The sequence below is a fragment of the Methylobacterium sp. WL116 genome (assembly GCF_008039455.1).
Classification (GTDB): domain Bacteria; phylum Pseudomonadota; class Alphaproteobacteria; order Rhizobiales; family Beijerinckiaceae; genus Methylobacterium.
In genome coordinates, this window is the sequence record NZ_VRUV01000001.1 from 1 (window position 1) to 54,832 (window position 54,832).

At 69.1% G+C, this 54,832-nt stretch carries 58 protein-coding genes and 2 pseudogenes (1 of these 60 cut by a window edge); 24 read left to right on the forward strand and 36 right to left on the reverse strand.

From position 1 onward, the window contains the following. Window positions 1-311: 311 nt before the first annotated feature. Both FV223_RS00005 and FV223_RS00010 read right to left on the reverse strand, forming a co-directional pair. Window positions 312-1,748, reverse strand: a complete 1,437-nt coding sequence (locus FV223_RS00005) for a YncE family protein (protein WP_058191643.1) — start codon at window positions 1,746-1,748, stop codon at window positions 312-314. Then, window positions 1,745-2,200: a DUF305 domain-containing protein gene (locus FV223_RS00010; protein WP_056250477.1), complete on the reverse strand. Its 456-nt coding sequence runs from the start codon at window positions 2,198-2,200 to the stop codon at window positions 1,745-1,747. Before FV223_RS00010 ends, FV223_RS00005 begins: the two co-directional genes overlap by 4 nt. A gap of 181 nt (window positions 2,201-2,381) precedes the next feature. Between FV223_RS00010 and FV223_RS00015 the strand changes: the two genes are divergently transcribed. Genes FV223_RS00015 through FV223_RS00035 form a run of 5 tightly spaced genes read left to right on the forward strand, consistent with a single transcriptional unit; the run spans window position 2,382 to window position 5,379 of the window. Further along, a complete protein-coding gene (locus FV223_RS00015; RefSeq protein WP_147724545.1) occupies window positions 2,382-2,765 on the forward strand; it encodes a hypothetical protein in 384 nt (127 codons plus the stop codon). Between the two features lie 43 nt (window positions 2,766-2,808). Further along, window positions 2,809-3,318, forward strand: coding sequence for a sigma-70 family RNA polymerase sigma factor (locus tag FV223_RS00020; RefSeq protein WP_056250474.1), 510 nt, complete (start codon window positions 2,809-2,811; stop codon window positions 3,316-3,318). After that, window positions 3,315-4,124: an anti-sigma factor gene (locus tag FV223_RS00025; RefSeq protein WP_058191644.1), complete on the forward strand. Its 810-nt coding sequence runs from the start codon at window positions 3,315-3,317 to the stop codon at window positions 4,122-4,124. Before FV223_RS00020 ends, FV223_RS00025 begins: the two co-directional genes overlap by 4 nt. Beyond that, entirely contained in the window at window positions 4,121-5,011 is an 891-nt protein-coding gene (locus FV223_RS00030) for a LysR family transcriptional regulator (RefSeq protein WP_058191645.1), read from the forward strand. Before FV223_RS00025 ends, FV223_RS00030 begins: the two co-directional genes overlap by 4 nt. Next, window positions 5,008-5,379: a DUF202 domain-containing protein gene (locus FV223_RS00035; protein WP_056250466.1), complete on the forward strand. Its 372-nt coding sequence runs from the start codon at window positions 5,008-5,010 to the stop codon at window positions 5,377-5,379. The genes FV223_RS00030 and FV223_RS00035 overlap by 4 nt, the downstream gene beginning before the upstream one ends. 3 nt (window positions 5,380-5,382) lie before the next feature. Here the strand turns inward: FV223_RS00035 and FV223_RS00040 are convergent, their stop codons facing one another. The 8 genes from FV223_RS00040 to FV223_RS00075 form a co-directional block, all read right to left on the reverse strand. After that, window positions 5,383-6,468, reverse strand: coding sequence for a molybdopterin-dependent oxidoreductase (locus FV223_RS00040; RefSeq protein ID WP_147724547.1), 1,086 nt, complete (start codon window positions 6,466-6,468; stop codon window positions 5,383-5,385). 78 nt (window positions 6,469-6,546) lie between these two features. Then, entirely contained in the window at window positions 6,547-7,530 is a 984-nt protein-coding gene (locus FV223_RS00045; RefSeq protein ID WP_058191647.1) for a beta-propeller fold lactonase family protein, read from the reverse strand. Between the two features lie 185 nt (window positions 7,531-7,715). Next, window positions 7,716-8,054 carry a cytochrome c gene (locus tag FV223_RS00050; protein ID WP_058191648.1) on the reverse strand — a complete coding sequence of 113 codons (339 nt, stop codon included), beginning with the start codon at window positions 8,052-8,054 and terminating at the stop codon, window positions 7,716-7,718. An 11-nt stretch (window positions 8,055-8,065) separates the two neighbouring features. After that, window positions 8,066-9,289: a molybdopterin-dependent oxidoreductase gene (locus tag FV223_RS00055; RefSeq protein ID WP_058191649.1), complete on the reverse strand. Its 1,224-nt coding sequence runs from the start codon at window positions 9,287-9,289 to the stop codon at window positions 8,066-8,068. Window positions 9,290-9,483: 194 nt separating this feature from the next. Beyond that, window positions 9,484-10,623 carry an adenylate/guanylate cyclase domain-containing protein gene (locus FV223_RS00060; protein WP_058191650.1) on the reverse strand — a complete coding sequence of 380 codons (1,140 nt, stop codon included), beginning with the start codon at window positions 10,621-10,623 and terminating at the stop codon, window positions 9,484-9,486. A gap of 101 nt (window positions 10,624-10,724) precedes the next feature. Beyond that, on the reverse strand, window positions 10,725-11,822 hold the full coding sequence (locus FV223_RS00065) for a putative sulfate exporter family transporter (protein ID WP_058191651.1): 1,098 nt from the start codon (window positions 11,820-11,822) through the stop codon (window positions 10,725-10,727). Window positions 11,823-11,969: 147 nt separating this feature from the next. Beyond that, window positions 11,970-12,608: a 2,3-bisphosphoglycerate-dependent phosphoglycerate mutase gene (locus FV223_RS00070; protein WP_147724549.1), complete on the reverse strand. Its 639-nt coding sequence runs from the start codon at window positions 12,606-12,608 to the stop codon at window positions 11,970-11,972. A gap of 273 nt (window positions 12,609-12,881) precedes the next feature. Continuing rightward, entirely contained in the window at window positions 12,882-13,295 is a 414-nt protein-coding gene (locus FV223_RS00075) for a helix-turn-helix transcriptional regulator (RefSeq protein ID WP_187275989.1), read from the reverse strand. 173 nt (window positions 13,296-13,468) lie between these two features. On the opposite strand from FV223_RS00075, the gene FV223_RS00080 reads away from it, so the two are divergent. The 8 genes from FV223_RS00080 to FV223_RS00115 all read left to right on the forward strand — a co-directional run bounded on the left by FV223_RS00080 (window position 13,469) and on the right by FV223_RS00115 (window position 20,621). Next, the gene (locus FV223_RS00080; protein WP_147724551.1) at window positions 13,469-14,347 is read left to right on the forward strand and encodes a DUF6634 family protein; all 879 of its coding nucleotides are present in this window, start codon (window positions 13,469-13,471) and stop codon (window positions 14,345-14,347) included. Window positions 14,348-14,500: 153 nt separating this feature from the next. Beyond that, the gene (locus FV223_RS00085; RefSeq protein ID WP_147724553.1) at window positions 14,501-14,905 is read left to right on the forward strand and encodes a hypothetical protein; all 405 of its coding nucleotides are present in this window, start codon (window positions 14,501-14,503) and stop codon (window positions 14,903-14,905) included. 62 nt (window positions 14,906-14,967) lie between these two features. Next, on the forward strand, window positions 14,968-15,747 hold the full coding sequence (locus FV223_RS00090; protein ID WP_058191656.1) for a metallophosphoesterase: 780 nt from the start codon (window positions 14,968-14,970) through the stop codon (window positions 15,745-15,747). Window positions 15,748-15,793: 46 nt separating this feature from the next. After that, window positions 15,794-16,081 carry a hypothetical protein gene (locus FV223_RS00095; RefSeq protein ID WP_058191657.1) on the forward strand — a complete coding sequence of 96 codons (288 nt, stop codon included), beginning with the start codon at window positions 15,794-15,796 and terminating at the stop codon, window positions 16,079-16,081. Window positions 16,082-16,148: 67 nt separating this feature from the next. Further along, window positions 16,149-17,930 (forward strand): AAA family ATPase, encoded by a 1,782-nt coding sequence (locus tag FV223_RS31385; protein WP_243987285.1) that lies wholly within the window; start codon window positions 16,149-16,151, stop codon window positions 17,928-17,930. 207 nt (window positions 17,931-18,137) lie between these two features. Then, window positions 18,138-19,001 (forward strand): metallophosphoesterase, encoded by an 864-nt coding sequence (locus FV223_RS00105; protein ID WP_244498701.1) that lies wholly within the window; start codon window positions 18,138-18,140, stop codon window positions 18,999-19,001. 53 nt (window positions 19,002-19,054) lie between these two features. Then, window positions 19,055-19,861 (forward strand): 3'-5' exonuclease, encoded by an 807-nt coding sequence (locus FV223_RS00110; protein ID WP_058191659.1) that lies wholly within the window; start codon window positions 19,055-19,057, stop codon window positions 19,859-19,861. 214 nt (window positions 19,862-20,075) lie between these two features. Then, window positions 20,076-20,621, forward strand: coding sequence for a metallophosphoesterase (locus FV223_RS00115; RefSeq protein ID WP_058191660.1), 546 nt, complete (start codon window positions 20,076-20,078; stop codon window positions 20,619-20,621). 56 nt (window positions 20,622-20,677) lie between these two features. Here the strand turns inward: FV223_RS00115 and FV223_RS00120 are convergent, their stop codons facing one another. The 3 genes and pseudogenes from FV223_RS00120 to FV223_RS00125 all read right to left on the reverse strand — a co-directional run bounded on the left by FV223_RS00120 (window position 20,678) and on the right by FV223_RS00125 (window position 24,271). After that, complete coding sequence (locus tag FV223_RS00120; RefSeq protein WP_058191661.1) at window positions 20,678-21,379, reverse strand: hypothetical protein; 702 nt, start codon at window positions 21,377-21,379, stop codon at window positions 20,678-20,680. Window positions 21,380-21,592: 213 nt separating this feature from the next. Further along, window positions 21,593-21,745: a hypothetical protein gene (locus FV223_RS29930; protein WP_160329318.1), complete on the reverse strand. Its 153-nt coding sequence runs from the start codon at window positions 21,743-21,745 to the stop codon at window positions 21,593-21,595. 138 nt (window positions 21,746-21,883) lie between these two features. Next, window positions 21,884-24,271: pseudogene (locus FV223_RS00125) on the reverse strand (heavy metal translocating P-type ATPase). A 76-nt stretch (window positions 24,272-24,347) separates the two neighbouring features. On the opposite strand from FV223_RS00125, the gene cueR reads away from it, so the two are divergent. Continuing rightward, window positions 24,348-24,821, forward strand: coding sequence for a Cu(I)-responsive transcriptional regulator (gene cueR, locus FV223_RS00130; RefSeq protein ID WP_147724555.1), 474 nt, complete (start codon window positions 24,348-24,350; stop codon window positions 24,819-24,821). Between the two features lie 72 nt (window positions 24,822-24,893). On the opposite strand, the gene FV223_RS00135 is transcribed toward cueR, so the two are convergent. From FV223_RS00135 to FV223_RS00150, 4 genes are all read right to left on the reverse strand, one after another. Then, window positions 24,894-25,628 (reverse strand): DUF4396 domain-containing protein, encoded by a 735-nt coding sequence (locus FV223_RS00135; RefSeq protein ID WP_147724557.1) that lies wholly within the window; start codon window positions 25,626-25,628, stop codon window positions 24,894-24,896. Between the two features lie 96 nt (window positions 25,629-25,724). Next, window positions 25,725-26,558, reverse strand: coding sequence for a hypothetical protein (locus FV223_RS00140; protein ID WP_147724559.1), 834 nt, complete (start codon window positions 26,556-26,558; stop codon window positions 25,725-25,727). 11 nt (window positions 26,559-26,569) lie between these two features. Beyond that, window positions 26,570-27,916 carry a hypothetical protein gene (locus FV223_RS00145; protein WP_147724561.1) on the reverse strand — a complete coding sequence of 449 codons (1,347 nt, stop codon included), beginning with the start codon at window positions 27,914-27,916 and terminating at the stop codon, window positions 26,570-26,572. A 154-nt stretch (window positions 27,917-28,070) separates the two neighbouring features. Next, a complete protein-coding gene (locus tag FV223_RS00150) occupies window positions 28,071-28,373 on the reverse strand; it encodes a metal-sensitive transcriptional regulator (protein ID WP_058191666.1) in 303 nt (100 codons plus the stop codon). Window positions 28,374-28,539: 166 nt separating this feature from the next. On the opposite strand from FV223_RS00150, the gene FV223_RS00155 reads away from it, so the two are divergent. Continuing rightward, complete coding sequence (locus FV223_RS00155) at window positions 28,540-28,872, forward strand: four-helix bundle copper-binding protein (protein WP_147724696.1); 333 nt, start codon at window positions 28,540-28,542, stop codon at window positions 28,870-28,872. Between the two features lie 240 nt (window positions 28,873-29,112). Here the strand turns inward: FV223_RS00155 and FV223_RS00160 are convergent, their stop codons facing one another. The 4 genes from FV223_RS00160 to FV223_RS00175 form a co-directional block, all read right to left on the reverse strand. After that, window positions 29,113-29,979 carry a hypothetical protein gene (locus FV223_RS00160; RefSeq protein ID WP_147724563.1) on the reverse strand — a complete coding sequence of 289 codons (867 nt, stop codon included), beginning with the start codon at window positions 29,977-29,979 and terminating at the stop codon, window positions 29,113-29,115. Between the two features lie 172 nt (window positions 29,980-30,151). Then, window positions 30,152-30,340 carry a hypothetical protein gene (locus tag FV223_RS00165; RefSeq protein ID WP_147724565.1) on the reverse strand — a complete coding sequence of 63 codons (189 nt, stop codon included), beginning with the start codon at window positions 30,338-30,340 and terminating at the stop codon, window positions 30,152-30,154. 319 nt (window positions 30,341-30,659) lie between these two features. Then, window positions 30,660-31,454 (reverse strand): copper resistance protein B, encoded by a 795-nt coding sequence (locus FV223_RS00170; protein WP_147724566.1) that lies wholly within the window; start codon window positions 31,452-31,454, stop codon window positions 30,660-30,662. After that, window positions 31,454-33,253: a copper resistance system multicopper oxidase gene (locus FV223_RS00175; RefSeq protein ID WP_147724568.1), complete on the reverse strand. Its 1,800-nt coding sequence runs from the start codon at window positions 33,251-33,253 to the stop codon at window positions 31,454-31,456. Before FV223_RS00175 ends, FV223_RS00170 begins: the two co-directional genes overlap by 1 nt. A 539-nt stretch (window positions 33,254-33,792) precedes the next feature. On the opposite strand from FV223_RS00175, the gene FV223_RS32515 reads away from it, so the two are divergent. Next, window positions 33,793-33,948 carry a transposase gene (locus FV223_RS32515; RefSeq protein WP_147724570.1) on the forward strand — a complete coding sequence of 52 codons (156 nt, stop codon included), beginning with the start codon at window positions 33,793-33,795 and terminating at the stop codon, window positions 33,946-33,948. A gap of 199 nt (window positions 33,949-34,147) precedes the next feature. After that, window positions 34,148-34,428: pseudogene (locus FV223_RS31390) on the forward strand (hypothetical protein); the annotation flags it as partial. Window positions 34,429-34,451: 23 nt separating this feature from the next. Here FV223_RS31390 and FV223_RS00185 read toward each other — a convergent pair. Together FV223_RS00185 and FV223_RS00190 are read right to left on the reverse strand one after the other, a co-directional pair. Then, window positions 34,452-34,673 carry a hypothetical protein gene (locus tag FV223_RS00185; protein ID WP_147724572.1) on the reverse strand — a complete coding sequence of 74 codons (222 nt, stop codon included), beginning with the start codon at window positions 34,671-34,673 and terminating at the stop codon, window positions 34,452-34,454. Between the two features lie 98 nt (window positions 34,674-34,771). Further along, complete coding sequence (locus FV223_RS00190) at window positions 34,772-35,323, reverse strand: fasciclin domain-containing protein (protein WP_147724698.1); 552 nt, start codon at window positions 35,321-35,323, stop codon at window positions 34,772-34,774. A gap of 383 nt (window positions 35,324-35,706) precedes the next feature. Here FV223_RS00190 and FV223_RS00195 point away from each other — a divergent pair, with 383 nt between their 5' ends. From FV223_RS00195 to FV223_RS00205, 3 genes are all read left to right on the forward strand, one after another. Beyond that, entirely contained in the window at window positions 35,707-36,180 is a 474-nt protein-coding gene (locus tag FV223_RS00195; protein WP_246689547.1) for a PRC-barrel domain-containing protein, read from the forward strand. A 26-nt stretch (window positions 36,181-36,206) separates the two neighbouring features. Then, window positions 36,207-36,488: a hypothetical protein gene (locus FV223_RS00200; protein WP_147724574.1), complete on the forward strand. Its 282-nt coding sequence runs from the start codon at window positions 36,207-36,209 to the stop codon at window positions 36,486-36,488. Window positions 36,489-37,425: 937 nt separating this feature from the next. Continuing rightward, window positions 37,426-38,709 carry a type II restriction endonuclease gene (locus FV223_RS00205; RefSeq protein WP_246689548.1) on the forward strand — a complete coding sequence of 428 codons (1,284 nt, stop codon included), beginning with the start codon at window positions 37,426-37,428 and terminating at the stop codon, window positions 38,707-38,709. Window positions 38,710-38,754: 45 nt separating this feature from the next. On the opposite strand, the gene FV223_RS00210 is transcribed toward FV223_RS00205, so the two are convergent. Next, window positions 38,755-39,930, reverse strand: coding sequence for a permease (locus FV223_RS00210; protein WP_187275991.1), 1,176 nt, complete (start codon window positions 39,928-39,930; stop codon window positions 38,755-38,757). A 209-nt stretch (window positions 39,931-40,139) separates the two neighbouring features. Between FV223_RS00210 and FV223_RS00215 the strand changes: the two genes are divergently transcribed. From FV223_RS00215 to FV223_RS00225, 3 genes are all read left to right on the forward strand, one after another. After that, window positions 40,140-40,556: a hypothetical protein gene (locus FV223_RS00215; protein WP_147724580.1), complete on the forward strand. Its 417-nt coding sequence runs from the start codon at window positions 40,140-40,142 to the stop codon at window positions 40,554-40,556. 28 nt (window positions 40,557-40,584) lie between these two features. Further along, the gene (locus FV223_RS00220; protein WP_147724582.1) at window positions 40,585-41,739 is read left to right on the forward strand and encodes a hypothetical protein; all 1,155 of its coding nucleotides are present in this window, start codon (window positions 40,585-40,587) and stop codon (window positions 41,737-41,739) included. A 288-nt stretch (window positions 41,740-42,027) separates the two neighbouring features. Next, the gene (locus FV223_RS00225; RefSeq protein WP_147724584.1) at window positions 42,028-43,161 is read left to right on the forward strand and encodes a hypothetical protein; all 1,134 of its coding nucleotides are present in this window, start codon (window positions 42,028-42,030) and stop codon (window positions 43,159-43,161) included. Between the two features lie 254 nt (window positions 43,162-43,415). Here the strand turns inward: FV223_RS00225 and FV223_RS00230 are convergent, their stop codons facing one another. Continuing rightward, window positions 43,416-44,189 carry a glutaredoxin gene (locus FV223_RS00230; protein WP_147724586.1) on the reverse strand — a complete coding sequence of 258 codons (774 nt, stop codon included), beginning with the start codon at window positions 44,187-44,189 and terminating at the stop codon, window positions 43,416-43,418. Window positions 44,190-44,246: 57 nt separating this feature from the next. Between FV223_RS00230 and FV223_RS00235 the strand changes: the two genes are divergently transcribed. Continuing rightward, on the forward strand, window positions 44,247-44,651 hold the full coding sequence (locus tag FV223_RS00235; protein WP_210247481.1) for a MerR family transcriptional regulator: 405 nt from the start codon (window positions 44,247-44,249) through the stop codon (window positions 44,649-44,651). Between the two features lie 8 nt (window positions 44,652-44,659). Here FV223_RS00235 and FV223_RS00240 read toward each other — a convergent pair whose 3' ends face one another. From FV223_RS00240 to FV223_RS00290, 11 genes are all read right to left on the reverse strand, one after another. Next, window positions 44,660-45,985 carry a multidrug ABC transporter ATPase gene (locus tag FV223_RS00240; protein WP_187275992.1) on the reverse strand — a complete coding sequence of 442 codons (1,326 nt, stop codon included), beginning with the start codon at window positions 45,983-45,985 and terminating at the stop codon, window positions 44,660-44,662. A gap of 100 nt (window positions 45,986-46,085) precedes the next feature. Beyond that, complete coding sequence (locus FV223_RS00245) at window positions 46,086-46,853, reverse strand: GNAT family N-acetyltransferase (RefSeq protein ID WP_147724590.1); 768 nt, start codon at window positions 46,851-46,853, stop codon at window positions 46,086-46,088. Further along, window positions 46,843-47,715, reverse strand: a complete 873-nt coding sequence (locus tag FV223_RS00250; protein ID WP_147724592.1) for an aminoglycoside adenylyltransferase domain-containing protein — start codon at window positions 47,713-47,715, stop codon at window positions 46,843-46,845. The genes FV223_RS00245 and FV223_RS00250 overlap by 11 nt, the downstream gene beginning before the upstream one ends. A 148-nt stretch (window positions 47,716-47,863) precedes the next feature. Beyond that, window positions 47,864-48,430 carry a transglycosylase SLT domain-containing protein gene (locus FV223_RS00255; protein ID WP_246689549.1) on the reverse strand — a complete coding sequence of 189 codons (567 nt, stop codon included), beginning with the start codon at window positions 48,428-48,430 and terminating at the stop codon, window positions 47,864-47,866. A 170-nt stretch (window positions 48,431-48,600) separates the two neighbouring features. After that, window positions 48,601-49,182: a copper-binding protein gene (locus tag FV223_RS00260; protein WP_246689550.1), complete on the reverse strand. Its 582-nt coding sequence runs from the start codon at window positions 49,180-49,182 to the stop codon at window positions 48,601-48,603. 190 nt (window positions 49,183-49,372) lie between these two features. Then, window positions 49,373-49,663 (reverse strand): copper-binding protein, encoded by a 291-nt coding sequence (locus FV223_RS00265; RefSeq protein ID WP_058191683.1) that lies wholly within the window; start codon window positions 49,661-49,663, stop codon window positions 49,373-49,375. A 131-nt stretch (window positions 49,664-49,794) separates the two neighbouring features. Then, window positions 49,795-51,216 (reverse strand): copper oxidase, encoded by a 1,422-nt coding sequence (locus tag FV223_RS00270; protein ID WP_058191684.1) that lies wholly within the window; start codon window positions 51,214-51,216, stop codon window positions 49,795-49,797. A gap of 41 nt (window positions 51,217-51,257) precedes the next feature. Next, window positions 51,258-52,772, reverse strand: coding sequence for a TolC family protein (locus FV223_RS00275; protein ID WP_147724598.1), 1,515 nt, complete (start codon window positions 52,770-52,772; stop codon window positions 51,258-51,260). A gap of 61 nt (window positions 52,773-52,833) precedes the next feature. Then, window positions 52,834-53,181, reverse strand: coding sequence for a hypothetical protein (locus FV223_RS00280; RefSeq protein WP_246689551.1), 348 nt, complete (start codon window positions 53,179-53,181; stop codon window positions 52,834-52,836). A 136-nt stretch (window positions 53,182-53,317) separates the two neighbouring features. Beyond that, window positions 53,318-53,797 carry a hypothetical protein gene (locus FV223_RS00285; protein ID WP_246689552.1) on the reverse strand — a complete coding sequence of 160 codons (480 nt, stop codon included), beginning with the start codon at window positions 53,795-53,797 and terminating at the stop codon, window positions 53,318-53,320. Between the two features lie 437 nt (window positions 53,798-54,234). Next, window positions 54,235-54,832, reverse strand: partial view of a DUF2231 domain-containing protein gene (locus tag FV223_RS00290; RefSeq protein WP_147724600.1) — the 3' portion only. 11 nt of this gene lie beyond the right edge of the window; only the last 598 of its 609 coding nucleotides appear in the window; its start codon lies beyond the right edge, outside the window — the gene reads right to left on this strand; the stop codon is at window positions 54,235-54,237.

A 54,832-nucleotide genomic window follows, 5' to 3' on the forward strand; every position in this document is an offset into this window, starting at 1 on the left:
GAACAGCTTGGCCAGCACCCCGCCCGCCAGGGGCAGCTCCGTGCCACCGCCTGACCCCGCGCTCAGTCCGCAGATCTTCGAATCCCCATAGGCGGTGCGCTCACACCATCGCGGGTTCGTGCTTGGGCGGTTTGCGGACGCCGGCCCTCAGCCCAGCCGCATGACCTGCGCCGGCCAGCATCCGAAAACCTTCACCTACTCGGTCATAGAAGCGAGCCAATGGCGGCCTTGAAAGCAGACGTTGCAGCCGGACGCGCGCTGCGAACGCATGCTCTCGGATTCCCGCTTCCCGCGCTCGTGAGGCCGCCCGTTCAATCCACAGTCTGCATCTGGACGACGCCGCCGAGTTCACCGGGCTTTCCCGAGACCACCACGAGGTAGCGCCGGCTCGCGCCGGCATCCGTGCGGGTGATCTGGCGGATCGGGCCGATCGCGTTGACGATGGCCGCGCCGGCCGGGTTGGTCATGAAGGCGGCGAGCGGCTCCAGGCCGGTCGCGCCCTTCGAGTCGGCGGCCAGCGCCAGCACGAACGGCATCTTCGAGGGCAGTCCCGTTACCGCGGCCTGCAGCGTCTGCAACACGCCCTGGTCGAACAGGGTTACCTGCGTCGCCGGCTTGCCATCGGTACCCGCGAGCGTCAGCGCGCTGGTCTTGTCGGCTGCGCCCAGCGCTTGGAGGTTCTGCTTTCCGTCCCCCTCCGGCACGGCGTTCGGGACGTAGGCGACGCCCTGCGGACCCTGGCCGATCGGCACCTCGGCGATCACCGTGTTCGACGCGGTGTCGATCACCGCGGCCTTGTCGGCGTTCTCCAGGCCGACATAGACCCGGCTGCCGTCGCCCGAGGGCCAGAGCCCGTGCGGCAGGGCGCCGGTCGGGATCGTTGCGAGCTGGGAGAAATCGTCGGTGCGGAACACCTTGACCTGGTTCAGGCCGCCAATCGTCACATAGGCGAACTGGCCGGCCTTGGTCGAGACGATGTTGACGTGGTTGGTAATCGGCCCGGTCTCGATCGTCTTCAGCGGCGCGAATGGCGGACGCGCCGAAAACACCTGGGTCCGGCCGACATCCTTGAGGGTGAACCACACCTGCTTGCCGTCCGGCGTGGCGGCGATGTCGGGGCAGAACGGGCTCTCCTGCTTCACGCGGCCGACGATGGCGTGGGTCTTGATGTCGATGACGACGGTCTCGGGGCTGAAGCTGGAGCAGACGTAACCGTAGGTGCCGTCCGGCGAGAAGATCGTCATGCCCGGCCCGTTCGGTACGGTGATCCGGCGGGTCTCCATGGCGGTCGCGGCATCGAGCACGGCGATATAGTCCTCGCCGCGCACGCTCACCCAGACCTCTCGGCCGTCCGGCGTGAAGAAGGCTTCGTGCGGCGAGCGGCCGACATAGGCGGTGTGGCGGACCGCGTTGGTCGCCGTGTCGATGAAGCTCACGGAGTTCGAACCGATCGAGACCGCGAGCAGGGTCCTGTGGTCCGGCGAGAAGCCCATGCCGTGAACCAGAAGCTGCCCGCGATAGAGCGGGCTCAGGTTTATCGGCGTCGGGTCGCCGAGCCGGATCACCCCGAGCAGGGTGTTGGCGGCGGGATCGACCACAGAGACCGTATTGGAGAACTGATCGGAGGTGTAGAACCGGTCTTTGCTGCTGATGGGCACGTCGGGCGCCGAGGCGGGGCCCGGAGCCTGCCCGGCGAAGGCCGAGCCGGAGAGCAGCACAAGGGCGAGAACGGTCAGGGCGGTCTTCATCGGCGGTGCTCCGAAGGCATCTCGGCGGCAGGTGCCGCGCCATGGTGGTGAACGGGAGGGGCGCCGGCGGACCGACCCGGCATCGCGGGGCGATCGGCGAGCGCGCGGCGCATCACATCGATCTCCTGGCCCTGCTCGACGACGATCCCCTGCGCGAGGCGGCGCAGGACCGGATCCTTGCCGTGGAGCAGCTCTGCCTTCGCCATCGCGATCGCGCCTTCGTGGTGCGGGATCATCATCGCGGCGAAGTCGCGGTCGGGGTCGCCCGAGGGCGGGACCATCATGTCGGCATGCATCTGCGCCATCGACTGCGCCATCATCGCGTCGAAGGACGCGGACGGAGCTGCCGCTGGCTCGGTGGCGGCCAAGGTCGGGCGCATCATCATCCGGCCGCCGACGAGGCCGCTCGCCATCAGCGCCGCCGTCACGGCAAATCCCAGTGCTCCGCGCATGCGGCTTCCTTTTGATCCGGTGTCGATGGGAAGGATGCCTGGGGCGCGGCTTTATTCCGCGGATGTGGCTGAGAGCCCGTTCACGCCTTCGTGATCTGTCGTCGAGAAGACGCGTGGAATAGAGGCGCCTCTTCGGCATCCCTCCCGATGCGGTCATGCTCGACCGCGGGAGACCTCACCCATGCGCACTCTGCTGATCCGCGCCGCCTTCGCGGCTGTCGCCTTCTCCGCCTTAGCCGCCCAGGCCGCCGCGCCTGCCATGACGGCCGAGACCGCCAAGGGGCCGGCGCTCGTCGATGCCAAGAGCATGACCCTCTACACCTTCGAGAAGGACATGGGCGGCAAGTCGATGTGCAACGGCCCCTGCGCCACCAACTGGCCGGCCCTGATGGCCGCCTCCGGCTCGGCCGCCAGCGGCGACTGGACGATGGTGACGCGGGACGACGGCACGATGCAGTGGGCCTACAAGGGCAAGCCGCTCTACACCTTTGCCAAGGACACCAAGCCCGGCGACATCACCGGCGACGGCTTCCTCAACGGCGCGTGGCACATCGCCAAGCCTTGATCGGTGAATGCCTTGATCGGCCCCCTCTGACCGGGAAACGTCGTTGGACGAGATCGCCGCCCTCATCGAACCGCAGATCCCGGCGTTGCGGCGCTACGCCGTCGCGCTGTTGCGGGACCGCGAGGCGGCCGACGACCTCGTTCAGGACACGCTGGAGCGGGCATTGTCCGCCTGGTCCGGGCGTCGCCGCGACGGCGACTTGCGGGCGTGGCTGTTCACGATCGAGCGCAATCTGTTCCTCGGCGCCGTCCGGCGCCGGGGCCGGCGCGGCGTCGATGTCGGCGCGGAAGCACTGGAGCAGGTGCCCGATCCGGGTATCGACCCGGAAGCCGCGTTGGGAGGCCACGACGTACTCGCCGGGCTCGACACCCTGCCCGAGGAACAGCGCTCGGTGCTGCTGCTCGTCGCGGTGGAGGATCTGTCTTATGCCGAGGCGGCCCAGGTGCTCGGGGTACCGCTCGGCACGGTGATGTCGCGCTTAAGCCGGGCGCGGACACGGATGCGAAGTTTTCTGGAAACTGGCCGGACCGGCCTCTTGAGGAGGGTGAAATGAGCGGGGATCCACGCCCGGTCGGCGAGGACGACCTGCACGGCCTGATCGACGGCCGCCTCGAACCGGAGCGGCAGGCGCTGGTCGAGGCATGGCTCAAAGGAAAACCCGCGCGTGCGGCCGAGGTCTCGGCGGATCGCGCCCTGCGCGAGCGCCTGCGTGCCCGCCTCGCGCCGATCGCCGAGGAGGCGATCCCGGCGCGGCTCCGGGTGGCCAACATTCGCCCGCGACGTCGGTTCGTCGGCGGGGGCTGGTTCCCCATGGCAGCTGCAGCCGTGCTCTGCCTTGCGCTCGGCGGTGCCGGCGGCTGGGTTGGCCATGCCCTGCGCGGCGGACCCGCGACGGCGATGGTGGCGGAGGCACCGGCGACGCAGGACGCGGTCGCGGCCTTTCGCACCTTCGTGGTCGAGGTGGTGCATCCGGTGGAGGTGCGCGCCGACGAGAAGCTCCACCTCGTGACGTGGCTCTCGAAGCGCCTCGGTCACGCGGTCGCGGCCCCCGATCTCGCGGCCCAAGGGTTTCGCCTGATGGGCGGGCGGCTGCTGCCGGCCGGCGCCGAATCCGCAGCGATGCTAATGTACGACGACGACCGCGGAACCCGCCTGTCGCTCTACAGCCGTGTCGGAGACGGCGATGGGCGAACGCTCTTCCGCTTCGCTCGCGAGGGCGATGTCGCCGCCTTCTCCTGGGTCGATGGCGGCATGTCCTACGTCGTCACCGGTCGAACTGATGAGGCCCGGCTGCTCACTGTCGCGCAGGCGGTCGATGCGCAGGTGCGTGGCCTCGCGCCTGATCGTCGGCAGCCGTGACCCTCGACCAGCTCCGCATCTTCGTGGCGGTGGCCGAGCGGCAGCACGTGACGCGGGCTGCCGAGGCGCTGAACCTCGTCCAGTCGGCGGTCAGCACGGCGATCGCCAACATCGAGGGGCGGCACGCGACGAAGCTGTTTCACCGGGTCGGCCGCGGGATCGAGTTGACCGAGGCGGGGCGCGTGTTCCTCGTCGAGGCCCGCGCCGTGCTTGCCCGCGCCGACGCGGCCGAACTGGTGCTCGCCGACCTCAGCGGCCTGCGGCGCGGGACGCTGGCGCTCTACGCCAGCCAGACCATCGCCAGCGACTGGCTGCCTCGCCACCTCGTCGCCTTCCGCCGGGCCTACCCTGAGATCGCTATCCGGTTGGCGGTGGGCAACACCACCGACGCCGCCGACGCGGTGCGCGCCGGGCAGGCCGAACTCGGCTTCGTCGAGGGGGCGCTCGACGACCCGACGCTTGCGAGCACCACCATCGCGCAGGACCAACTGGTCCTCGTGGTCGCCCCTGGCCATGCCTTCGCCGGGGCGACCGACCTCGAACCCGAAAATCTCGCCGGGGCCGACTGGGTGCTGCGCGAGGCGGGATCGGGAACCCGCTCGGCCTTCGAGGCGGCCCTGGGTGCGGCCGGCCTCGCAGCCGCCCAGCTTCGGGTCACGCTCGAACTGCCCTCTAACGAGGCGGTGCGCGCCGCCGTCGAGGCCGGGGGCGGGGCCGCCGTCCTGTCCGAGACCGTGGTCGCCGCAGCGCTTCGGGCCGGAACCCTGGTTCGGGCGGCGTTCGCCCTGCCGAGCCGGCCGTTCCGGGTGCTGCGCCACAAGGAGCGCTACCGCAGCCGGGCCGCCGACGCGTTGCTCGACCTGATCGCGACGGCGGATGCCGGATGAGCGATCCTGCGAAACCCGTGCACCCCGACGATCCCCGGGTGAGGCTCGCCGAGGACCGGACGGTTCTGGCAGCCGAGCGCACCTTCGTGGCGTGGCTTCGCACCGGGCTCGCCTTCCTCGGCGTCGGCCTGGCCGCGCAGCGCTTCCTGCGGGAGGTGCTGGCGGTCTGGCCGCTAAAGGTGCTGTCGCTCACGTTGATCGCCTGCGCGCTTGCCTCGTTCGCCGGCGCCGCATGGCGGGACCGGGCGATTCGGGCGCGTCTCGCCGATGCCGAGATCCCGATGATGCCGCGCATCCTCACCGTCGGGATCGCGGCCTTGCTGATCGCGATCTCGGGCCTTGCGGCCACCGCCCTGCTCTGGGCGTGACTGTTAGGCCACCGTGACCCGTACCCGGTGCCAGGCGGCGCTGAGGTAGCCCTTGTAGTTCCAGGTGTCGTCGGGCGCCGCCGGCTGGGTCTGGCCGGCGGAGTCCCAGGCCCGCACCGCGAGTTCGTGTTCGCCCGCGGTCAGCTCGCGGTCGATCTCCCAGAACGTCCAGGCGTAGGGCGCGTCGGCATCGCGGTCGATCCGGGCCTGTGCCCAGCTGCGACCGCCATCCGTCGAGACGTCGACGCGGGCGACCGCGCGGTCGCTGGCGATGGCGTAGCCGCGGATCGCGTGCCGGCCGGCCTTCAACGCTGCGCCGCGGGCGGGCTCGCAGATCGCGCTGTTGAGCGGCATCGCCTCGATGGTGATGCCGTGGGCCGGGTCGGCGGTCTCGGCCGTCACGTCGGGCGGGAATAGCTTGTAGTCGTCGGCCTGCATCGGATTGTCGGAGGGCTGGTCCTGCACCGTGATGCGGGCGAGCCATTTCGGGCTGCGGATGCCGGCAAATCCTGGAACGACCACACGTAGGGGATGGCCGTGCTCGGGGGCGAGAGGCTCGCCGTTCATCGAGAAGGCGAGCAGCGTCTCGGGGGCCAGTGCCTTGGCGAGTAGGATCGAGGCGCCGAAGCGCGTGTCCGTGTCCGCGATCCGGTCGTGGCTCTCGAAGGCGACGTGGCGCGTACCGCCCGCATCGATCCCGGCGGCGTGCAGGACGTCGGCGAGCCGCACCCCGGTCCATTCCGCGTTGCCGATGGCGCCGGGCGCCCACGGGTCGCCGGAGACCGGGGCCACAGCCAGCATGTCGGCCCGGCGGTTGCCGGCGCATTGCATCACCGCCGTGACGGTGACGTGCGCGAAGCGTGCCTTCAGATCGGCGACGGACAATTCGAGGGGCGTCGCGACCATCCCGTCGACAGTCAGGCGGTAGCCGTCGGCGTCGAGGTCCGGGATGTCGCCGTGGCTGCGGACGTAGAAGTCGGCCTGGTCGGTGAGGAAGGCCGCCCGCAGGCGATCGAGCGGCGGCTCGGCATTGTAGGGCGCCTCGCCGTGGACGATGAGGCGGTCCTTGCGCTGGAACAGGCCGAGCATGGGGTTTTTGTCCTGCGTTCGTGACGTGTCGACGACGAGAACGCGCCGGGGGCGATAAGGCCCCCGACGCGCGTCGCTTCACGGCTTCATCGTCGAGACGACTACGTTCTTCGCCCGGTCCACCACGGCGACGCTGAGGTCGCGGTTGAGGACGTAGGCGTGGGCGTTGTCGGCCGAGAACGCGATCGCCTGGCGCGGCTCGTTCAGGCCGGTCACCGTGGCGACGACCTTGAGGGTGCCGGTGTCGATCACCGAGAGCGAGTTGTCCTTCAGGTTGCCCGAATAGACGAAGCGCCCGTCCGGGGTCAGCGCGGCGCCGTAGGGGTCCTTGCCCACTGCCACCTCGGAGGTGACCTTACGGGCGGCGACATCGACCACGCCGATGGTGTTACGGCCGCTGTTGGCGGCAAACAGCGTCTTACCGTCCTTGGTGATCGAGATGGCGCGCAGCTTGTCGAACCCGGCGATCTCGCCGGTGATCTTGTTGGTGGCGGTATCGACCAACGTGATCTTGTCGCCGAGGAAGTTCGTCACGAACACGGTCTTGCCGTCCGGCGACAGCTTCACGCCCTGGCGCGGCTGCGCGAAGCCGGGGATCACGGCCTCGGCGAGCATGGTCTTGGTGTCGAACACGGTCAGCGTGCTCGCGGCCTCGTTGTTGACGTAGAGCTTGGTCCCGTCGGCCGAGAGCACCGTGCCGAACGCGCCGGGGCCCGCGGCGAGAACGCCGGCCTCCTTGCCGGTGGCGGTCTCGTAGACCGTGATCCGGCCGGTGCCGCTGTCGGAGATGTAGAAGCGGGCGCCGTCCGGTGCGAACACGATGTTGCGCGGCGTGACGAAGCCGTCGAGGCGGCGCAGCACGGTGCCCTTGGCGACGTCGTAGACGACGACGGCGCTCTCCTCGCTGTTCGACACAGCGGCGACAGTCCCGGCGGCGTTCAGCGCCAGGGCGTTGTTCTTGATCGCGCCGTCGAAGCCGGCGGCGAACCCGGGCTGGCCCTGGGCGAGGAGCAAGGCGGCTCCGGCGAGGAGGGTGCGGAGGCTGGTGCGGATATGGTTCATGAAGCGGGTCTCTCGGGCATGCGCACTCGTTCGGCGGCCAAAGGCCGGCCGCGAGGGCTGGTTCGAAATCGGAAATCCGTGGTGCAAGGCCGGGCCGGCCGTGCATCGCCCTGAGGAGATGCCGGAAGGCTCGGTCTATTCCCCGAGGCCGGCGAAATAGCGCGGCGGCCTCGGGATTCGGGGGTTCAGGGCGTCGGCTTCAACGCCGTGAGGTAATCGACGATGGTCTGCACGTCGGCCGGATCGACGGGCGCCTTGTAGACGTGAACCATCTTGTTCACGGTCTCGGTCCACTGCGCCTTCGTGAGCTTGGGCTGGGTCAGCACCATCCCGGCCGAGTGGCAGGCGAGGCAGTTGTTGTTGACCGCCTCGGCCCCCGGCCCGTCCGGGAAGATCCGGTCGGAAGTCGGGAATTCGATCGATTGCGAGCTGAAGCGCATCGGCTCGGGAGCCGAAGCGGCGAGCGCCACCGGGGGAGACAGTATGAGGGCGGCGATGAGGGCCGCAGGGCGGATCGGGTTCATGGCTGTTCTCCTCAAGCGGCCTGGAATGACACGGCCTCGATGCCGTTCTGCATGAAGCCGGCGCCGTTCCAGACCCGGTCCATGGGCTGCGCGACGCCGTTGGTGTTGGTGCAGCGGACCCGGACCGTGTGGGTGCCGGAGGCCAGCGCCGGTAGGCTGCCCTCGAAGCGGCGGAAGCTGTAGGGGCCCTCGTCCGCGCCGAGCTGCGCCGGGAACCACGTCGCCCCGCCGTCGCCGGAGAACTCGACCGCCTTCACCCCGCAATCGCCGCCGAAGGCGATGCCGCGCAACGCCACCGGCGTTCCGGCCGCCACCTTGGCGCCGTCCTGCAGGTTGGTTACGAACGAGCGCGGCACCATCCTGTTGATCGGCACCGTCTTGAAGCCGGTCTGACCGGGCTTGATGTTAGCGCCCGGCACGTCAGGAATGCGGTAAGCGGTCTTCATCCAATATTGGTCGTCGGGCTTGTCCAACACCTCGATGTCGGACAGCATCTTGACCCAGTAGGTCGAGTACCAGCCCGGCACCACGAGCCGGAGCGGGAAACCGTTGAGCAGCGGCAGTTGCTCGCCGTTCATCGCGTAGGCGATCATCACCTCGCCATTGTTGGCGTGGTCGAGATCGAGCGACTTCTTGAAGTCCGGCGCGTCGTCGACCACGGGCTCGTCGAGGCCGCTGAAGCGCACCTGCAAGGCACCGGCCTTCACCCCGGCCTTTTCGAGCACGTCCTTGAGGCGCACGCCGGTCCAGCGGGCGTTGCCCATCGAGCCGTTGGCCCATTGCGCGCCGGGCACACGCGGCTCGAACAGCCCGCGTGAATTGCCCGAGCACTGGTTCACCGCGGCGATCTCGAAGCGGGGCAGGCCGGCGATGGCGTCGAGCGAGAGCGAGAGTTCCTTCTCGACATGACCGTGGACCTTGAGCCGGAAGGTGCCGGCATCGACCTCGGTCGGGATCGAGGCCCAGTGCCAGCGCACGTAGAAGCGGTCGTTGGGGGTGAACACGCCCTCGTCGAATACCGAGAACGGCGTCTCCAGCAGCGGCGGATGGGTGCGTTGAAGGATCATCTCGCCCTTGCCCGGAAAGGCCGTGGTCAGCGTCCGCTCGTCTGGGCCGCCAGGCAGCGGAAGCTTCACCGAGCCCGCCGCCCAGGCCGGTATGGCGGCGCCGAGGCTGCCGAGCCCTAGGCCACCCAGGACGAGGCGGCGGTTCATCGGTCTGTCCAGTCCGTGCATGGTCTCTCCCCTAAGAATGTCGGTGTCGATGCGTTCGAAGGCATCGGACCCGTCGCGATCCCTCGCGACCAGGGAGATGCTACGGGATGCGGTTTATTCCCACCAACGGTCTTTCGCGATACGAATGATCTCCAAACGCGATGATTTGAGAAGTTTCAATCTCCGATGGGACGATCAAGGACGCCGTCTTGGCGTCACGCCGCCGGCGCGCCGACGGGCGCGGTCCTGCGAAGCCCGAACAGGGCGTGACGCTCTGAAAAACCGCGCAGGGCGACGGTGCCGAGAGGTTCGAGGGCATGCGCCAATCCGTCGATGAAAGTGTCGGTGGCGATCAGCGGCGTGTCGTAGGTCTTGCACAGGCGCTCGACGCGAGCGAGCACGTTGAGATCGCGGCCGATCGCCGTGAAGTCGACCCGGTCGCCGCCGCCGATATTGCCGTAGGCGACCTCGCCGACATGAAGTGCGACGCCGACCTCGAAGGCAGCTGTGTCACCGTCGCGCAGGGTCGCAAGCGCAGCGAGTGCGGCCTCGGCGGCACGCAAGGCGGCACGGCGCGCCGCGGCCTCGTCGCGATCGGCATCGAACACGGCCAGTAGCCCGTCGCCGATATACTTCAGCACCTCGCCGCCTTCCGCCTCGATGGCTGGCACGATGGCATCGAACATCCGGTTGAGGGCGGCCACGACACGGTCGGGGCTCTGCCGGTCGGACAGTTCACCGAACCCGCGCAAGTCAGTCAGCATCATCGCGGCCCGCATCAGACGTACATCGCCGCGCCGCACTGTGCCGGCCAGGATTTGCCGTGCCGGGTCGCGCCCGACATAGGCGCTCAGCACCGCGCCGAGCATGTCGTCGAGCGCTTTGATCTCGAACAGCAGCGAGAACGGCTCGACCAGCGCCAGCAACGTGTCGATCTCGATCAGCGTGAAGCCGCCCGGTCTCGCCGTGGCCCAGGAGGCGGCGCCCATGCGTCCACGCGCGGCGCGCAGCGGCACGATGAGGTAGTCGGTCAGACCCTCGTCGCGAAGCTCGCCGAGCACGGGAAACGGCAGCGGCCCATCCCCGTCGAGACGGTATCGGAACGGGGTACGGGTCTCGACCACGTGCTCGACGGTGTTGCCGTGAAAGGTCGGCGTGCCCTCGATGCCGTGGCGGCGACGCAGGGCTAGGCTCGACGCTCCTGGATGCCAGACGCGCATCACCCACCGGAACGACGGATGCAGGGTCGGCGCGTGGGTGGTGGCGCGGGCCAGTGGCAGGCCGAGCCCCGAGAGGCACGCGCTGAACCCGTCGAGAAGGGCTGCCGCGTCCGCCGCTTCGCGACCCGGCCCCATCAACCATCCCGTCGCCTGCGCAACCGCCTCGGACGAAGATTGGGACGAACGTGTCACGGCAGTTCTTTCATCAAGAATTCGGATCGATGCCATAGCGCGGATCAGACGAGGCCGAGCACGTGGATCAGGCCGAGGCTGACGGCGCCCAGCGCAAGGAGCGAGGCGACCACCGCGAGGGTCACCCGCGCGCCGGCCTTGGCGACGCTGCGCACGTCGACCCCGAGGCCGAGCGCCGCCATCGAGACCACGGTCAGCACGTTGGCGGTCTCCGACATCGGCGCGAGCGCAACCTGCGGGACCAGCCCGGCCGAGCGAAGGCCCGCGAGCGCAAGGAAGGCGAGGATGAACCACGGCACCAGGCGGTGGATCGCGAGGCCGCCGCGGGCCGGGCGGTCGCCGGCGGTGACGCCGGGGGCGGCCTCGTCGGTCTCCTCGCGCAGCCGGCTTGCGCCGAGCGAAAGCACCAGGACGACCGGGCCTAGCATCAGCACCCGGACGAGCTTCACCAGGGTTCCGACCTGGACGCTGAGCGCCGCGACCGGCGCAGTGGCGGCGAGGACCTGTGGCACGGCGTAGACGGTGAGGCCGGCAAGCACGCCGTACTGCATCGGCGACAGACCGAGCAGCGGCACCAGCAGCGGCAGGCCGAGCACCACCAGCACGCCCAGCACCGCGGTGAAGGCGATGGAGGCGGCGACGTCCTCGCCGTCGGCGCCGATCACCGGTGCCGTGGCGGCGATCGCCGAGTTGCCGCAGATCGAGTTTCCGCATGCGACGAGGATCGCCATGCGCGGATGCAGCCCGAGCGCTCGGCCGATGCCGTAGCTCGACAGGATCGCGGCCACGACGACGCCCGCGATGCCGAAGAGCAGGCCCGGTCCGGCGGCGAGGATCGTCGCGAGGCTGAGCGACGCGCCGAGTAGTACGACCGCGATCTCCAGCACGGTCTTGGCCCCGAAGGCGATGCCGGGAAAGAAACGCTGCGACGGGGTCCAAATCGTGCGGATCGCGCTGCCGAGCAGGATCGCCAGCACCAGGGCTTCGAGCCAGGCACGACCGAACAGATGCGTCTGGGCGGCTTCGAAGCCGATCGCTGCGGCGGTGACCGCCACGCAGAGGCCCAGTCCCGGAAGGATGGCTCTCGTGCCGGCCAAGGCACGCGTCGAACGAGAGTGGGAGAAAAGTCTTGGCGCGGACATGGATGGCTCCGATGTGATGCCGGAGGATCCCAGGTCCCGTTCATTCACTCCAGCGGAATGATTAGATGCTTTTCATCACTGAAATAGATGAGATGAGGACCCCCTCAGAGTTTGCGGAGACGCATTGTGGGGGGGCGACAGGCGGATTCACCCGTCGATCCAGCTGGCCGTGATCGTCGTGTCCGCAGCAAGCTCATAGATCCTGACGGAGCCCGTCGCGAGTTCGAGGTGCTCGACCTCCGCGGGGCTCAGGACTTCAAGCGCCATGACAAGCGCCCGCAGGCAATTGCCGTGGGCGACGACGAGCACGTCCCCGCACATGACCGCCGGCAGGATGGTTCGGAGGTAGCATGGCACGATGCGGGCGACGGTATCGCGCAGGCTCTCACCGTTCGGCGGCGCCTCGGCGTAGGAGCGGCGCCAGGTCTCGATCCGCTCCGCCCCCCAGCGCGCATCGGCGGCAATCTTGTCGAGCCCGCTGAGGTCGCCGTAGTCTCGCTCGTCGAGCGCGGCGAAGCTTTGGGGGACCGATCCGGGTTGCCCGAGCGCATCGAGGATAAGCCGGCCGCTCACGACGGCCCGCGTCAGCGTCGAGGTGAAGGCAGCGGAAAAGCGCCAGTTGCACTCTGCCAAACGCCGGCCGGCTGCCTCGGCTTCCCTCCGGCCCTGCTCGGTCAAGGGCGAGTCCAGCAATCCCGTGAACAGGCCGGATCGGTTGGCTACGCTCTGGCCATGCCGGACCAGCACGAGATGTCGCGTGACCGGGGCTTTGCAATCGTGAATCACGCTGTCTCCCGAGGCAGAGCACTTTCGTGCCGGTCGCATCGCCTCTGATGATGTCGGCATCCGACTTTAACGAACTTCGACCATTCGATGGGTTGGACCGTCCATCCGGAGACTGCGGGTCATCCTAGGTCCGCTTATGAACGTCTTGCGACTGAAAGCAGCCAAGCTGCTTCCCATCCTTCTCTGACGGTCAGGAATGGGTACCAAGCGTCAGATTTCCACCACTAGCTTCGAGCGGCCGGATGGATGACCCGCGACCCGGCCGGGTTGATATCAGGTGCCGTCCACCGCGCATGGCCTGCCGACGTAGACACCGACGGCCCCGCCGAGCACGCAGAAGCGCGCTCCCTGCGCCTCCAAGGTCTCGCGCAACGCCCGAAGGATACGACCGCCCGGTTCCGTCTTCATGTTCTCGAAGTCGTTGATGGTCTTGCGACTGACCTGCGCCGATGTCGCCAGGTCTTGCTGCGTCAGCCCGAGCATCTCTCGCGCCGCCTGGCAGGCCCCGCCCGGAAACACCGCGCCGGCCGCCAGTTCGTTAACCAAGAGATCCGAAAGCTCCATCGGCGGCTTGCTATGCTGATGATAAAATTTTATACCTGTGGCATAATTCCATTTCCTTGATCGGAACCGCCCTGCCGTCGTCGCCGGATCCAAGTCCGCCGCGCCGTCGAGGCTCCGTTCCATCCTCGCGGAATGGGATCGCTCCATTGCTCTTCACCTTTCACGGACTGGACGGTCGCGCGGCCGCGACACACGCTGCCCTGACCACGGGTTTCGCCCTCGCCATTTCCGGGCGACCCGCCATTGTCCTGCGGATCGCCGGTCCGAACGACGGCGTCGCGCGGCTCCCCCGGACGATGCCAGAGGGCCTGACCTTCGTCGAGAGGACCGCTTCGGCGCACGGTTTCTCGGCCGACGACCTCGGGGACATGCTGGGCGATGGCGATCCGCAGGCCTGCGACGTCGTCCTCGACCTGCCGCTCCACCTCGTCAACGATTCGGACCTGTCGGCGCTGGCGGACCTCTCGATCCTCGTCGTCGGACCGGGCGCGCTCGAAGAGCGGCTTGCCGCCTCCGCAATCGACCGGCTCAACTACGAAGGGCTCCGGCAGCCCTTCTGGCTGCTCGGATGCGGCCGTTCCGGCGGCGGTCCGGATGCGAAGCGCTTCGAACGGTCGATGCGTTCGCTCCTCGGCTGCAAGGCCCACGACCCGTCCGTGCGCTGCTCGTTCCTGCCCGTCACGCTGGCTGCGCCCTCGCGGTCCGAGGCCGACGCGCTCGCGGACGGGTGCCCGCAGCCCAAGACCGTGCGTCAAGGCGTCCTGCTCCTCGCCGCGGTCGAGGTCGCCGCCTCGAACCCACACGCGGCGCGGCTCGACCAGGACGCGTTCGTCGAGGCGCTCGGCCTCGGCGAACGCACCCTCGTCTCCGCCGATCAAAGGCGGCTCTCCGAACGGCTGCGGGATCTGGCCGACGATCTGGAGACCTTGGAGGAAGGAGGTCCGTCTCCGGAAGATCTCGACGACGCGCCGGTCATGCGCGGATGGTCGTTCCAGGTCGGCCGCACCCGGGTGATCGCCGGTCATGTCGTCGATCACCCGACCATCCCGTCGGGCCGGGCGGCGCTGACGTCCGACGTCTACGCCACCGACGGCAGGACCTGGGCGCGCACCCTTTCTAGACTGTACAAATTGGACTCCCCCGCCGTCGCGATGCGACCCGCGGGCCTGCAGTAGCCCGGCACCACGCCGCAAACCTTCCCATCACCTCCGGAGATACCGAGCATGAGCCGTGAAAGGCTTGGGCGTGACCGTGCATGTCCACCGTCGAGAACCGACCCACCCCGCGCCGACCGGGACCCGGCGCGACACACGGCTGCAACGCCCCTGTTGCGCCTCTGGCGGGTCGTCGCACCCCGCGCCCTCGGCCCCGCCACGGCGCGGTCCCTGCGCCTGGTCCTCGGCGGCATCGAACCGCCCTTCGGGCGCCGGCACTGGGACGCCGTGATGCGTGGGGACCCCGCAGCGATGGCGCGGGTCTCCATCACCGCCCTGCGCGTGGGTGGCCCGGCAGGTGCCGGTGCGGACGCGGTCGCCAGCGCCCTGCTGATGCGGGCCCTGGCGGGTGACCGAACCGCCCCGGCGATCCTGGCCGGCGCGCTGCGGAAGCTCGCGCGTCTCCGCCCGGACGACACCCATCTCCCCGTGCTCGCGGAGCAGTGGACGGCGTGGTCGCCCCGCGTTCCCGGGCCGAACCCCTACGACCCGGGTCGCCATCGCGAAGCCCACGCCTGAGCCATCCGCCCGTCGCGACCGCGCGGCCGCCGATACGGGAACTTCCGCACGAGGATCGAACCATGCGCATCTGGATCCTGTCTGATCTGCACCTCGACATCGGGCGGAAGCCCTGGAGCCCTCCCGACATCCCCGATGCGGACGTGGCCGTGATCGCCGGGGACGTGTGCCAAGGCCTTCCCGAGGCGATCGGGTGGGCCGCGCGCACCATCGGGCCGCACATGCCGGTCGTGATGACCGCGGGCAACCACGAGTTCTACAATCGGGTCCACGACATCGAGCTCGCCCGTGGACGCGAGGCCGCCGCGGCCGCCGGCGTCCACTTCCTCGAAGACGGGGTCATCGAGCTCAATGGCGTGCACTTTTGCGGTTCCACCCTGTGGACCGACTATGCCCTCGACGGCGTCGGCCGCCGCGCGGTCGCGATGGAGGCGGCGCGCCGAGGCCTCAACGACCATCGCCGCATCACCGCGACGTTGCATCCCGAGTGGCGTCGCTTCCGTCCGGAGGAGGCGCTCTCGATTCACCGGGCGTCGCGGCGTTTCCTCGACGGCGCGCTCGATGGAGATGCGAACGGTTCGCCGCACGTCGTGGTCACGCATCACGGTCCCGCTCCCGCGTCCGTCCACCCGGCCTTCGAAGGTGATCCGTTGAACCCGGCCTTCGTCTCCGACCTCCGCGAGCTGATCGAGGCGCGGCGTCCGGCGCTCTGGGTCCACGGGCACGTCCATGCCAACCGCGATCACACGGTCGGCACGACCCGGATCGTGTGCAACCCGCACGGCTACCCCTCCGAGAATCCGGGCTTTCGCGACGATCTCGTGATCGAGGTCGGGTCCTGAGGCGGCCCGCCCTCCGGAGCATGGCCGATAAGCCGGGGGCGAAGCGATGACGGCCTACCTGCCCGACGACCTCCCCGAGCGAATCGCCGCCCTGCGCATCCTGGTCTCGCGCCTCGAACGCGTGGCGGCCGGCGCCTCGCCGATCGCGAGGGAGCTGGCATGGGCGCCCCGGCTGGAGGGGTGGGAGGCGGCGTCCCTGCCTTCGCCGGCCGTCCTCGGCGCGGTCGACGGTCGGGCCGTCATCACCGGCAGGATGTGGGCGCTCGATCCGCGGCTGGCATGGGCACTGACCGAGGAAGGCTGGGTGCGGCTGGGGAGCCGCGCCGATCCCTGAAGGCCGAGCGGCCGGGCACGCCCGACGCGACCGCGAACATCCGAGAGACGATTGGAGGCACCTGCCCTTGAGCGCACCCACCGTTCCGCCGAAACTCGCCCGCCGCATCGTCCTGCGTCACCTGCCGCGCCTCCTGCGGGCCGGGTTGGACGAGGACGGGATCTTCGGCCGCGTCCCGGTCGCGCTGGCGCTGGACGCCGGCGCGCTCGATGCCGGCCTCGGCGGAGCCTTGGCCCATTGGGCCGAGCAGGGTCCGATCCAGAATTGGCCGGACCATCCGGCCCCGGACGACGAGGAAGCCGGTGCACCCCGGGGTCCCCGGGCGATCCTCGGCCGCTTCCTCCGTCGGACGCGTCGCCGGTCCCTCGCGCCGGCCCCCGGGGGCCGCCAGCCGGACGTGAGCGCCGAGGTCGTCGCGCTCCTCGACCGTTTCTCGGCCGGGAACGACTGCATGGCCGCGCGCGAGATCGCCGATGCGGTCCTGATCCTGTCCACGCCCCCGACGAACCGGACCGTCGCCACCCGTCTCGCGGCGGCGGCATGGCGCGACCTGGAGCGCGTCGACGAGACCGCCGCGATCCTGCGCGTCATGGATCTCGCCGCCGCGTTCGACGACGACGACGACGACTTCGTGCAGGCCGATGCCGGTCGCCTGCCCGCCGCCTCGGACGGGGAAGCGGCGGATGCGCTCCGTCGGGCCTGGCACGAGGCGGTGGACGCGGCCATGGTAGAGGTTCGCGTCCAGGTCAACGCGCTGGCGCTCGGCCTTTCCGCCATCGCCGTCGGCGAGGCGCCCCGCCATCACGGGAACGAGCGCATCGGGGGCGTCGCGCTGCGGTTCGGCGAGGACGCGCTCCAGCCCGTCGAGCGTCGCGCGCGCGCCGCCGAGCGCAAGCGCCTGGATCGCGAGGCGACCGTCAGGTCGAGCCGGCTCGATGCCCTCAAGGGCAAGGAAGCGGAGCCCGACGAGGACGTCGGCGTGCCCGACGGCCACGTCCTGGTCTGCCGCGCCCTCGGCACCACCGGCAGCGGAAAGGGCAAGGACGTCACCAAGGGCTACGAGAAGGCCATCGGACGCCCGCTGCCGCTGGTCCGGACCCCCAACCTCGCCGTCGTGAGGAAGGCGCTCCTGGCCGAATTCCCCCAGGCCGGCGATGCCATCGATTTCATCCTGCGCGACCTCGTCGGCCGGACCTACGTCCGCCTCGCCCCCCTGCTGATCCTCGGTCCGCCCGGGAGCGGGAAGTCGCGGTTCGCCAGGAGGCTGGGCGAGACGCTCGGGATCGGCATCCTACGGGTCGACGGCTCGAACGACGGTGGGGCGAGCTTCGGAGGAACGGAGCGGCGGTGGTACTCGTCGGAGCCGTGCCGGCCGTTCATGGCGGTGAACCGGTTCCTCCAGGCGAACCCGTTCGTGCTCGTCGACGAGGTCGACAAGGCGCCGACGCGCAGCGACTACGGACGCCTTTGGGACGGAATAATTTCCTTCCTCGAACCCGAGACGGCCGTCCGGTTCCCGGATCCGTGCGTCCAGGCCGAACTCGACCTATCGTGGGTGTCGGTCGTCGCCACCGCCAACGTGGACTGGACGCTGCCCGCGCCCCTTCTCGACCGGCTGCGCGTGGTCGATTTCGCGATGCCGCGGGCCAGTCACCTCGAAGCCCTCCTGCCGGCGCTCCTCGACCAGGTCGCCGCCGAGCGCGGCCTGGATCCCCGGTGGTTCCCGCCGCTGGATGCCGTCGAGACCATGGCCCTTCGCCGGTCGTGGCGGGGCGGCTCCGTGCGCCGCCTGCGCCGGATGCTGGACGGCGTCCTGCGGGTCAGGGACCGCGCCCGCCTCCATCACTGAGCCCGCTCCCTTGGCCGAAGGCCGAGCCCGATGTCCGTAACCGAAACCGTTTCGAGGGGACGCATGCCGCAGCGACGCGAGAGCGATGACCATGTCCTGCCCCGGGTCTTCCGGGAAGGGCCGCCGGCCTGGAAGAGTCGACGTCGCCCCGACCCCACGTCGGTCGCGAACGCCCGCTTCCCTGCCTCGGTCGGTGCGGCCGGGGGCATGCGGCTATGGATCCTCTCGGACCTCGCGGTCGGCCGGGACGACGACGGCTTCGTCCTTCCGGACCCGCTCCCGCGCTTCGACGCGATGCTGGTCGCCGGCAACGTCGCCGACGACCTCGCCGCATCGCTCGAATGGCTCGCCGCGGCGCTCCACGACCGGCTGAGGGGCCGCCCCGTAATCCTGGTCCCGGGGACCCGCGACTATCGGAGCGAGCTTCCCCCTTCGGAGACCCTGCGGCGCGCCCGGGAAAAGGGAAGCGGCCTCGGCATCGTGGTCCTCGCGGACGAGGCGATCCGGTTGCCCGACGGACGGGGTGCCGCGGTCCACGTGATCGGGGCCACCTTGTGGACGGATTGGTCGTTGAACGGCGCGGTCCATGCCCAGGCGGCGCGCGGATACGCGCGCCATGGCTGGACCGGCGCCTGCGGCCTCCTGGCCGAGGACGGCCGGCCCTGGGGACCGCACGACGCGGCCGGCGCTCATGCCCGATCCCGCGCCTTCATCGAGGATGCGCTCGGCAACGCCGTGTGCCAGCGCCTCGGCTTCGGCACGTCGCCCACGGCCCTGGTGAGCGGGGTCGGACCCGGCGACCGCGTGGTAGTCATGACGCACCACGCCCCGTCCCCGTTCTCGCTGCCTCCCGATTGGGAGGGGTGGTACGGCGATCCCTGGCTGGCGGCTTCCTACGCCACCGACCTGGAGGACGTCATGGACGCCTGGGGCGCACCGGCCCTCTGGGTCCATGGCTGTGTCCCCGCCGCCGTCGACTTCCGCCTCGGGAAGACCCGCGTCGTCGCCAATCCGCGGCCACGCGACGATCGCGGCAAAGCCTTCGATCCAACCCTCGTCGTCGAGGTCTGACGCCGGGGCCGCCCCCTTGACCACGTTCCCTCACGCTGAAGCACGGTGATTCGATGCGCCATGAGACCATGCTCTGCCTCGACGTCGAGACGATCCCGGATCCCGATCTCATCCCCGCGGACTGGCCGCCCGAGAAGTTCGTCCCGAAGGCGATCTGGCACAAGGTCGTCGCGGTATCCTTCGTCGAGGCGTCGATCCTGCCGGGTTCGGCCGGCGGGGAACGCTACGAGGTCCGCTGCTGCCGCAGCGGCGGCGAGGCAGGCTGGGACGAACGCCGCCTTCTCCAGGCCTTCTGGGCGTACTTCGCGTCCCTGCGTCCGAGGGTCGTGAGCTGGAACGGGCGCAGTTTCGATCTGCCGGTCCTGCGCCTGCGCGCGATGATGTACGGCATCGCCGCCGACGCTTGGTTCACCGCGGGCGACCGCTGGAACGGCTACGTCTACCGGTACGCCGCCGACTGGCACTGCGACCTGATGGAGCAGATCTCGGACCATGGCGCCGCGACGAAGCTCGGCATGCAGGACGTCGCGGTCGCCATGGGCCTGCCCGGCAAGCTCGGCGGACACGGCTCGGAGGTGGCCGCGATGGTCCAGCGCGGCGAGTTGGGCGCCGTCCGCGCGTACTGTGAAATCGACGTCGTCAATCTTTTCGCCCTTTACGTCCGCTGGGCGCTGCTGACCGGCAAGACGGACGCCGCTGGCCACAACGCGTCGATGGACAGCCTCGCGGCCTGCCTCGAAGCCGGACGCGCCGAGCGTCGGCACTTCGGCGAGTTCCTCGATCTCTGGCGGCGCTCTGGACGCCCGATGCCGTCGACGGTGCCGGTCGCCCGGTGCAGGACCGAGGCGGCCGTCGCTTAGGCGCCCTGGCCGGCCTTCGCTCGTACGGATGGCGGCCGTTGGAAGATCCAACCCGAGGCTTGGTTCCCCCGGGGACCCTGTTTCGACCACGGCCACACCGTCCGCCTCCGCCGTCGGGTCCCTTCGTGACGGTGCGGTCGCGCACGCCCGATTCCCGGACCTGACCAGGAGGATCGCGCCCCGCGCCCGCCTCCGCTCTCGCGAAAGGTGCAAGATGCCCCGGATCCACTTCACCGCGGACAGCCATTTCGGGCACGCCGGCATCCTTTCCCCGCGAATGCATGCGCCACGCCCGTTCGCCTCAATCGAGGAGCACGACGAGACCCTCGTCGCCTCCTGGAACGCCGTCGTCGGGGCCGAGGACACGGTCTGGCACCTCGGCGACTTCGCGTATCGGTGCAACGAGGCGCACGCCGCGCGGATCTTCGCCCGCCTCAAGGGCCGCAAGTTCCTGGTCCGTGGCAACCACGAGAAGCTCGGGGCCCGGCTCCCATGGGACGCTGACGTCGTCGACGTCGCCAGGGTCCAGGTCCCGCTTCCCGAAGGCGGGACGCAGGGGATCTGGCTCAGCCATTACGCCCACCGGACCTGGCCCCACCTCCATCGAGGCGACATCCATCTCTACGGCCACTCGCACGGCAGCCTGCCTGGGACGGCGGCCAGCACCGACGTCGGCGTCGATTGCTGGGACTGGCAGCCCGTGACGCTAGAACGCATTCTTCATCGCCTTTCCAATGCCGGCAGTGACGGTGCGTCGTGAGTTTGCGCAGCGCCCGCCTTGCACCTGGACGAAATCGGACATCGGAATTGAGAGGCTCACGACAGCGCGCGGACGGCGGTGGCGAAAGCGCATGATTTGGCCCTGTCGGGCAGGCCATCCGTGCACACGGAGGTGTGCGCGTCGAAGCCGGCGGGCCGACATGTCCGCCAAAGGTCGGCAACGTTGCCAGGGGTGAATCCCCCTGCTGCCACGACCGGCTTCGAAACGGCATCGACGACGGCTCGAAGAGCGGGCCAGTCGCTCGTTCGGCCCGAGCACCCGAACCTGTCGGGTGTGTCCGCCTCGGTGATGGTGTCTGTCGTGAACCAATCGGCTACGGCTGCGTAGCGCCTCGCTTCCTCGACGGGGTCGTATGTCGTGAGCGAATTCCGCGCGACCGGTATGCCGACGGGGACCATGACCCCTCCGACCAGTCCGGACGCCTTGACCGCCATCAGCGTGCCGACGTCGCGTTCCGCGCTCGCCATGAAGATGTCCGGGCGCAGGGCGTCGAGCAAGGCCATCATGCGCGCCGCGTCCGTGCTGGGATGCAACAGGAACACTGAAATTATGCCGAGGCTCGACAGCCTCCTGGTCATGGCGGCGCCGGCCTCGGCTGCGCGCGAGAGGTCATCGTGCGAAGCCTTGGCGAGGTTGACCTTCCAACCGACATGGTCCGGCTCGGCATGCAGGAAGCCGTCCAGGTTCGAGGGTGCCAGCTTCTTGCAGTAGAGCTGAACCAGCGGCGATCCGGTCAACGCCTTCCCGTCGGTTCGGGAGCGCGCGCCGGCATCCCAGGGGCGGGCGATGGGGTAAGCCGGCTTCCGAGCTCATAGCCGACCACGTAGTCGCGGTCGCTCGAAAGGCGCGGCGTCCCGCGCCTGCCGTCGTCTATGCCTTGTCCCCGCCTGGAGCTGGGGCTGGAGGCAGCGAAGGCCTGCGAAAGCTGCTGGTGCCTGGTCATTTCGCTCTCAGAATCCCTCACGGTCGAAGATCGTCGCGAATCCGTTGTTGTGCAGGTAGCGTAGCACGCGGCTCCGGGCCGTATCGAAAACGCCGACCGGGCTTTCGTAGTCCTTGCGCGAGTAACTCCTGGCGTAGGGCGTCTCGTGCAGGAAGCCCATCAGGCCGGCGTTAAGATAGGGCGTAGCGTTCGTCCGATCCGGGTCCCGACGCCCCGAAGCCGAACGGCAGGTCGAGGCGGAACGCGGTGAAACCGTTCCGCCTCGACGATCCAGGCGCAACCCTGGAAACGGCGTTCCCTAAAGGCGCACAGCACGCAGTCGCAGCGCATTCCCAATCACGCTGACGGAAGACAGCGACATCGCCGCCGCGGCGATGATGGGCGATAGCAGCAGGCCGAAGGTCGGGTAGAGCACCCCGGCGGCAATCGGGATGCCGGCGGCGTTGTAAGCGAAGGCGAAGAACAGGTTCTGCCGGATGTTGCCCAACACGGCGCGCGAAAGCCGACGGGCCCGCACGATCCCCGTCAGGTCCCCTTTTAGAAGCGTGATCCCGGCGCTCTCGATGGCGACGTCCGTACCGGTCCCCATGGCGATGCCGACATCCGCCGAGGCCAGGGCGGGCGCGTCGTTGACCCCGTCACCGGCCATGGCGACGACCTGACCCGCCGACTTGTGGCGCTAGACCACCGCCGCCTTCCGGTCGGGCAGCACGTCGGCCTCGACCTCGTCGATCCCGAGCTGCCGGGCGACGGCCTCGGCGGTGGTGCGGTTGTCGCCGGTCAGCATGACCACGCGGATGCCCTCCGCCTTGAGGCCGGCCAGGGCCTCGGCGGTGGTCGCCTTCACCGGGTCCGCGATGGCGATGACGCCGGCCACCCGCCCGTCGATGGCGGCGAAGATCGCCGTGGCCCCGTCCCGGCGCAGCTCGTCCGCCACGGCATCGAGATCCGCCGTCTCGACCTTCTCCCCGGCGAGGAAGTTTGCGTTGCCGAGCAGGATGCGGCGTCCCTCGACGGTCCCGAGGGCGCCCTTGCCGGTGGGGGAGTTGAACTCCGACACCGCAGGAATCGTGATTTTCCGTTTTTCCGCCGCCGCTACGATGGCGACCGCCAGCGGATGCTCGCTCGACCGTTCGACGCCGGCCGACAGCCCCAAGATCTCCTCCTCCGAAAAGCCGTCTGCCGGGACGATCCGAGTCACCGTCGGTTTGCCCTCGGTGAGGGTGCCGGTCTTGTCCACGACGAGGGTCGTGACCCTCTCCATGCGCTCCAGGGCCTCGGCGCTCTTGATCAGGACGCCAACCCCGGCGCCGCGACCGACACCGACCATGATCGACATCGGCGTGGCCAGCCCCAGGGCGCAGGGACAGGCGATGATGAGGACTGCGACCGCGGCGACAAGTGCGTAGGTGAACCGGGGCTCCGGCCCGAACGCCATCCAGGCCGCGAAGGCGAGGACCGCGACCCCGATGACGACGGGGACGAACCAGGCCGCGACTTGGTCGGCGAGGCGCTGGATCGGGGCTCGGCTGCGCTGGGCCTCGGCCACCATCTGGACGATGCGGGCGAGCATGGTGTCCCGCCCGACCTTGCGAGCCTCGATCACGAGCGCCCCGGACTGGTTGATGCTGCCGCCGACGACGGTCGCGCCGGCCTCCTTGGTCACCGGCATCGACTCCCCCGTTATCAGGGACTCATCGACCGAACTCCGGCCCTCGACAACGGCCCCGTCGACCGGCACCTTCTCGCCGGGACGCACGCGCAGGCGGTCTCCCACAACGATGTCCTCAAGCCGGACCTCCTCGTCGGTCCCATTGGCCTTGAGCCGGCGCGCGGCCTTCGGCGTTAGGTCGAGGAGCGCCCGCAACGCGCCGCCTGTGCTCTCGCGAGCTCGGAGTTCCAGCACCTGCCCGAGGAGGACGAGCACCGTGATGACGGCGGCCGCCTCGAAGTAAGCGGGCACGGCCCCGCCATGGCCGCGCAGGGCTTCCGGGAACAGGCTCGGCGCCAGGGTGGCCACCACGGAGTAGGCCCAGGCCACACCGGTGCCGAGCGCGACCAGCGTGAACATGTTGAGCGACCGCAGGACCACCGATTGGTAGCCACGCACGAAGAACGGCCACCCGGCCCAGAGCACCACGGGGGTGGCCAGGGCGAACTGGATCCAGTTGGAGTTCTGCTGGCCGATCCTCTCGGTCAGGCCGGTGAGGTGCCCGCCCATCTCCAGGACGAACACCGGCAGCGTCAGGACCAGCCCGGCCCAGAACCGTCGGCTCATGTCGACGAGTTCCTCGTTGGGGCCGTCGTCCAGACTCACCGTCTCCGGTTCAAGGGCCATGCCGCAGATCGGACAGGATCCCGGGCCGACCTGTCGGATCTGCGGGTGCATCGGGCAGGTGTAGGTCGTCCCCTCGGGGACGGGCTCGGCCTTCGTCGCCGCACTCGCCGGATCGATGTAGCGGGCAGGCTCCGCCTCGAACTTGGTTCGGCAGCCGTTCGAGCAGAAGTAGTACGGGCGACCGCTATGCTCCGCACGGTGTTTGGCCGTATGTGGGTCGACCGCCATGCCGCAGACAGGATCCTTGACCGTCCCAATGCCGGATGCCGGCTCGGCGTGATGGCCATGCGCGTGGCCGTGCCCGGCATGGTCGTTCACGGGGACTTTCGGTGCGGTGCCGTGAGCCATTTTCCTGTTTCCATCCGTCGGTGTTGCCTATCGGTGTGGGGCTTCCCACTATGGGAAGGTCAACACGGGGATCGCCATGAACATCGGGCAGGCAGCGGAGGCGTCGGGCGTCTCGGCCAAGATGATCCGGCACTACGAGAGCATCGGCCTCGTGCCTCGGGCCGACCGTCAGGACAGCGGCTACCGTGATTACGGCCCGGAGGACGTCCACCGGCTCGGCTTCGTCCGCCGGTCGCGGGACTTGGGCTTTTCCCTCGAACGCATCCGGGTGCTCTTGGGGCTGTGGGGTGACCCCGGCCGCACTAGCGCCGAGGTGAAGGCCCTGGCCTTGACCCACATCAAGGATCTCGAAGAAAAGGCCCGCCACCTTCAGGAGATGGCGACCGTCCTGCGTGGTCTCAGCCTCGCCTGCGACGGAGACGAACGACCCGACTGCCCCATCATCGCCAGCCTGGAGACCGCCCAGAAGGTGCCGACCGGACAGGTCGGTCACAACTCCTTGCTGAAGGCGCCGATGCGCAAGCGACGGGCACGGACCTCAGGTGCATAGGGTGGGCTGCGCTTCGGGACGACCCATCCCACGCGCTGAAGCCTGCAAGAAACCCGGAGCGGTTCATCCCGGCTACATCCGCTCCTTGATGCCGGCATTGATGAGCCACCAATTCACCGGGTAGCTCGTGACGAAGCCGGCCATCATCGCGATCTGCATCATGAACCAGAACTCGGTCGAGTTCACTGGTGCTTGTCGACCGCCCAGGTTGGGCAATAGCTCGAACTGCGCCCACGCCATGAACCCATACATGCCGACCTGCCAAGCGATGAGGGAGAGCGTGTCGGCCTTGATCGCCGCGACCAGTCCGGCCCCCGGCGACAGGCCCCGCATCGGCGCAATGGCGTAATACTGGAACACGATCCCGAGGGCGTAGGCGAATATGAAATCGAGCACCCAGACCGCATAGATCTTCTCGTCGAAGAGCGAGTGCCAGCCGAACCAGACGGCCACGGCCGGGACCAGGAAGGCAAGCCCCTCGGCGGCGACGTCACCCAGCATGCAGCCGCTGCCGCAATGGAGCGCTCCCGTGCCGACCATCACGGGGTATGGGGTCCGCACCTTGCTCGGCATGTCCTCGCCCCGTGCCTCGGCTCGGTGCACCGACTCCATCGAGGCGAGGCGGCCATAGCGAAAGTAGGCCCAGGTCACGCCGAGCGTGCCGAACAACGCACATACCGGCCAGACGACGTTCATCACCGCCATGTGCTGGGGCCGCCTGATCACGTCGATGGAGACGACGAGGGAGCAGGTGGCCCCAAGGAGGAGTGCGAGGATGGAAAGCGTGTGAAGCCAGGTCGGGAACATGCGATGCCTTAAAAGGAATTGAGGCGAAACATACCCTGTAGGGGTAAGGTTCCCTGCAATTCGACATGGCTTCCCTAGGGTGGCGACGGCACCCGGCTACCGCGGCGGATCGAAGGAATACGGGAAGCTCAACGAGTGTTGGAGACCCGCGGTGACCCGGAAGTCCTGCCGTCGATCTCCGCCGAAACCGACGCCGACGGCCCCGACCAGCACGGTCTGCGGGGTCACGATGTAGCGCGCGCCGATCTCCGCCAGGTTCACCGCCCGGCCCCGCTCGCGGTCGGTCTCGCGGTAGATGTCGGCGACCAGAACCACGCTGTTCGATACCGGTTGGCTGTAGGCGACGCCGACCCGGTAGCGGTCGCGCCGCTCGGCCTCGCGGCCGGTTGTCGGATCGTAGTTGTGGAACCACGAGGCGTTGAAGTGGACCTGCCGCGGGACGTAAGAGTACGGCGACAATCCCTCGGGGTCCGGCGTGCCGACGCTTTTCGTGGCCAGGAACTTCAGTTCGGTCTCGGTGCCGCCGGCGCGCATCCCGTAGGGCGTGTTCACCCCGAGGGCCAACGCCATCGCCGGCAGGAGCAGCCCTTCCTGGTTGAAGTTGTAGAAGCCCTGCGCCCGGAACTCACCCTGGTCGGTGTCGCTCGCCGTGCCGACCCGGTAGGGTGCCTCGACCGAAAGCTGGAAGTTCTTGAAGGCTCCCCATTCGAGACGGGGCACCGCCATCAGGCTGCTGACGCCCCGCGGGTCGCGACGCGCGCGGTCGTACTGGAAGTAGGACTGAACTTCGAGGCCGTTCTCCTTGATCGGATAGGCGTCCTCGATGGTGATGGGCAGCCCCTCCTCCAGGTTGGAGTGGTCGGCAGCCCGAGCGGGGATGGCGGACAGGGCGAGGAGGGCCGCGAGAGCGGTGAGAGCGTGCTTTGACATGGCGGGTCCCCTCAGCGGACGGCGACGCGGGCCGGGCCGAGGCTCGGCTCGACGGTCATGTCGATGGGCGCCACGTCCGGGATACGCGCGGCCTTGGCCTTCCAGGCGGAGAGCATGTGCTCGACCATCATGGTCGGGGTCTCGCCGGGTTCAACCGCACCGGGCATCATCCGCATGCCGGGGGCGACCCGCATGAATGCATCGTTGAGCGAACCGGGAATCTCCCCGGGTTCGATGCCGAGCCGGCCGTTCTTCATCAACTGCTGCATGATGGCGGCGTGGGCCGCCTTCGAGAGACCGCCGGGGTACATCATGGGCAACATCTCCATGAGCATGTCCATCATGATCATGCCCATGGCGCCCTGGGGCGAGCGCACCCACGCCGGATAGGTCCTCGGATCGAAGTCGGGATGGGGCTCCCGGAACCTGCGCGTGTAGGCCTCGTCGCCGGGCTGGTAACCCATGGCCTCGATGACCCGGTACATCTCGGCCCGCTTCTCTTCGACGGACCAGCCGGGATAGGCAAGGATCGAATAGGCGATGCCATGGAGCATGTGCAGGTTGTCGAAGATGTTCGCGCTCTCCGGACTCATCCGGGAATAGCGGGGCATGATCTCGCGCGAGAGCAGCATCCGGCCCGGCCGGCCCGGCAGGACCTCGCGGTACATCAGGTCGATGGTCTGGGCCATGGCGGCCTCCTGGTCGCGGTTGCCCGAGATCATCTGCGTCTCGTAGGCCGCCGGGTGCCACCAGTGGGCGACGTAGAACAGGCTCTGGTCGAGCGGATAGAAGTTCCGGAAGTAGTTGAAGTAGGGCTTCATCATGATGCCCGCACGCCGCATCGTCACCTCAAGCGGCGCGACGCTGCGGGGCACGCCCGGCGTCTGCATGGTGAGGTAGTATTTGACCGCGCGGTCGGTCCAGGCCTTCTTCTCGACCCACGGGATCTCGCGGAACGCCATCACGTCGTAGGTCTGCTCGTGATGCATGTGCGTCCAGTCGATGGTCCGGAACAGCGTGTGCATCGCCCGGTCGACGTAGGACGAGTAATACGGCATCTCAGGCTCGATGGCCGGCGGATCGCGCAGCCATTCCTGCGCCTCCTTGTCGAAGCGGGCGTCGACCGCGGCGTGGTCCTCGAAGCGGGTGAGCTGCAGCAGGTCATGCTGCTTCGAGTGGAAGAAGTGCATCCCGGCGCCAATGCGGTAGGCCTTGTTGAGCCGGTAGTAGAAGGCGAGGTTGTAGGGCCCCTTCAGGAAACTGACCTCGTTCCTCTGCTCGAACGGCAGCGCCCGCGCCGTTCCGCCTACCAGCGTCGCCGCGCCTGCCAGGAAAGACCTTCGCGAGAAATCGACCATGTCCGCCTCCTGGATACCCCTTATGGGTACCCTGCGGAATTCGCGGCGGTCAAAGGGGTATCGGGCGCTTGGTCACGCACCGCGCGTGATTGGTCGTCGGTGTTGCGGAACGGCGACAGGCAGGGATAGCCGCGGCCCTGGCGCGGCGGCCCCGTCAGACGACGCGCGCGATGAGGCTTCCGATCTCGTCGGCCAGCCGCTGGCGTTCCGCCTCGGGCAGGTCTCCGGTCAGCGATGCGGTGATCACGGCGTGCATATGGTCCCGGATCATGTCGGACTGGACGCGGCGCAGCGCCGCGATGACGGCATCGATCTGGTGGGCGACATCGACGCAGTAGCGCCCGGTCTCGATCATCTGCTGGAGACCGCGCACCTGACCTTCGATCCGGCGAAGCCTCGGGAGCTGGGATGCGTGATCGACCGGGATGCCCCCGTGTTCCGCGTCGGAGCCTGCCATTCTGTCGTGCACCTCTGGGGGGCCGCGGCGATGACCGCCTGAGCCCGGAACTATACCCCTGGCGGGTAGATTGCCCCACGGAACCTTCCGTGGCCTCCGCGAGGCCGCCGGGACGTTCCCCTTATAGTGAGGCTTCGACCAACCCCCAAGCGACAGGAGTATCATGATGCATCAGACCAGCCAGGACATGCAGTCTTGCGTCAACGAGTGCCTGCGGTGCTATCAGACCTGCCTCGGCATGGCCGCGAACCACTGCCTGGTGGCCGGCGGCAAGCACGTCGAGCCGGAGCATTTCCGGCTGATGATGGCCTGTGCCGAGGTCTGCCGGACATCGGCCCACGTCATGCTGGTCGGCGTCGCCGAGCACAGGCACGTCTGCCGGGCCTGTGCCGAGGTCTGCGAGGCGTGCGCGACGAGCTGCGAACGGGTCGGGGACATGCAGGATTGCGTCGACCGCTGCAGGACCTGTGCCGAGAGCTGCAGGAAGATGGCGGCGTGAAGCCCGTCCGGCGAGCCCCGTGAATCGGCAACCGACGAAGCGGGCGGCCGTCGGGCGGTTTGCGTCCGAGCTGCGGGACATCCGCCGGCCCGGCTCGGCGTTTCGGCTCGCCGGCCGGTCGGCAGGGGGGGCGCAAGTCGCAAGGTAGGCCGCGCCACGCCGCGGCTTGCGTGGACGTAACGCCCGAGCCGGCATCCGGGACGGTCCCGATGCACAGCCCCTGCACGGAGCCCGCACCCGTCATTGCCGCGAAGGCGGCAACCGGCGGCCCTGGATGCGGAAGAGCGCCACGGCGTGCTCCGCCCGGGACCACTGCGGCGTGCGGTGGTGGAGGGACACCTGCTGCGCGACGGGCGGCTGGCCGCCGCCGCGGTCGAAGAGGTCGAGCACCATCAGGACGCCGAAGGCGACGTTGGTGCCCGAGTAGGAGGCCGCCTGCAGGCCGAACTCGTCGAGCAGGCCGTCCGACGGTCGGTCCGCCAAGGTTCGCTTGAGTTCCGCGACCGTCTTCACCCAGCCCCTGGTGAACAGGATGTCGACGCGTCCCCCACCGAGGTCGCGCGCCTCCGCCTGGCACACGGCGGCGAGCGGCGATCCCATCAGGAAGTCGTGGAAGTCGTGCTGAAGGGTCCGCTCCAGGGGAGGCGTCACCCCCCGGTCGAACAGGTACCCGATGCGGGGAAGGGAGTTCGCCGACAGGTCGTGGCGCGAGACCGCGAAGAGCGTGGTGTACCAGAGGACGATGTCGAAGAAGTCGGCCGCGTCCCGGTGGCGCGCGTAATGCCCATTCCGAGCCATGCCGGCGGCGACCTCCTCGAAACGATCGGCCACGACCCGGGATACCGTCTCGTCGGTGAGCGCGAGGACGTTCGCCTGTATCCGCGCCAGGGCGCCCGAGCGGACGGGCTCCGGCACGCCGGCCCGTTCGAGCAGCGCGGCGACCGTCGGGCTCCCGGACGCCGCGTCATGAGGGCGGTGGACCGCGGCCCACTCGCGCGCCGCCGCGACCTCGGCCCTGAGCTGAGCGGCGTCGGCGATCCATGGCGAGCCCGCGTTCTCCAGGATCCAGCGGTCGAGGAAGTCGAGGGCGATCCTCTCCCTTCGCAAGGCACCGACGACGCGGGGCCGCAGGAATGTATCCAGGCCTCCACCGGCCGACCGCCTGACGATGCTTCGCGACGCGGCGTAGGCTCTGGAGGAGCTCGTCCTCGATCACCGCGGCCGCACTCAACGAGCCCTTGTGCGCGCCGGGTCGACGTCCGCTTCGGTAGGACGCGCGTCAGCGTCGTCGCGCGGTGTTGCCGGGTTGAGTCCGAAGGGAGCGCCGGAGTTGATCGCAGCGCGCGGCCAGAAGGGCTGCGGTGTCGTCTGGAGCAAGCTGGGTTGCACCGCGGTCAGCGGCGGAGCAGCGGTCGAGCATTTCGGCGAGCGTCTCCCCCTCGACCGCCCGGATGCCGTAGCCCTTCATACCAGGCTCCGAGACGACATCGGCGGAGACCGACCCGACGCCTGCCAGAAGCGCGAGCGCGGCGAGGAGCAAGCGAGAGGTATGTGGCAAGGTCGATCTCCACGGCTCGGGAACGAACATTATTGCGGCGGACGTGGCAGGGAGGCTCAGTTCCAGGCGGCTACCCTGCTTCCACGTACTTTTTCGGCAACTCGCCCCGGTCTCGGACGACTACGTCCGTGCAACGACGGAGCGACCCAGCGGTCGCTTGGAGCCTATCACCGCCGCGCGACGGCCGGCGGATACGATAGGCGTTAGCGGCCGGCCGGAAACCGGCTCATCAGTACCAGAGGCGCAGGCCCGCCAGTGCCCGCAGATCACCGCTGCCCTCGCCGGACCGGCGCCGGTAGTCAGCCGTTCCGCCCAGGAATTGCTGATAGGAGACGCCGACATACGGCGCGATTTCGCGGGTGAATTCGTAGCGCAGCCGCAGGCCCATATCGATGTCCGATACCCCCGAACCGAGCTCCCGGCCGCGGTCGGCCTTCGAGTAGGCGTTCATCTCGATCTGTGGCTGCAGGACCAGTCGCTGCGTCAGATAGAGGTCGTAGGAGGCGTTGCCCCGGAACGCGAAGCGGCCGTTGTCGCTGGCGTAGCCGGTCAGTTCGAGGTTCCAGAACCCGATGGCCAGCCCCTGGACGCCGAAGGCGGCCCAGGTGCGGTTGCGCAGGCTGTCGATGTCCGAGCGTACGCCGACCTGCATGTCGAAATAGGTCGAGATCGGCCGGGTGTAGAGGGCCTCGTGGTCGCCGTCCGAGAATCGGCCGCGATTGCCGGCGTTGTAGCGACCTTCCGATTTCAGCCACAGCTTGTTGTAGTCGTCGCCGATCCAGGCCTGCCCGTCGTAGCGGAAGTAGTTCCCGTCCCCGAAACGCCCCTCGAACTGGTTGAGAAAGGCGTGCGCGTAGAGCCGGTCGTCGAGGATCGGGTTGCCGTAGGGCGCAGCGCCCTGGAGCGTGTTCGCCCCAAGGTGCGTGCCGCCGTTGAGAAGTCCCGTCACGCTCTGCGCCGAGGCTCCGGCGGGTGCGAGGACGACGAGCGAGGCGAGGAGACAGAGGCGGGCGAGTGCGCGCATCACGCACCCCTCGGCAGGACGCGCAGGGTTCGAAACATGCCGGCCTCGAAATGATACAGGATGTGGCAGTGCAGCGGCCACTGTCCGGTCGCCACGGGTGTGACCAGCATCGACAGCTTCTCGGCCGGCGCGACGCTGACCGTGTGCAGGTAAGGCCGGTGCCGGCCGTGCCCGTTCTCCAGTTCCATCCACATGCCGTGCAGATGGATCGGATGGCTCATCATCGTTTGGTTGATCATCACGAGCCGGAACCGCTCGCCCACCGTCACGTCGATTGGACCGACCTCGGTGAACTTCTTGCCGTCGAACCCCCAGATCATCCGCTGCATGTTGCCGGTGAGCTTGAGCACGATCTCGCGGGTCGGCGGGCGGTCGTCCAGGCCGGGGTTGATCGAGCGCAGATCGGTGTAGGTGAGCACACGGCGGTTCAGCTGATTGAGCCCGTCGCCCGGGATGCGGGTGCGGTCAGTCAGCATCTTCGGCTTCATCTGCACCTCGACGCTGCGCTCGTCGAGCTCGACCCCGGGCGGGGGCTTCACCATGGGCTGGTGTCCGGCCAGACGCCGCTTGTCGGACACGATCTCGTGGGCGTGCTCGCCGAGGATGCCGCCGATGCGCGAGCCGTCGGGATGGGCCGCGCCGATCTGGTCGCGGCCCATCATGCCCTGCATGCCCATGTCGGTCATGGTCCGCAGCGGCCGCGGGTCGAAGGGCGGGATCTCGGCCTCCATCCCGTCGTGGGGCGCGAGCGTGCCGCGGGCGTAGCCTGAGCGGCCGAGGTCCTGGGCGAAGATGGTGTAGGCCCGCGCCTCGCGGGGATGCACGATCACGTCGTAGGTCTCGGCCACGCCGATGCGGAACTGGTCGACCGGTACCGGGACGACGTCGTTGCCGTGGACGTTGACCACGCTCATGGTCAGGCCGGGGATGCGCACGTCGTAATAGGTCGCCGCGGAGGCGTTGATGATGCGCAGGCGCACCCGCTCGCCTGGCCGGAACAGGGCGGTCCAGTTCGCCCCGGGCGGTTGCCCATTCATCAGGTAGGTATAGGTCTCGCCGGACGGCGCCTCCAGGCCTGAGGGGTCCATGCGGGACTCGGATTCGTGCCAGCGCTCCTTGACGGTGTCGGCCAGCCCGCTGCGCTCGGCGTCGGCGAAGAACGTCCCCACCGTGCGCTTGCCGAAATTGTAGTAGTCGGCCTGGTACTTGAGCTTGTTCTGGATGCGCTCGGGGTCTTCGTCGGTCCAGTCGCTCAGGAGCACCACATAGTCGCGGTCGGCCTGCACGAGGTCGCGACCGCGCGGCTCGATGATGAGTGCCCCGTAGACGCCCTTCTGCTCCTGGTAGCCCATGTGGCTGTGGTACCAGTAGGTGCCGCTCTGGAGCACCGGGAAGCGGTAGGTGAAGGTCTCGCCCGGCTGGATGCCGGGGAACTCCAGGCCGGGTACGCCGTCCATGTCGTTCGGCAGGATGATGCCGTGCCAGTGCATGCCCGTCACTTCGGGCATCTCGTTACGCACGTTGATCGTTACGACGTCGCCCTCGCGCCAGCGCAGCACCGGGCCGGGCACGCCGCCGTTGATGGTATTGGCCCAGGTGGACGTACCGGTCTTGTTGACCATCCCTCGGGCCACGGAGAGGTCGTAGGTCGCTGCGCGCGGCACGGTGGCCTCGCCGGGGCTCGTCAGCGCGAAGGCGGAGCGGCTGCGCGCCGCGAGACCCGCGACGGCGCAGGCGCCGAGACCGGAAATGAACCGGCGGCGGGTCGGTGCCGGACCGTTCCGCGAAAGCGATGCCACTACGGAATTCCCCAGGGGCCGCGGCGGGAGCCGGGCGGAAGGTCAAGGTCCCCTGAAAAGGCCGCCTTCCCACGTGGGAAGGTCAAGCCGCTGGCGTCTCCGTCGACGCACTTCCCAATGCGGTGTGATCGAGGGGCAACACCTCGATCCGTCGTACGGTTTCACGCGCCGACGGTGCAGTCGGTATCCTCCCCCTGCCTGATGCGGTGTGGGAATGTCCGTTCGGCGAGTGTGCAACGCATTCTCCTACCGGCGTGCGCGGCGCGACGGAGGCGGCGCCGTCGGTAATCGTCGACGCGCCTCGATGGCCCGTAGCCGCCGCAGCGCCCGGTCCTTGGTGGACGGGATGGTAGCGCCGTCCGACGTCGACCCGACTTCCGGGTGCCCATAACAGTGCACTGGCTGCTCCTCGGCTCACAGCGCTGGCTCATGCTCGATGCCGAGATCATGGGGCACGACCCTGCTCTCGATTCCTTGACGGACACCTGCGCACCGGGCCTGAAGGCGGCCTTCGGCATCGCGACCGGCACGGCGCCAAGATGCTGATCCCTGTCGGCGACAACCCCGAGCGGATCCGCTCGGAGGCGGCCTTTGCGAAACTGTGCGGGGTCTGCCCGGTCCCCGCCTCCAGCGGTATGACGAATCGGCATCGGCTGAACCGCGGCGGCAATCGCCAAGCCAATGCGGCCCGCTGACTTGTCGTCGACGTACGCCTGTGCCACCACCCGCCGACGCTCGCCTATCTCAGCAAGCGCCTCGCCGAGGGACTAACGAAACTCGACATCAAACGCTGCCTTAAACGGTTCGTCGCCCGCGACATCTACACCCATCTCTGCGGCCGTCATCGAGGCGTCGTAGAAAGCACTGCCCCCGCTTGACGGATATGGGAGCATCAACGCTCTCGCCGAAACGGTGATCGGCCTGTTCAATGCCGAGGTGATCAATCGGCCTGGGCCGTGGCTGCATTTCGAGGCCGTCGAGTTCGCAGCCATCGAAGGTGGCGCCTGGTTCAATCCCGCCGCCTGCTCGAACCGATAAGGAATATCCCTCCCTCCGAGGCCGAAGCGAACTATCATGCCCCGACCCAAGCGCAAGCAAGCTTTGGCAGCCGGACCCAAACCGAATGCCCTCCGGGAAACCCGGCGCGGTTCAATCTCCGAATTTGGCGAGGCTAGACCTTAAGGCTCGCGGACCGAATCTAGCCCTGGTCGCCGACCACGACGTCGGCGTAGCCGGACGCGACCGCTCCCGGATCGGACGGCCGGGCCAACGGAGCCATGCCGTCGGTACCGAGGACCGTGGCCGCGGTCAGTCCGGTCGATTGCACGTTCCGGTCGGGGGCATCGATCCAGAAGGCAGCGCCGACCAGAAAGGCCGTGCACACGGCCATTGCCGTCATGGTTGTGGTCAGGAACCTCATGACCAACTCAATGAACGGTCAAGATCGAATGTTCCCGGACCTGGGCGTACGGGGCGGGTCGCCCGCCCGTTACGGACGACCCGTCCCGGCGGCTGGACTTACTTCGGCATCAGGACGCTGTCGATGACGTATACGACGCCGTTCGACTGGAACACGTCGGCCTGCTCGACGAAGGCGCCGCCGCCCTTCTGGTCGATCAGCGCGAGCCGGTCGCCGTCCATCTTCACGGTCAGCACCTGGCCCTCGACCGTCTTCAAGTTGGCCTCTGTACCGCCCATCTTCGCCTTGGCCATCAGCTCCTTGGCGTCGAGCTTGCCCGGGACGACGTGGTAGGTGAGCACGCCCATCAACGTCTTCTTCATGTCGGGCTTCAGGAGCGTATCGACGGTGCCGGCCGGCAGCTTCGCGAAGACCGCGTTGGTTGGGGCGAACACCGTGAACGGGCCCTTGCCGCTCAGGGTGTCGGCGAGCCCGGCGGCCATCACGGCGGCGACCAGGGTCGTGAGGTTGCTGGCCTTGGACGCGTTCTCCACGATGGTCTTGTCGGCCATCATCGGAGCGCCGCCGACCATGGGTGCGGTCTCGGCGAAGGCCGGCGCCGCGAAGGCCAGGCCGGAGGCGAGGAGGGCGGCGGTCAGGGTCGTACGCATCATTGAAAGTCCTGTTGACGTCATAACGGCTCGATCATCGAGGCTCGTGACGACGTTACGGACCCATGTGCCTCTCCGTTTCACGGGTTAGATCACAAGAATTTCATCGACGGCACGCAAGAGAAGAGGGATTAAATTTTCTCCATCTCGAATGGACCAAACGCTTACTGCGGGAAACTAGAATTTCCACTCAGAGCCAGCATCTCTACCGGGCTGTTTCTGGGGAAATCATGACCAAACATTTATGCGCGACCTCTTTTTTCTGAACGTTTCCTGAACGCGGACGTTAGGGCCCCGAACCGTGCAGCCAGGGATTTGGTACGAGCCCGGTCCCGAGAGGGACGATCTGGCTGCATCTTCGAAACGACAATCGGGAGAACGTCTTGTCCTATCGCACGAGCACCGCCGCCCTCGCGCTTGCATGCCTGTCCGTCCCGGCCCTGGCCCAGACGACGCCGACGACCCCGGCACCGGGCACGGCCATGCCCGCGTCCTCCGACATGACGTCGTCCGGCATGGGGATGAAGATGGCCGACACCGCGACGGTGAAGCTGAAGTACGTCACCGTGAAGCCGGCCGACGTGATGTCGTCCAAGCTCGTCGGCACCACCGTCTACAACAACAAGAACGAGATTGTCGGCGAGGTCGAGGACCTGGTGATCGAGAACGGCAGGACCCTGACCGGTGTTGTCGTCAGCGTCGGCGGTTTCCTCGGCATGGGAGAGAGCTACGTCGTGCTCGACCCGTCGACGCTGGCCATCAGCGACAAGGACGGCAAGTGGATGGTCCACGCCGACACCGACAAGGACACGCTGAAGAACGCGCCGAAGTTCACCTACTCGAAGAAGAAGAGCTGATTTCGACCAACGAAGGAGAGACGACCATGAAGCACACCATCCTCGCCTCGGCGCTCCTGGCCGGCCTCGGCCTCGGAGCCTCGACCCTGCCGTCCTCGGCTCTGCCCGTGAACGCGGCCGGCGTCGCCCCCTCGACGAGCGCCGACCTCGTCCAGGTTCGAATGTCGCGCCGCGAGATGCGCCGCCATCGCATGATGCGCCATCGCCGGATGCGGCAGGGCCCGGCCAGCCGCGGCAATGCCGGCATGCCCTCGCGCGGGGCCGGCGGACAGCAATACGGCGGAACGACCGGCGGACCACGTCGCTGACCTGACCGTAAGGTGATCCACGGGGGCCTGTCGCCCTCGCGGATCACCGATGAAGCGCCGCCGGCCGGCACATCTGCCACCGGCGGGTTTCCCATGAATCCGGATACCGCATGATCTTCCCGGAAGCGCTCGGATGCCTGGAGGGCCTGGGCCGTTCGGCAGCGGCACTCGTGCCAGGGCTCGTCATCGCCTTAGTCCTGTTCGGCGTCGGATTGCTCACTGCCCAAGGGGTCCGTGCCGCCGTGCGCCGGGCTACGGAACTGCGGCAGGCATCGTCCGGCTCCGCCGCGGTGCTCGGGTGGATCGCCGGCGGAATGACCATCCCAACAACGTTCCGCAACCAGACAGCCAGGAAGTCACGGCTGTTAGCCGCTTCCGGCCGACGAACATGCTTTAGCGGTCTCGCGAGGCGTCCGGATCGTGCCGGACCTCGCTCCCCTCCGCGAGGATGAAGTGCAGGCGCATCGCGTCTTGAGAATGGTAGCGTTAGCGTATGTTGTGGGGGGCGCGTCGGCCGGACACGCGGCCTGTCTCCCAAGCCGTCCAGGATCGAGGAAGCCCGGTGAACGTCCGTCGCCGCTTGCCGCGCGGCCATTCCGGTCCGACCCCCGCGCGTGCACGTCGCCGCCAAAATGGTCGCGCACGCCCAGGTCGTTTCGATCCACGATGCCGGATCCTTGGCCCATCGCGACACATTCGAGCCATCCGCGGGGGATGCCCATCGTGCGAAGGCAAACTCAAACGCCCGCAGAACTCGATGCCATGGTCTGCCGGCCCGGCCCGGGAAGGAACGGCCCGGAGGCCATCGAAACCCGAGGTTGCGGTGCCGCGAGAGGCGGGTATATCGGTCGGAACCCCACGGGGGTAACCGGCGACCCTTGGCGAACCGGCCTCCGGCGCGGCGCGGTCGCCGATGGCGAACGATGGGAGACGACGCTTGGACGGACCCTGGGTCGCCAACCTCATCCGACACTGGCGCGAGGATCCCGGCGCATCCTATCGGACGTGGTTCCTCTGGGAGGAGCGCATCAAGAACTTCCGGTCGATCCGCCGCGGGCTGCAGGCGGTGGTCGACGAGATCAGGGCCGACACCTTCGGCAACGCCTACCGTGGGTCTTCGCTGGAGACGGTGGTCCATTCCATCGCCGAGCAGCGGCAGGTTTTCAGGGGCGCCGACCACGCCTTCCTCTGGAAGCCGAAGCTGCGCATCCCCGACATCTACGAGGATCGGGCCAACCAGGTCGCCTTCGGGCGTTTCCTCGACACCTGTCTCTGCTGCAACGCCGAGGCGCACGTGCTGGCCGCGATACGCGCGCTCGACGACGTGCGCATCAAGGGCCTGGGCCCCGCGGCGGCGAACCTGCTCTACTTCCTGCATCCGACCTGGGTGCCTCCCTTCAACACGGCCATCGTCAAGGGTTACAACGCCCTCACGGGTGCCAACGTGAAGCTCGGACGCTGGGACCAGTACCTGGCGATGCGACGCGGGATCGTCGACCTCAACGGCGAACATCGCGCCCTGCTCTCGAACGATTTCGGCGCGGTCGCGGGCTTCCTCTTCGACGTCGGGTCCGGACGCTACCCGCTGCCCGAGCGCGATGCGGAGGTGGCCCTCGTGCGTTGGCGCGCGGACCTGGAGCGGGTGCGGGCCGAGGCGGGCGGGACGCCGTCGAAGGCGGCCGTCGCGGCCGGGGAGGCGGACCACACCCACACCGAGATCCAGGGCTGGATACGCGACCTGGGCCTCGCCCTCGGCTTCGACGTCTGGATCGCGTCGAACGACGCCAGCCGCCCCTATGCCTCGGGCCGCCTGTCGGACGGGTGCCTCGCCCGATTGCCCGAGGGACTGGCCGCCAATGGCTCGGCCGACACCGTCCGGCTCATCGACGTGCTCTGGATCGATAAGGCGTGCCGGGACGTGGCGGCGGCCTTCGAGGTCGAGCACACGACCAGCATCTACTCCGGGATCGTGCGCATGCTGGACCTCGCGCTCGGCGTGGAGGGCGGGATGGCCCGCAACTTCTTCCTGGTCGCACCGGACAACCGCGAGGAGGACGTCAGGGCGCAATTCGCCCGGCCCGCGTTCTCCCGTGTCGGCGAGCTCGACCTGCGATACCTTCCGTACAGCGAGCTCCGAGGCCATCGCGAGACGATCGCCCGTTTCGGGAGCGGCCTGAAGGGCGTGCTGGCCATCGCGCGACCGATAGCGCGGAGGCCATGACGCCCTGTGTCCATGCGCCCTCGCGGCGACGATGGCGTCCCCTTCTCAGCGACGTGCGTGCATCGTGTGGTCGCGCCCGTGCTGGTCGCCGTGCCCATCGTCACCCTGCTCGCCATGACCGTGATGCATCGGGTTCTTATGGCTGACCCAGAACAGGTAGGCCGCGAGCGCGCCGAACAGGAGGTTGAGCCAGAACGTGTAGTTCAGGCTGAACTCGGTCATCTGCGCACGCACGTCGATGTCGCGTGACGGGATCCAGCCAAGCGCAGTGAACGTCAGGTCGACGACGAGCGCGGCGGCGGCCATCGTCACGAAGAACACGCCGCCGATGTAGGCGGCCATGCGCCAGCCGAAGTAGCGGCGGTAGATGTCGAGAAGCGGGATCACGATGAGGTCGGCGTAGAGGAAAGCCAGCACGCCGGAGAAGCTCGCGCCGCCCGCCCATAGCACCGCCGCGAGCGGCACGTTGCCGATGGAGCAGACGAAGGTCAGCACGGCGATGAGGGGACCGAGCAGCACGTTGACCGGCACCTGCAGCCAAGCCGGGGCGTCGCTCAGGAAGAGGGTCCTCCAGACGCCGTCCGGAACCAGCGCGGCGAGGAACCCGCCGATCAGGAATCCCAGCGCGAGGTCCTTCCAGAGCATGCGCCATTCCATGGCGAAGTTCTGGGCCACGCGGATGCGGGCCTCCGGCTTGGCCAGCCGCGCGCGCCAGGTCGGGCCATCCACGGTCATGCTCATGTGCTCGTGGCCGCGGCTCTCCTCCTCGTGCGCCCGCGCCTCCTCCACGAGCCGCCTCGGATAGGTGAGCGTCACCAGCGCGCTCATGATGGCGATCAGCACCACGCCGCCGACCCACTCGCCCAGCATGAACTGCCAGCCGAGCAGCACGTAGAGGATCAGTCCGAGTTCGAGGACGAGGTTGGTCGAGGCGAACAGGAAGGCGAGCGAGGTGACGAGCGCCGCGCCCTTCTTGAACAGGGTGCGCATGATGGCGGCCGAGGCATAGGAACAGGAGGACGAGGCTGCGCCGGCGAGGGTCGCCAGCGCGATCTCGCGCACGCTGCCGCCGCCGAAGGCTTTCCGCATTTGGTCCGAGGAGACCACGGACTGGAGCACGGCCGAGATGGTGAATCCCAGCACCAGGCTCCAGCCCGTCTGCCAGAACATGCCGGCGGCCATCAGGAACCCGCCTCCCGCCCCGTGGATGATCGCGTCCATGGTGGTTCTCCGCATCGACGCCGGCTCGCCGACGACCGTCCGTCTTGATACAGGCCAGATCCCTGGCCGCATTAATACCCCTCATGGGTACGCAGCGCATCAACCGGCGGGCTGCAGCCCGGTTTCCGAACGAAGGCCCAGGGCGTCTCGGCCCTGGCGAAATCGGCGCCCGGTACCCATCTCGTGGTCGGTCACGCTTGGGGGATGCGATGAGCTTGCCGTCGAACCTGGAAACGGAAATCGCGGGTTACGCGAGCGGCGCGGCGGACGTCGCCGAGATCAACGTCGCCATCGAAACGGCCTGGGCGACGGTCCTAGCCGATCCGGCCTCGCGCGCGGAGGCCGCCGGACTGCTCGGCTTGGCCGCCGCGGACCTGCCGGCACGAAGCCCCTTCGTCGCCAAGCCGGCGGAAGCGGGCCTCGCCGATGCTGCCATCGCGATATTCGTGACCCTCGGCGGGTTCGCCGGAAGCGTCGCGACGGATCTTGCCAAGGATCTCGTGAAGGATGCCATCAAGGCCGCAACGAAGGCGGTTTGGGAGAAGCTCCTGAAGGCGCGGGCCGAGGAGTCGCTTCCCACGGGAGGCATCGGTCCCGAGGTCGTCACACCCGATGACGTCCAGTGACGGATCTGCCTCCGCGCCTCGTCTGACCTTGCTCGACGCCGGCCGCCGGACCGCCCTGGAGATCCGTTACGCGGTTGCGGCGGCGTTCCGGTCCGGGGGCCTTCCCGGCACGAGCGAGACGGCCGCCGCGCTTTTGACGGACGGGATCGTCGGCCCGGCGCTGGCGCGGTCGAATGTCGTCCGGACGCTGCCCGACGCCCCCAGGTCCCAGGCGGTTGCCGCGTTGCGGGACCTCGTCCAAGCCGTCGAGCTGCCCGCTGGCTGCCCCGCATTCGATGCGATCCGCACGCGGTCCGATGACTTCCGCGCGCGCCTCGAACACGCCGGGTGCGTCGAGGACGCGCCGATGCCGGGCGAGATCGCGTCGCTCTTCGGCATCCTCGACGGTGTCGTCGCACGGCTCTACGGCGGCCTCGACGTCTCCGTTCGCCTGCCGGCCGTCCACCTTGCGTTGGGACGCCTGCATTCCGACCAGGTCGCGGGCCTGCTCGACAGCTCCGCCTTGAGCGGCTCGTGTCGGTGGATCGACGGAAGCGACCTGGTCTCCGTCGTCACCCTTAGCATTCGCGACGATGCGTTCGATTGGGACTGCGCGTGCCATCTCCCCTATGTGCTCGCCCACGAACTCGTCTGTCACGCATACCAAGGGACGGCCGTCGCCGACGGCGCGGAACCGCGTCTGCAGGTCGACGGGTCGTGCGCATGGTCCGAAGGATGGATGGACGTCATCGCCTTGTGGTTGGTCGAGGCATGGGTCCGCGGCGATCAGGAAGGCAAGCCCGCCTGGATCGTGCAGGAGGCGACCGATGTCCTTCGCGCCTGCAGTGCGCTGAACGCGAGGCGGATCGGGGCACAGGCGACGTTGCCGCCGATCCAGCGAGGCCGCAGGATCTACGCACGGCGGGCCGTCGACCGCCTTCGTGCCGAGTTGGACCGGTTCGGCGACGGCGACGGCGATGCCGGCATGGTCGGAGGCCGGAACCGGGTTCTTGCATTCTCCCTGGCACTGAACGCTCTCAGGCTGCCGCAGTCCGACCGCGACCGGGTCGTCGACGCGCTCGGCTTAGCCCTGGAAACCTCGTTCGGCATCGACCGCGACGAACTGATCGCCGCCGTCGTCGACTTCTCGGCGACAGGGGACATGGTCGCCCTGAGGCGAACGCTGGCTGACTACGAGGGTTGATATTTTCGCCCGGATCCCGATAATATGGATCCTGCTTCTAGGCACTCCGGTGACATGAGCCAAAACCTCAAGATCAAGCGCGGCCTGCTTAGGCTGGGCCGTGCGACGGTGAGGGAACTGGCGGCCTTCGCCGACGCGAACGAATCGACGGTCCGCAACTACCTGACCGAACGCAGGGACCTGTGCACGCGGGAGGAGGTCGCCCCGGCCGGGCGCGGACGCCCGTCGCTGACCTGGACGCTCACCCCGTCCGGGCGGGCGGTGCTTCGCGAGGAACTCCGGGCCGAGATGTTGGCGTCGGACGATCCCGCAATCGACGAGGAGCGGGCGACGGCGTTGGAGCACGTCAAGACCTCCTTGCGCGATCTCGACGAGCATCTGGCGGGGCTGGAGGCCGGGGACGTCTCCGAGGACCGCGATGCGGCTTTCGCCTATCTTCGTGCGCGGACCAAGGCGCTGTCGCGCGCGGTCGGGCGGCTGGCCGGAAGCGGGCCGAGCCTCGTCGCCGAGGAGATCGCGCTCCGTGGCATCGACGGCCGTCTCGATGCCCTGGACGAACGGCGGCAGGCCGTCGAGGCCGTGACCGAGGTGGTCCGTGAGTCGATCTCCGACGGGATGTCCGCCTGGGTCCGCCGTCTCGCGGGCGATATCGGGAGGACGGTGAGGGGGGCCGTCGGCACCGGCGACGTCTTCGTGCCCGACGGGGTCACCGACCTGGGTCCCGTGCTGATCATCGACGCTTCCGGACCGTTCGTCGGGAGCGATCCCCTGCTCGACGCGGCGCGCCGGGCGAACGCCCCCGCCATGTGCCTCCATGTCCCCATGCTGGCCGAGGCCGAGATGGCGTCGCTCCTCACGCAGGTCGCGAGCAGCTGCGCCGAACTCGCGGGGTCGTGGACGCGGCTGGTCTACCGGTACGATAGCCGGCATCCGGAAAGCCGTTCGCTCCTCGACAGCTTCGGGACGTTCGATGACGCCAGGTGGCAGGCGTCGTATCCCATCGAGCCAAGCCGGATTCCGGGTCCGCATCCCGGCGACGTCCATGTCAGGCATGCCAAGCGTATGCTGGGGGTCGCGGGCAGGTTCGCCTCCGGTCTGGATCCCGCGCCTCGGCGGTTGCCCGGCCAGTCGGGGTCTCCGGTCTTCGAGGCGTCATCGCCCCGGATCGTAGCCCTCTGGTGCGATGCGGCGGAGCCGTCCGTCGTGCGCAAGGGCAGCCGGTCCGGGGCCGGTTGGATGTTCGAGGGAGCGCCGATGACGCCCGACGAGGCGATGGTGGCCGTCCGCGTCTCTCCGGCCGACCTCCTCGGGACGATGGCCGCCACATCGCCACCGCATGCCGGCCCGACCGCCCTCGCGGCCCAGGGCCGCCCGGCCCGCGAGGCCGCGGTCACGGCATCCGGGATCGCATCGGCCGACTGAGCATCGCGTCGACCTCCAGGTCCCGGACGCCCGACGTAGGCCGGATCGCCCGACCGGCGTGACATGGCCTCGCGCCCTCCCGCGCACATCCGGAGCCGCCATGCCTACGACACGTCGGTCGAGGGCGCGGCTCGGCATGGGGAGCGTCGAACGAGGCCAGCGCCCGGCTGCGGTCGTTGACGGATGCGGGGCGCCGGTATCGGCCGGGCGATCCTTCGACATGAACGGCGCGGTGCGCCGGGACGGAGACGACGTCAGTGATGCGAGAACAGCATCCAGACGGCCATGGCCACCATCATCACGTTCTCGGTCAGCGACACGAAGCCGAGCGGCACCTTGCTCGACCCCCCGACGCAGGCGCACTTGATGTCCCGCTTGTCGAGGTAGACCGCCTTGAACACCGAGACCGCGCCGACCGTGCCGATGAAGAGGGCCACCGGGATGGAAATCCAGTCCAGCGCGCCCGCGATCATCAGGATCCCGGCCAGCCCCTCGCAGAACGGATAGGCGTAGGCATAGCGGACCCAGCGCTTGGCGAGCAGGTCGTAGCCCAGGAACATCGACGAGAAGGTCTCGACGTCCTGAAGCTTCAGGAGGGCGAGCACGCACATGCTGAAGGCGATGAACCATTCGGCTGAATGCATCGTCAGGGCGGTCCCAAACGCCGCGTAACTCGCCGCCAGCGCCATCGCGGCGGTCATCGCGAACACCGCGACGACCGGCTTGTAGGTGGTGGCGTCGGGGTCGGCGACCGCCTTGCCGAGACGGCGGCGCAGGTCGTCGTAGCCGCCGACGCGCTCGCCCGCGATGAACGTCTGCGGGGTGGTCCTGACCCCGTGCTCAGCCTTGAACGCGTCCGTCTCCTCGCGCGTCCGAAGCCAGCGGTCATCGACGGTGAAGCCCTCGCGTTCGAGCAGATCCTTGGCCTTGAGCCCGTATGGGCAGACGTGCTGGTCCGTGACCATGCGGAAGACGGTGGCGCTGCGGGCCTCCGTCCGCGTCGCGGCGGGCGCTGCGGTGGCTGTCATGAATGGGTTCCTTGGGCGGGATGGACCTGTATCCGACGCTGTCGTAACCTCCGTACCATGGTACGGAGTCAAGCGATGAACGCGACGATCGCCGCCTTCGCCCAGGCGGGTGGGGTCGGCGTGGAGACGGTGCGCTACTACCAGCGCCGCCAGCTCCTCCCGACGCCGCCGCAGGCCGGGGGCGTCCGGCGCTACGGCCCGGAGGATCTCCGGAGGCTCCGCTTCATCCGTGCGGCGCGGGCCGCGGGCTTCACCCTGGAGCAGGTGGGCGAGCTCCTGTCGCTCGACGCGGGCGAGGACCGCGGCCGCGCCCTTGCCCTCGCCGAGGCGCGCGCGGTCGCCCTCGACGCACGGATCGCCGAATTGCGCACCGCGCGGGACGCCCTCCGACGTCTCGCCCGCGCCTGCGCCTCGACCGATACCGGCCCGTGTCCCATCCTCGCCGCCTTCGAGCGCGGTTGAGGCACGGGTCACGCCTCCGCGATCCGACCCCGGGAGATATCCGGGGCCGGCTCCGCCCCGCCCGACCGGCGCCCCGGTTCGACGGCGTCCGCGAAGCCGAGCACCTTCGAGACCTCCTCGAACCGCGCCCGGGCATCCGACCAGGCCTGGGCGAAGTCGAACAGCTCGCGCAGGGCCGGCGCGATCTCCTTGTAGGCGGTGAGGGCGGCGACGAGGGCGCCGAGCGACAGTTTCCCCTGGACGACGAGGTAGCCGCCGACCAGGAACAGGAAGAACGGCGTCAGGTTCGAGCTGTAGTTGTACAGCCCCTTCAGCCTGCCCTTGAGGTCGCCGATCTCGACGCGCATCCGCTCCAGATCCTCGGCTTGACGCATCTGGGGGGCGAGGCGCGCGCGGTCGGTCCACTCCCGCTCTCCGGCCCCGCCGGGTTCGGAGGGGCGTCCGCGCCCCGCACCGGCCAACAGGGCGCCGAGGGCGCGCGTCGCGTGGACACGCTGACGGACCTTGGCGTTCAGCCGCCGTTGTAGCCGCGGCAGCACCGTCAGCTGCAACGGCAGCATGACGAGGGCCGCTGCGGCCAGGGCCGGGTTCTGGAGGAGCAGGAACACGACGCTGGTGACGAACACCCCACCCTGGACGATCGGCACGGCGACCAGGCCGCCCCCGAAGTAACCGATGGCCTCCACCTCCTGGATGGCGACGGCCGCGAACGTGGCACGCCGCTCCTCGGACCGCTCGTCGCGGGCCTCGCGGACGATGGACAGGCGCAGTCGGCGCACGATGCGTTCGTTCACGCGGCCGCGGATGCGGCTCGCGCCGTACTTGATCAGCCCGTTCAGCGAGAGGACGCCGAGATAGCCCGCGCAGAGGGCGAAGAGCAGGCCCGTCCGGTCCACGTCCAGCCCCGGGAGGCTCATGCCCGGCAACCCGTGTCCGCCCGGGTCGGAGAGCGCGTGGTTGATGATGTGCTTGGGTATCTCCAGGAGCATCCAGGCCATCGGGAGCGTCAGGACCGAGATCGCCACGAGGCGTACCTGTTGCCGAAGCGTCGCGCGCAGGACGAACGTCTCCAGCGTGGTCCGCACCGCAGGACGCCGAGGATGTGGAGGGGCCGCACTTCCGGTCCGGCGCGTCGCAAACCCCGGCGGCATGCGCCCGGACGACCGCCCGGGACCCGGCCACCGGAAGGCGAGCCGCCCGGCCATCCAGGCGGCCCAGGCCGGGCCGAGGACGAGCGCGACGGCGACCGCGAGGTCGATCCACCAATGGCCGAACGGGTAGTCGATGCCCGCGAGCCGATGGAAGAAAGCGTGAAGGATCGGGATCGCGTCCATCGGGTAACCTTGCGTCGGGCCATCCCCTGCCGGGCCTGCCGCGGGGAGGACGGAGCCGAGCGCGCTTGGCGACACGGCGGCGTGTAGGTGGGCGGACGCCTCAGCGGCCTCTTCGAGATCGGTCCGTGCGGAAAGACCCGCCAGGACGGTCCGAGTCCCCATCGACCGGGGCGGCCAGCCGGTCGAAACGCGAGATCCTCACGAGGCCGAAGCCGTACTGCGTCCTCGTTCGGACGACCCACCTTGAGAGCCCGGCGCGCTCCGCAGCCCTGAGCGAGGGGGAATTGTCCTCGTCGATGAACGCGACGACGCGGCGCTTGCCGAGGGAGGCGGCCCGATCCGCCATCAGACCGACGACGGCGGTCATGACGCCGAGACCGCGGTATCCGACGGGCGTGTAGGCGTTTTCGAGCATCGCCTCGTTCGCCTCCAACTCCGGCAGCCCCCCGGCCCGCCGTATCGCCGCTCCGTAGCCGGGCTCCGTCAGCCACTGTATGTGGCAGGGACGTCCCGACCGAACGTCGACGGCCACGAAGCAGCGGCTGGGGAGGTCGCCGCTCCCTACCTTGCCGAGCCTCCACAGGACGTCGCCCCGCTCACGTTCGGCGGCTGCGTCGCATCCGCGGGGGAACAGGGCCTCAAGGTCGCCCGCCCGGTAATCCCGCAGCCGGATCGGGACCCTCGCTCCCGGCGTGTCGAATGGGACGGTGACGTCCCGCCGCAAGCCGACCGAGATCCACCTGCCGTAGGGGCCCTCGCGCAGCCGGCGGCCGATCCTGTCGAGGAAGGCGGGGATGCGCGCGTCCGTCGGGTCGTCCGGCGACGGCGCCGGCCCCGACGCGGCGCCATCGCCTGACCTACCGGCCATGGTCGATCTCCGCGGGCGAGGCGGTGAAACGGCTTCGTCGCCGTCGCCCACGCGCATCGGCCGCGAAGGCGGCGGCATCGGCCACCGCGAATCCGGCGAAGGCCAGCACCGCGTCCCGTCGGCTTCGGGGGTCCGGGTACCCCGGCGCGGCACTTGGCTCCCGACGGATGCGGAGCGCCTCCTCGACGACGGGGCGCCACTCCGCCGGAAAGGCGATCAGGCCGTAGAGCCCGGCGCCGCTCTTGGACGGCACCCGGCCGGTCGCGAGGGCGTAATGCAGCCTGCACAGGCCGAGGACGGCACCTTCCACGTCGCCGTCTGCGAGAAGGACGGGCTCGTCCCCGCTCAGGGTGGCGAGCACCCGCGACAGCCACGGTCGCCAATGGCCGTCGATGCTGGCGTCGAGCCAGCGGTCGAGGCAGCCGGGGTCCCGCCAGGCGCCGGTGCCCGCGCAGAGCGGGCCGCGCACCGTCACGGCGGCGTCCCGCAGGACGCACCACGTCATCGGATCCCGGTACCGACGTCCGGACCTCACGAAACGGCCACCCTCGACGCAAGGCCCTTCCGCGCGCGAGACGGGACCCGAACGAAGCTCGTCCCAGGTGGCGTAGAGTCCGTCGAGCCCAGGGACGTGCACGGCTTCGTGGAGCCGCGCATGGACCTCGGCGAGCGACGCCAGGGCATCGTCCCCGGCACGCGAGGCCATCACGGCGACGAAATCGAGGTCGCTCAGGCCGGGCCGGAAATCGTCCAGCGCCGCGGAACCGACCAGGTAGAGCGCCTCGACCAGATCGGGGGCGGCGTCATCGACCGCTGCGAGATAGGCGTCTGCGGCCCGGCGCGCGAGGGGATGCACCGTCATGGCCGCACCCGGCCAGGGCGGCGCGCCAAGGCGGCCGCACGGGCCTCCGGAGATGTCCGCGCGGAACATTCGACACGGAGAGGATCCGGCCCATCGGCTTCGGTGCGTCGCGGGACGGATGGCATCGGGACGTCGCGCCGCGTCCGCATCAGCTGCCGCCCATGATGCGGTCGATCCTGGCCTCCACGGCACGCACGCGGGCGACGTGTTCGGCCCAGGACCGGACCGACCGCGTGGTCATGGAGGGGCCGTCCCCGTTCCGGGATCGACGTACGGCGATGGCCATCCCGGCGCGAGGTGGCGCGACCGACGGCAGGTCGGCTTGGGCGAGCGGTGACCCTGTCGCCGCCAGGCGGTCGCGCGCGCGCCGGCAGTAATCGACCGAACGCGCGGTCATGCGCAGCTCGCCGTGGCCTGCCCGGTACTTCATCAGCGTGCGGCAAAGGTCGCCGTGTGCGAGCTTCCACGCCCCGGCGAGATAGGCGACGCCGAAGCGGACGTTGACGCTCGGATCGAGGAGTTCCTCCGCCGGGCCGCGATGGCCGAGCATCGCGGCGGTCGACGGCCGGACCTGCATCAGGCCGAGCTCGCCGACCGCGCCGACCGCACGCGGGTCGTAGCCGCTCTCCACGAACACGACGGCGTCCGCGACGGCCGGCGGAAGCCCCCGGCCGGACGCCTCCCGCTCGATCAGGCCCGAATAGGTTCCCGCCATGTCCGCGGCCCGAGGACGGCCGGCAACCGGGCTTGGCGCCGGGCGCTTCCCGTCGTCCCCCGGGGGAACGGGGTCGTCCCCGGCCGCCGCGGGACATGCGATGCCGGCGAGCACCGCCAGGCCGAGCGCCGCCGTCAACGCGGCCCTCCGCCCCGCCGCCCGGGGGCGGGTCATCGCGCCTTCTGGATCCGCGTGACGGCGATGGAGCCGTTCACGCGGTCGGCGGAGAACCGAACCTTCTCGCCGGGCTTGAGCCCCTTCAGCATGGCGGGGTCCTGGACCTTGTAGGCCATCGTCATCGCGTCCATGCCGATGTTCGGGATGGTCTCGTGGTCGAGGGTCACCTTGCCCGTGGCATCGTCGACCTTCCGCACGGTCGCGGCGACCAGCGGTGCGTTGGACGGCGGCGCCGGGGCGACCGCCTTCTCGCCCGCGGCCGGCGATGCGGGCTGGCCTTGCGCCGGGGCCGCCTGCGCCTGACGGTCCAGCGGTCCCTCGCCCGGGGGCGTCTGGTTGGGCTGCGGTCGATACCCGGCCTCGCGGCTGCGAACCTGCCACTGCTTGAGGGCGTCGATCCTCGCCTGCTGCTCGTCCTGGATCTTCTGCGCGGTCTCGCGCAGCTGCCGGTCGCCGCCGTAGTCGAGCTGCGTCTTGGCGAGGAACAGCGTCTCCTCGTAGCTCGCGATGAGCATCTCGGCGAAATCACGGTCCGGGTCGCCGCTCAGCTTGGTGTCCCGGAAACGGTTCGCCATGACGTCCCGCGCCCGTTCGAGGGCCGCAGGGGCGCCTTTCGCGGGTTGGGCAAAGGCCCCGCCGGGGAACGGGGCAAGGAGCGTCGCCGCGAGCGCGGCGGAAAGAAGGGGGCGTCGCATGTGTCGTCTCTCCAGGCTCGAAGGCCGTCGCGCTCGGCCGCGTCGCCGCGCGACGGGCTGTTCCGGGGGCCTACTTCGCCTTCCGGATCGTCGTGACGGTGTATTCGCCGCCGGTCCCGTCGACCTCGAAGTCGACCTTGTCCCCGGGCTTGAGGTCCTTGACCATGGCGGGATCCTTCACCGGGTACGCCATCGTCATCGCGTCCATGTCGAGCTTCGGGATTGCGGCATGGTCGAGCGTGACCTTGCCGGCAGCGGCGTCGACCTTCGTGACCGTGCCCTTCGTGGCCTGCGCCCAGGCGGGCGCGGCGACCGCGATCAGGGCGGCAGAAAGCGCGACGAGCGAAAACTTGCGATTCATGGTCTCTCTCCGTTTGGTTTGTCGAACCGCCGCGCAGGTCGCCGCCGAGGGGGGGGGCGACCCACGCGGCGGACTCCGGAAGGGGGCTGCCCCGTTCCGAACCGTCGTGACGCGGTCCCGCTCGCGCGGGCTCAGTGATCCTGGTGACCGCCGGAATTCGAGGCGGACCGGCGCGTCCGCGGATCGACGACCCGGAGGTCGGTCTCCCGGGCGCGCCTGCCCTTCGGCGTGTCCGGCGAGCGGCTCGGCTCGGGCATCGGGTCGCCTGTCCATTCGTAGGCCAGGGTTCCCTCCGGATGCCGGTACCAGCCCGGGTCCCGGTAATCGCCGGCGGCGAGCCCGGGGCGGACCTTGAGCACGGTGAACATGCCGCCCATCTCCACGGACCCGAACGGACCCGCGCCCGTCATCATCGGCAGGGTGTTGTCGGGAAGCGGCATCTCCATCTCGGTCATCATGCCGCCGCCCGTCGATCCCATCGGCATGTAGCCCGGGGCGATCTTGCGGATCTGCTTGGCGGTGCTCTTCAGGTCCACGCCGATGTAGGTGCGCACCGAGTGCCCCATGGCGTTCATGGTGTGGTGCGACTTGTGGCAGTGGATCGCCCAGTCGCCCGGGTTGTCGGCGTTGAACTCGATGGCGCGCATCTGCCCGACCGCGACGTCGACCGACACCTCCGGGAGCTGGTAACCCTCGTTGATCCAGCCCCCGTCCGTCCCGGTGACCTTGAAGTCGACCCCATGGACGTGGATCGGGTGGTTGGTCATGGTCAGGTTGCCGAAGCGCATCCGGACCTTGTCGCCCTGGCGCGCGACCATCGGGTCGATGCCCGGCCAGACGCGGCTGTTGAAGCACCACATGTTCATGTCGAGCATCGTGTTGACCTTGGGCACGTAGGACCCGGCCTCGATGTCGTAGGCGTTCAGGAGCCAGACGAAGTCGCGGTCGACGCGGCGCTCGGCCGGGTCGCGCGGATGGACGACGAAGAAACCCATCATGCCCATCGCCATCTGGATCATCTCGTCCGAGTGCGGGTGGTACATGAAGGTGCCCGAGCGCCTCAGGATGAACTCGTAGACGAAGGTCTTGCCCGGCGGGATGCCGGGCTGGGTCAGCCCCGCGACCCCGTCCATGCCGTTGGGCAGCGTCTGGCCGTGCCAATGGACGGCGGTCGCCTCCGGCAGGCGGTTCGTCACGAAGATGCGGACCTTGTCGCCCTCGACCGCCTCGATGGTCGGACCCGGCGACTGCCCGTTGTAGCCCCAGAGCCGGGCGTCCATGCCGGGCGACATCTCCCGCACGACGGGCTCGGCGACCAGGTGGAACTCTTTCCAGTCGCCGCGCATGCGCCAGGGGAGCGTCCAGCCGTTCAGCGTCACCACCGGCTGGTAGTCGGGCCCGCTCGTCGGATAGAGGGGCGGCTGCATCACCGCCTTGCCCATCGTCGGCGCCTCGGGCAGGCCGGCGGCCTGGACGCGCCCGCTGACCATCGACGAGCCTGCCAGGATGAGGCCGCCGGCCCCCAGAATCCGTCTGCGCGAGATGTCGGTCATGGTTGCTCTCCGAATGTCGTTCGATGACCCGAAGGCCGCTCTCAGCCGCCGGGCGTCGCCACCGCCAGGCTCGTCGCACCGCTGCCGCCCGCCGGCTCGCCCCCGAAGCCGCCGCCCGAGAAGCCGCCGCCGACGGTCGCGGCCTTGAGGTCGGTCGCCGCGATCCAGAAGTCGCGCTGCGCCTCGATGGCCTGGATGTTGCTCACGATCCTGGCGCGCGCGTCGACGATGAGCGTCGTGACGTCCAGGAGCATGCCGCTGTACTGGAGCAGGGACTGGTCCAGGATCGTCCTGCGGAGGGGCAGGACGCTCGTCTGGTAGTGACGGGTGATGTCGTACTGCCCACGATAGCGCTGGTAAGCCTCACGCACCTCGGAGCGGGCGTTGACGGCGCGTTCGGCAAGCCGGTTGGCGGCTGCGAGGTAGGTCTCCTTCGCCCCGCGTACCGCCGTCGTGCCGAAATCGTAGATCGGGATGACGACGTCGGCGGAGTAGCCGTTCAGGCTGCTCCGGTCGGTCCTTGCGCCGCCCGCATCGACGGTCCTGGACCGGGTGTACTGATTGGCGAACCCGACATCGAAGACGCTGACGAAGCCGCTGGCCTGGTTGAGGCCGTACTGACCGACGAGCGATTGCAGCTCGAAGCGGGCCGCCTGCACGTCGGTTCGCTTCCGCATCGCCTCGGCCTCGATCTGCTGCCCGCTCGTCAGGCGGCCCGGCAGCGAAGGCAGGCCGTTCGGAAGCTTGAATTCAGCCTCCCGTCCCCAGAGGCCGAGGAGGCGGGTCAGCCGCTCCCGCTCCGCACGCTGCTGGACCCTGGCCTTGCCGAGCTGGGCGCCGAGTTCGCTGTAGAAGGCGTGCTCCCGCGCCTGTTCCAGCTTGTTCAGCGCGCCGGTCTCCCCCAATTGCTTGGCCAGCGTCGAGGCCGACCCGGCGCCGGCCAGCGCCTGCTCCAGGAAGCTTGTCGCCTGATTGGCGGCCACGGTGCGATAGAACTGCCGCCGCGCCTCGCCGCCGAGCCGCAGCACCTGCTCGGCCGCATTGTACTGGTCGGCCCGGAAACGGTCGCGCGCGATCTCCGCACGCGCCGGCAGCGTGGCCAGCTCCAGCAGGCTGCCCACCACGGAACGCTCGATGTCGGTGTTGAAGCCGAGCCCCCACTGGGTGATGGCCAACCTCGGAGCCGGCGGCAGCGTGGCCTGGACGAACTGCGCTTCCGACACGCCGAGGTCGTTGAACGCCGCCTGCAGCCCCTTGTTCTTGAGGAGGGCGACCTGCACGGCGCCGTCGGCCGTCAGGGACCGTCGCAGCAGCTGGTCCACCCGGGCTTCCGCCGTGGGCGCGAAGCCTTCGTCGCTCGCCTTCACGATGTCCTTGCGCAATTCGAGCGCGGCGTAATCACCGGCGACGGACAGGCCGGCGTCCGGCGAGAAGCTCGCGCATCCGCCAAGGACCAATCCGATCACGGACAGGGTCGCGGCGGTGCGCACGTGGCGCGCCAGGGCGGCCTCGGCCGCCCCGTGCGCAATCGTGCCGACATCTCGCGGCGCGGTCATCGTGCGTCCCTCATGACCGATAGTCCGGGCGCGGGACCCGTTTCGTTACAGCGGCAGGCCATCATCGGCCTCCCGCGTCGCGCTTGCCGCCCATGCCGGGCATCCCTTCCATCCCCGGCATGCCCTCCATGCCGCCGGCGCCGGCGCCGGGCTTGGGCCCGACCTGACGGTTGAGCTCACGCCAGTCCTTCGGCTCGACGACGTCGAAGCGCTTCACGCCCGCCGTCACCGAGGAATAGCGGGGGGAGCGGACGGCAACGGTCGGATCCGCCGGCATGACGAGCCGCTCGGGGCCGCCCGCCGGCACGCAGGCCGCGAGCGGAAGGACCGCCGCGAGCGCGGCCGGTCTTGGCAACTTGAACATCGTGGTTTTCCCGAACGGACGTGACCGGCCGCGCACGGTGACCATGGGCGTCGCTCCGGCGGTCCGTCCCACGGCGGGGACGCACGTCGCCGTCCGCGCCAACGGCGGTCGGATTGCTGGGGTGATCTCGATGGCCGTCCCGCCGGAGCGGCCGTAGGCGGGCGCTAGTCGCGCCCGCGCGTCAGGCGCCGAGCCTCGGCGGCCGTTCGATCCGAGGCGGATGGGCGTCGACGACGCCGTCTTCCTGCGCGATCAGCACGCGGTCGGACGAATGCGCTTCGAGGCATGCCCCCGACCAGGATGCGGTCGGTAGCGCGACCTGGCCGGCGAGGGTACAGCAGGCCGCCGGGCAAGGGCCCTTGTGGGCCCGCTGACGGTGCTCGGGGCAACCCGGCTCCTGGGACGTCGATCGGGCGGCCGAAAGGTCCACTGCCGGCGAGCCGCGTTCCGAGGCCACCACGTCGTCGAACGGAGCCGACGGTCTCGATGCCTCGCCGTGGTCGTGGTGCACATGCCGCCCAGCCTCGGGCGAGACCGCGGGCTTCGCGTGGTCCGCATGCCGGTGTGCCGCCGCGGCATGCGCCATCGTGCACGGCGCAGCCGGCGCGACGGCCACGGCCAACGCGACCACGAAGAGCACAAATGTGCGCAGGACGACCAACGATCAGGGACCTTTCCTAATCCAACGTGAACATCGCACGTCGTTCCGGCTCCGGCAATGCATCGCCCGAGACGAGGCCGGGGAAAGGGTAAGCTGTTGGATTTGGGCAACGATGTCTTCGGACGGCATCCGTATAATCGCCGTTCGAGCGACGGTTGGGGAAGGAACGCGAAGCCGCGAAGTCAGTCTTCGCGCGCGGTCTGCGGCGGTTTCCGCGAAACCGCAGGCGCCCCTTCCGGTGGCGTCGGAACGGACCTCGCAGATCAAGGCGTCATGGCATCGGCCCGGAGGCATCGAATTCAAGCGTCGCCTGGGAGGACCGTCGAATCGATGTGGGGCCGGGTCCGAAGGCTTGAGGGAGGACCCGGCGGACAACGGCTCGGGGGCATATCGCTGAGCTGGCGGCACGACGGCCACGATGGCAACCCCACACCGGTTCAGTGGGTGTGGTCGTGGGCATGGGCATCGGATGCCGACCCCTTCCCTGGGCCGGTCCCGCCCGGGTCCGGATTCGAGGTCGCGTCCCCGGCGCGTGCGCCGTGATCGTGATCTGAGGGGTGTCCTCCCGCGCTTCCGGGATGCGCGTGGCTGTCCGACCTCGGGAGGGCCATGACACCAAGCCCGTAGCGGTAGACATTCTCGCCGCCGAGCCATCCCGTCACGGCCAGGGCCCCCGACCCCGCCGCGAGCAGGGCGATCAGCACGATCCCGGCGCCCGCCGGCCTCCTGCGGTCGTACCAGGCGGCGACGGCGGCCGCGACGAAGGCGAGCGCCGTGCCGAGGGCCCAGCGCAGATGGACGGTCATGTTGGCGTGAGACACCTCGTCGTGCGCCACCGAATTGTAGGCCCACCAGCCCGTTATCAGCGTGGCCGCCGTCACCAGCAAGCCGATGCCGAGGTTCCATCGTGCCGCTATGGTGGCCGCGCCCCCTGACGGCCGTGCAGCCAGCAAGGTGCCGGCGACGAAGAGGACGGAGGCGGTCAGGAGGAGCGCCACCGTGAAATGAACGACGACCGGATGCCAGTTGGGGATG

What these genes read in the sequence shown, in the direction of transcription:
- FV223_RS00005 (WP_058191643.1), bottom strand. Translation starts at nt 1,748, where the DNA reads ATGAAGACCGCCCTGACCGTTCTCGCCCTTGTGCTGCTCTCCGGCTCG.
- FV223_RS00010 (WP_056250477.1), bottom strand. Translation starts at nt 2,200, where the DNA reads ATGCGCGGAGCACTGGGATTTGCCGTGACGGCGGCGCTGATGGCGAGC.
- FV223_RS00015 (WP_147724545.1), top strand. Translation starts at nt 2,382, where the DNA reads ATGCGCACTCTGCTGATCCGCGCCGCCTTCGCGGCTGTCGCCTTCTCC.
- FV223_RS00025 (WP_058191644.1), top strand. Translation starts at nt 3,315, where the DNA reads ATGAGCGGGGATCCACGCCCGGTCGGCGAGGACGACCTGCACGGCCTG.
- FV223_RS00035 (WP_056250466.1), top strand. Translation starts at nt 5,008, where the DNA reads ATGAGCGATCCTGCGAAACCCGTGCACCCCGACGATCCCCGGGTGAGG.
- FV223_RS00040 (WP_147724547.1), bottom strand. Translation starts at nt 6,468, where the DNA reads ATGCTCGGCCTGTTCCAGCGCAAGGACCGCCTCATCGTCCACGGCGAG.
- FV223_RS00045 (WP_058191647.1), bottom strand. Translation starts at nt 7,530, where the DNA reads ATGAACCATATCCGCACCAGCCTCCGCACCCTCCTCGCCGGAGCCGCC.
- FV223_RS00050 (WP_058191648.1), bottom strand. Translation starts at nt 8,054, where the DNA reads ATGAACCCGATCCGCCCTGCGGCCCTCATCGCCGCCCTCATACTGTCT.
- FV223_RS00055 (WP_058191649.1), bottom strand. Translation starts at nt 9,289, where the DNA reads ATGCACGGACTGGACAGACCGATGAACCGCCGCCTCGTCCTGGGTGGC.
- FV223_RS00060 (WP_058191650.1), bottom strand. Translation starts at nt 10,623, where the DNA reads ATGGGGCCGGGTCGCGAAGCGGCGGACGCGGCAGCCCTTCTCGACGGG.
- FV223_RS00065 (WP_058191651.1), bottom strand. Translation starts at nt 11,822, where the DNA reads ATGTCCGCGCCAAGACTTTTCTCCCACTCTCGTTCGACGCGTGCCTTG.
- FV223_RS00075 (WP_187275989.1), bottom strand. Translation starts at nt 13,295, where the DNA reads ATGGAACGGAGCCTCGACGGCGCGGCGGACTTGGATCCGGCGACGACG.
- FV223_RS00080 (WP_147724551.1), top strand. Translation starts at nt 13,469, where the DNA reads ATGCCAGAGGGCCTGACCTTCGTCGAGAGGACCGCTTCGGCGCACGGT.
- FV223_RS00090 (WP_058191656.1), top strand. Translation starts at nt 14,968, where the DNA reads ATGCGCATCTGGATCCTGTCTGATCTGCACCTCGACATCGGGCGGAAG.
- FV223_RS00095 (WP_058191657.1), top strand. Translation starts at nt 15,794, where the DNA reads ATGACGGCCTACCTGCCCGACGACCTCCCCGAGCGAATCGCCGCCCTG.
- FV223_RS00105 (WP_244498701.1), top strand. Translation starts at nt 18,138, where the DNA reads ATGCGGCTATGGATCCTCTCGGACCTCGCGGTCGGCCGGGACGACGAC.
- FV223_RS00110 (WP_058191659.1), top strand. Translation starts at nt 19,055, where the DNA reads ATGCGCCATGAGACCATGCTCTGCCTCGACGTCGAGACGATCCCGGAT.
- FV223_RS00115 (WP_058191660.1), top strand. Translation starts at nt 20,076, where the DNA reads ATGCCCCGGATCCACTTCACCGCGGACAGCCATTTCGGGCACGCCGGC.
- FV223_RS29930 (WP_160329318.1), bottom strand. Translation starts at nt 21,745, where the DNA reads ATGGGCTTCCTGCACGAGACGCCCTACGCCAGGAGTTACTCGCGCAAG.
- cueR (WP_147724555.1), top strand. Translation starts at nt 24,348, where the DNA reads ATGAACATCGGGCAGGCAGCGGAGGCGTCGGGCGTCTCGGCCAAGATG.
- FV223_RS00135 (WP_147724557.1), bottom strand. Translation starts at nt 25,628, where the DNA reads ATGTTCCCGACCTGGCTTCACACGCTTTCCATCCTCGCACTCCTCCTT.
- FV223_RS00140 (WP_147724559.1), bottom strand. Translation starts at nt 26,558, where the DNA reads ATGTCAAAGCACGCTCTCACCGCTCTCGCGGCCCTCCTCGCCCTGTCC.
- FV223_RS00145 (WP_147724561.1), bottom strand. Translation starts at nt 27,916, where the DNA reads ATGGTCGATTTCTCGCGAAGGTCTTTCCTGGCAGGCGCGGCGACGCTG.
- FV223_RS00150 (WP_058191666.1), bottom strand. Translation starts at nt 28,373, where the DNA reads ATGGCAGGCTCCGACGCGGAACACGGGGGCATCCCGGTCGATCACGCA.
- FV223_RS00155 (WP_147724696.1), top strand. Translation starts at nt 28,540, where the DNA reads ATGCATCAGACCAGCCAGGACATGCAGTCTTGCGTCAACGAGTGCCTG.
- FV223_RS00165 (WP_147724565.1), bottom strand. Translation starts at nt 30,340, where the DNA reads ATGAAGGGCTACGGCATCCGGGCGGTCGAGGGGGAGACGCTCGCCGAA.
- FV223_RS00170 (WP_147724566.1), bottom strand. Translation starts at nt 31,454, where the DNA reads ATGCGCGCACTCGCCCGCCTCTGTCTCCTCGCCTCGCTCGTCGTCCTC.
- FV223_RS32515 (WP_147724570.1), top strand. Translation starts at nt 33,793, where the DNA reads ATGCTGATCCCTGTCGGCGACAACCCCGAGCGGATCCGCTCGGAGGCG.
- FV223_RS00185 (WP_147724572.1), bottom strand. Translation starts at nt 34,673, where the DNA reads ATGAGGTTCCTGACCACAACCATGACGGCAATGGCCGTGTGCACGGCC.
- FV223_RS00190 (WP_147724698.1), bottom strand. Translation starts at nt 35,323, where the DNA reads ATGCGTACGACCCTGACCGCCGCCCTCCTCGCCTCCGGCCTGGCCTTC.
- FV223_RS00200 (WP_147724574.1), top strand. Translation starts at nt 36,207, where the DNA reads ATGAAGCACACCATCCTCGCCTCGGCGCTCCTGGCCGGCCTCGGCCTC.
- FV223_RS00210 (WP_187275991.1), bottom strand. Translation starts at nt 39,930, where the DNA reads ATGGACGCGATCATCCACGGGGCGGGAGGCGGGTTCCTGATGGCCGCC.
- FV223_RS00215 (WP_147724580.1), top strand. Translation starts at nt 40,140, where the DNA reads ATGAGCTTGCCGTCGAACCTGGAAACGGAAATCGCGGGTTACGCGAGC.
- FV223_RS00225 (WP_147724584.1), top strand. Translation starts at nt 42,028, where the DNA reads ATGTTGGCGTCGGACGATCCCGCAATCGACGAGGAGCGGGCGACGGCG.
- FV223_RS00230 (WP_147724586.1), bottom strand. Translation starts at nt 44,189, where the DNA reads ATGACAGCCACCGCAGCGCCCGCCGCGACGCGGACGGAGGCCCGCAGC.
- FV223_RS00235 (WP_210247481.1), top strand. Translation starts at nt 44,247, where the DNA reads ATGGTACGGAGTCAAGCGATGAACGCGACGATCGCCGCCTTCGCCCAG.
- FV223_RS00240 (WP_187275992.1), bottom strand. Translation starts at nt 45,985, where the DNA reads ATGGACGCGATCCCGATCCTTCACGCTTTCTTCCATCGGCTCGCGGGC.
- FV223_RS00245 (WP_147724590.1), bottom strand. Translation starts at nt 46,853, where the DNA reads ATGGCCGGTAGGTCAGGCGATGGCGCCGCGTCGGGGCCGGCGCCGTCG.
- FV223_RS00250 (WP_147724592.1), bottom strand. Translation starts at nt 47,715, where the DNA reads ATGACGGTGCATCCCCTCGCGCGCCGGGCCGCAGACGCCTATCTCGCA.
- FV223_RS00255 (WP_246689549.1), bottom strand. Translation starts at nt 48,430, where the DNA reads ATGGCGGGAACCTATTCGGGCCTGATCGAGCGGGAGGCGTCCGGCCGG.
- FV223_RS00260 (WP_246689550.1), bottom strand. Translation starts at nt 49,182, where the DNA reads ATGGCGAACCGTTTCCGGGACACCAAGCTGAGCGGCGACCCGGACCGT.
- FV223_RS00265 (WP_058191683.1), bottom strand. Translation starts at nt 49,663, where the DNA reads ATGAATCGCAAGTTTTCGCTCGTCGCGCTTTCTGCCGCCCTGATCGCG.
- FV223_RS00270 (WP_058191684.1), bottom strand. Translation starts at nt 51,216, where the DNA reads ATGACCGACATCTCGCGCAGACGGATTCTGGGGGCCGGCGGCCTCATC.
- FV223_RS00275 (WP_147724598.1), bottom strand. Translation starts at nt 52,772, where the DNA reads ATGACCGCGCCGCGAGATGTCGGCACGATTGCGCACGGGGCGGCCGAG.
- FV223_RS00280 (WP_246689551.1), bottom strand. Translation starts at nt 53,181, where the DNA reads ATGGTCACCGTGCGCGGCCGGTCACGTCCGTTCGGGAAAACCACGATG.